A 57671-nucleotide genomic window follows, 5' to 3' on the forward strand; every position below is an offset into this window, starting at 1 on the left:
CGCCCGCATCGATCAAGTACCCGACGAACGCCTCCTCGAGCGTGCGCGCGCCACGCTCCTTCACGAGTTGCGCCGGCGGACCGCTCGCCAACACGCGGCCCGCGTGCATCAGCGAAATCCGATCGCAGCGCGCGGCTTCGTTCATAAAGTGCGTCGAAATGAAGATCGTCACGCGGTCGCGCCGGGCCAGATCGATCATCAAGCGCCAAAAATCGTCGCGCGCCACGGGGTCCACCCCCGAGGTCGGCTCGTCGAGAATCAACATCTCGGGCCGGTGCACCATCGCCACCGCTAGCGACAACCGCTGGCGGATCCCGAGCGGCAATCGCTCGGGCAGCGCATCGAGCACCCCCGTCAACCCGAAGCGCTCGCTCATCTCGCCCACGCGCTCGTCGATGCGCGCCGGATCGACCTGAAAGAGCCGCGCGTGCAACACGAGGTTCTGACGGACCGTCAGTTCGTTGTAGAGCGAGAACGCCTGCGACATGTAGCCGACGCGGCGCCGCGTATCGAGATCGCCCGCATCGACGTGGCGGCCGAACAGCGTCGCCGTGCCCTCGGTCGCGCTGAGCAAGCCCGTGAGCATCTTCATCGTCGTCGATTTGCCGCAGCCGTTCGAGCCGAGGAAACCGAATATCTCACCGCGGCGAATGCGGAAGCTCACATGATCGACCGCGACGAAATCGCCGAAGCGCATCGTCAAGCCTTCGGCTTCGATCGCCGCTTCGTCGCCCTCGCCCCCACGCCAAGGTTCCACGACGACCGGCTTATGATCGCGCCGTTTGGCTTCGGGCAGGAGCGCGATGAAGGCTTGCTCGAGCGTTTGGGCCTGCGTACGCTCGAGCAGCGCCTGCGGCGTGCCCGTCGCCAGCACGCGCCCCGCGTCCATCGCCACGAGCCATTCGAGCCGCGCGGCTTCGTCCATATAAGCGGTCGCAACGATGACGGTCATCGCCGGACGCATCGCGCGCAACGTCGAGATCAAATTCCAAAACTGCGCGCGTGCGAGCGGATCGACACCGGTCGTCGGCTCGTCGAGGATCAGGAGATCCGGGTCGTGGATCAACGCGCAGCACAACCCGAGCTTTTGCTTCATGCCTCCCGACAGCTTCCCCGCGGGACGCGACAAAAACGGATAGAGCCCTGTGCTATGCGTCAACGTGTCGATGCGGCGGCGGCGCTCGTCGGCACCATGTCCGAATAAGCGCGCGAAAAACTGCAGGTTCTCCTCGACGGAAAGCGTCGCGTAAAGATTCTTGCCGAGCCCCTGCGGCATATAGGCGATGTTCGGACACACCGTTTCGCGATGGCGCGCCGAGCCCATGTCGCCGCCTAACGCGTGCACGGCACCGGACTGAATCGCGCGGGCGCCCGAGACGAGCGCGAGCAAGCTCGATTTGCCCACCCCGTCCGGGCCGATGAGCCCTACGATCTTGCCCGCCGGAATGTCGATCGTCACGTCCTCGAGCGCGACGCTCTTGCCGTAGCGCAACGAGACGTTGCGCAGGCTGACGACACTCGGCCCGCCCTGCGCGAGCTCGTCGCCGGCGTCGACGCTCGTCGTATCCGCGAACCCGGTCACTGCGGTACCCTGACTTCGAGTTGCTTGGGCCAGACGGCGGCCGGATCGACCTTGACCCAAGCGACACCGGGCACACCCGTCTTGACGATCTTCAAATGCCGCAGCAGCAAATCGCGGCTAATGCGTGCCTTCACGCGAAACATGAGCTTTTCGCGCTCGCTTTGCGTCTCCACGGTTTTCGGCGTGAATTGCGCGGTACTGGAGACGAACGATACGGTCGCCGGAATGACGTATTGCGGGGCCGCGTCGAGCACGAGATGCACGTCGGCCCCCATCGCCACCTTGCCCGCCACGGTCTCGGGCAAGAAGAACGTCATGTACACGTCGGACAAATCGACGAGATTGAGCACCTTGCCGCCGGCCGGCAGCACTTCCCCCGCCTGCGCCACACGATACTGTACGCGCCCGTCTCGCGGCGCCACGAGCCGGCTGTCGTCGATTTCGGACTGCACGCGCTGGACCGTGGCTTTGGCCGCCGCCACCGTCGAACGGGCCGCGACGAGCTGCGCGCGAGTCGCATCGATCGCCGCTTGCGCGGCCGCGACTTGAGCCTGGGCCGCACGCACCGTGGCCTCCATGCCGCGTACCCTCGCACGATCGTCGTCGCGCTCTTGCATCGACGAGGCCCCCTCGCGCGAGAGCGTTTCCGACCGCGCCAACCGGCGGCTCGCCGCATCGAGCTCGCTTGCGCGCTGCGTGACGATCGACTGCGCCGCGATCTTGTCGCTCTCGCGCTGCACGACCAGCGCCGCCACGCTCGCCACCGTATTGACGGCTTCTTGCTCGCGCGCGCGGGCTTCGTCGAGTTGCGCATCGAGCGATTGCACCTCCATCTTCGCGAGCGGCTGGCCAGCTTTGACGAAGTCGCCTTCGTCGACGAAGATGTCGTCGATGCGGCCGGGCAGCTTCGTCGCCACGTCGATTTCGGTCGCTTCGATGCGGCCGTTGCCGCTCGCGAAGCCGTCGCCCGGCCCCGTATTGCGCCAGTGCAGCCATGCGTAGCCGCCGGCAAGCGCGATGGCCGCCGCTACCCCAAGCGCGATCAGCGCGGATTTATTCGTGATTTTCATGATGTGTGAGGGTGTTGGGCACGGCCGCGACGCCACCGGCATCCTTCGCGCGGTCCGCGGTTGCGGTGGCGCCGCCAAGCGCCGTATAGAGCGCGACGCGGCTCGAGAGCAGCGCCCGGCGGGTTTGCACGAGTTGCTGCTCGGCATTGAGCCAATCGCGCTGCGCATCGAGCACTTCGAGGAACGGCGTCACGCCGTCGTCGTATCGCAAACGCGCCAGACGCGCCCGCTCCGTCTGTGCATCGAGCGTCGCGCGCGCCGTTCGCACTTGCGTGCCGAGCCAGTCGGTAGCCGACAAGGCATCGGCGACGTCGCGAAACGCGTTTTGTATCGCCTGCTCGTACTGCGCCGTCGCTTCCTCGCGCTGCGCTTTCGCCAGCGCGAGATTGGAACGGTTGCGGCCCGCGTCGAAGATCGGCAACGCGAGGTTCGGTACGAAGGCCCACGTCCCGGCGCTCGAGGAAAACAAATTGCCGAGTTCGCCACTGCTGCTGCCGTATGAACTCGTCAAGGCGATGCGCGGAAAGAAGGCTGCGCGCGCCGCGCCGATATTCGCGTTCGCCGCGCGCAGCCGATGCTCCGCGGCCACGATGTCGGGCCGCGCCTCGAGCAGCGAGGACGGCAGTCCCGCTTCGAGCGAAGACATGACGGCCGCGTCGTCCAGCGGCTGGTCGCGCGTTTGCACGTTCGCGGGTGCGCCGACGAGTGCATCCAATGCATGCGCTTGCGCGGCGCGCGCCTGCGCAAGCTGCGCTTCGAGCGTGCGCGCTTGCTCCAGCAATATTTCGGACTGCTCGAGATCGAGCTTGGACGTGGCGCCTACCTCGTAGCGCCGCGCGAAGATATGCCGGGAACGCTCCCGGCTCGCGATCGTCTCGCGCGTGAACGCCAAGCGTTCGTCCAATTCGCACAGGCCGAAATACGTGTCGGCCACATGCGCGATCAAGCTCAAGGTCACCGCCCTGCGCGTCGATTCGGCCGCATACAACGATTCGAGCGCGGCCGCCTTTGCGTTACGCACGCGGCCCCACAAGTCGATTTCCCAACTACTTTGCAGGAGGCCGGCGTCGTATAGATCGCCAACGACCGGCCGGGGGCTCAGCAGCCCCGCCGGCAAGCGAAAACGAGCCGCCGTGGCCGTTGCGTCGATCGCGGGAAACTGCGCGGCGCGACGAAGGCCCACGATCGCGCCCGCCTCGTCGATGCGGGCCGACGCGATGCGCAAGTCGCGGTTGTTCGCCAGCGCCTCGCCGATGAGCGCGCGCAAACGCGGATCGAGAAAGTAGTCTTGCCAGTCGGGCAGCGTGGGAGCGGCGGCGGCATCGGCGCCATCGACCGCCTTGGGCCCGCTCGGTACCGTGTCGGCCGGATAGCTCGCCGGCACCGGCATGGCGGGACGCGTGTACTGAGGGGCGAGCGAGATGCATCCCGCCGACACGAACGTCCAAGCGACCGCGAACATCCACCGAACGGATGAGCGACCGATCCGACTACGCGACGCTCGCGCATGTTCGTGCTCGTGCTCGGATGACGCGGATTGGCGCATGGCGGGTTTCGGGTTGCGTTGACGATGACCCGGTCTCGAACCGGTGGATCTTTCGCGCGGTTCGTACGATCGTTCGTTCGCGCCGCAGGCCCTTTATATCCGAGGAAACCCTAGGCCCGTCTTGATCCACGTCAAGCGTGAACCGTCCTTCGCCTTGCCGGCCGGGCAAAGCCGGTCGCGCTAACGCTAAAGCTGTGGCTGCGGCTCGCCGAGCTTCGAGACGAACCAATCGCGCGCGAGATGCGCGGCCTCCTCGAGTGTCCCCGGCTCCTCGAACAAATGCGTCGCGCCCGGCACGATCGCGATGCGATGCTCGCAATGCATTTGCGCGGCCGCGAGCCGGTTCAGGCGGATGACCTCGTCGTCGAGTTCGCCGACGATGAGCAGCGTCGGGGCCGCGACATGAGCCAGCGCCTCGCGGGCAAGATCCGGCCGCCCGCCGCGCGAGACGATCGCTTTGACCTCGCCTTGCCTTGCGGCGGCAGCGACCAGTGCCGCCGAGGCGCCGGTGCTCGCGCCGAACAGGCCGATGCGCAACGAACGGGTATCGGCGCGCGTGCGCAGCCAGTCGAGCGCGCCCTCGAGCCGGCGCGCGAGCAGCGCGATGTTGAAGCGGTACTCGGCCGATACGACGTCGAGCGCGTGTTCTTGCGCAGTCAGCAAGTCGAACAGCAACGTGGCGAACCCTGCCTGCTCGAGCACCTGCGCGACGTCTTGATTGCGCGGACTCAGCCGGCTGCTGCCGCTGCCGTGCGCGAACACGACGATCGCGCGTGACTCGGGCGTAACGGTCAGCAGGCCTTTCAGTTGGACGTAATCGTCCGAGACATCGACTTCTTGCGTTTGCATGCGAAGCTCCCGAAATGCACGGTGGCGCGGGCGATGCGCATCAAGCGCGCACCGCCCGCGCAGGCTGCGATTCGTGCCCGGCAACGCGGATGCAGGCACAACACGGCAAGCACGACGAATGCGCCGGGCAGCGTCAGAAAGCAGAGGAATACGATTCGCTTGGCCATCGTTCATCGCTCGTACCGAAGCTCGTTCGAACCAGTCTAGGCTTCGCGCGCATCGCCTCGTTGACGAACGTCAAGGCCGGAAGGCGGCGAGCGCCGCGCGCTTTCGTATGGCCGCGCGAGATCCTCTCGAGACGCGCATCGATTGCGGCAATCGTCCAATTCGATGAACCCGCTCCCGTTGATCGGCATCAACTCACGCTCGCCCACCCGGGCGAAAAATGGAGACACTGACGCGCGCCGGGCCCGGCCCCGGCGATGCGCGTGAGCGGGCATGGCTTATTCCATCAACGGGAACCATCATGAAACTACCTTTGGAGATCTTCTTCGAAGGCCTCGAACGCTCGGAGGCCATCGAAGCCGCGGTGAAAAAGCATGCGGCCAAGCTCGATCGGTACTACGGCGAACTCATGCGTTGCAGCGTTCGTATCGTTTGCGACGAGAAGCACAAGCATCAAGGCAAGCCGTTCGCGGTCCGGATCGATCTCACGATGCCGGGCCACGAAATCGTCTCGAATCGCGAGGCGCATGAAGATGTGTACGTGGCACTGCGCGACGCCTTCGACGCTACCTCGCGACAACTCGAAGACGTGGTACGGAAACTGCGCGGCCAAGTCAAAACGCACGCCGAGCCCTTGCATGGCATCGTCGTCAGCGTGAATCGCGAGCACCGATTCGGGTTCATCAGAACGGCCGCGGAGGAGGACTTTTACTTCGGTCCCGATAACCTAGCCGACCTCGACTTCGGCGAGGTAGCGGTCGGCACGCACGTGCACTTCATCGGCGAAGTCGCCGGCGAGGGCCGCCAGGCCAAGCGCGTGTGTAAAGACGCTCGTTGAACGCGCGCAGCGCCGCAATGCGCTTCGCGGCATAGGGCAACAAGCCAGGCGCAGCCGCGCTTCGCACACGGCGGCTGCGGTCATTCGATCGAGCCGGGATCGATCGCCATCAACCCGGCTCGTCGTCGGACTCTTCCGCTTGCAAGATATCGAAGACGCGCGCCGCCTTCCCATGCAGTTCGTACTCGAGCTTTTTTTCCTGCAATTGATCCGATCGATAGCGCGTGTAGGCATCGAGCACTTCGGCGCTCGTCGCGCCCACCTCCACGATTCGCGCAATCACTTCATCTTCCAGCGGACCGACGATTCCACGGATATCGCTAGCCGTGGCAGCCGGCAATTGGGGACTCGAGTTGGCACTCATCATGCTTCTCCAATCGACGTTCACGAGACTAGAAGGACGTCGGCGCGAGGCGGCGCCGAGCCGTCACGTGCTCAAAATCCGCGCCGCACCCCGTTGCGCCGCGCCACCGGACCCAAGCGGCGCGAGCGCACCAATTGATACGGACGCAGCGCATAAGCTAGCGTACCGAACCCGCTCCAAATATGCACGAGGCGCGTGAACGGAAACAGCAAGAACACCGTCATGCCCAGAATCAAATGCAGCTTGAACGGCCACAGCACCGAGGCCATCGCGCTCGCATCCGGCCGCAACGTGACGATCCGCTGGGCCCAATCGGCCAGCATCAGCATTTCGTGCGCGTCGGCGCGCTGAGCATACGAAAACGGCAGCGTAAGCAGCCCGAGGCAAAGCTGCACCCAGAGCACGGCCAAAATCGCGATATCGGTCGAACGGCTCGTTTTTCGGATGCGCGGATCGAACAAGCGCCGATGCAGCAGCATCGTCAACCCGACGAAACACAGCGTCCCGGCAACGCCGCCCGAGACGATCGCCAGCATCTGCTTTTGCGAGGCCGTGATGAACGCCGAGTACAACGCGTGCGGCGTCAGCAAACCCACGGTGTGTCCGAACAGCAGGAACAGCACGCCGATATGGAAGAGATTGCTGCCCCAGCGCAATTGAGCATGCCGCAGCAACTGCGACGAATCGCTCTTCCAGGTGTATTGCGCCCGCTCGAACCGGGCCAGGCTGCCGAGCAGAAAGATCGACAAGCAGATGTACGGATAAACCGAGAAAAAGAAGGTATCGAATGCGTTGCTCATGCCCGTGCTCCTTGGGCGGCGCTATGCGCTGCGGGTGATTCGGCGTTGGGCGCGCGGCGCACGATGCGCACCGGCTGTGGCTGCCCCGCCACGGCTTGGCTTTGCCCGCCCTGTTGACCTTGATTGCCGCAGCCGTCGAACGCCGCGGGTTCCTGCCACGTTTCGTCCAGATCGGGTTCGGCTTCGGCTTCGAGCGCGGGCTCGAGCGCATCCGCGCGCTTGCCCGCGAGTTCGAGCAGCGCACCGAGCACGGCCGCATAGGCGCTGCCGCGTTTATCGACGGCGCCGTGGATGCGCCGCAAGATATGGGCGACCTCGCCGAGCAACGCTACGGCCGCTTCACGCGGCTGCGTGGACGCATATTCGAGCAGTACCGTCAGATGGTCGGGCAGCTCGTCGGTCCGCATCGCAAGACCCGCTTGCTCGTACGTGGCGATCAGGTCGAGCATCGCCGGCCCGCGCTCGCGCGAGTCGCCGTGCACGTGCTCGAACAGATGCAGCGCGGTGCCGCGGCCCCGATCGAACAATTCGACGTAAGCCGCTTCGGCGTCGAGCGCATCGGCTTGCCGAATCTGCTCGATCAGCGCCCCGACTCGTTCGAGACGAGCGTGGCTCAGCGCATTGGCGTCGACGATGGCCTCGCCCACTTCGTCGAGGTGACTGCGCCATTGCGTATCCGGGTAACGCATCAGGTAGGACAGCGCGCGCAGCGTCGTCGCGAACGCGCGTTGTTCTCGATCGTATTGCCCCATGATCAGTTCTCCACCTTGATCGGAATCGTGCGCTTGCCTTCGCCGCCGAACAGGCTGGGCTCGTCGCCATGGTTGCAGCCGTTGCCGAAGCTGAAGCCGCAGCCGCCGCGCATATCGAACGCGTTCTCCGCATACTCGCGGTGCGAGGTGGGGATAACGAACCGGTCTTCGTAGTTGGCGATCGCCATCACGCGGTACATGTGCTCCATCGTCTCCACGCTCAAGCCCACTTGCCGCAGCACGGAATCGTCGGTGACGCCGTCCACGTGCTTCGCGCGCTGATAGGCGCGCATCGCGAGCATTCGTTCGAGCGCCCGCACGACGGGGCCCTCGTCGCCGGCGGTCAACAAGTTGGCCAAGTACTTCACGGGGATGCGAAGCTGGCTCACGTCGGGAATCGCCCCGTTCGCGCCGATATGGCCGGCCTGCGCCGCACCGGTGATCGGCGAGAGCGGCGGCACGTACCAGACCATCGGCAGCGTGCGGTACTCGGGGTGCAGCGGCAACGCCACTTGCCAATCGACGGCCATCTTGTACACCGGGCTCGTACGCGCCGCTTGCAGCCAGTTTTCGGGCACGCCGTCGCGACGCGCCGCCTCGATCACCTCGGGATCGTTCGGGTCGAGGAACACATCGAGTTGCGCTTGATAGAGTGCCTTCTCGTCTTCGACGCTCGCTGCCGCCTCGATGCGATCGGCGTCGTAGAGCAGCACGCCCAGGTAGCGAATCCGGCCGACGCAGGTTTCCGAACAGACGGTAGGCTGTCCCGCCTCGATACGCGGATAGCAGAAGATGCACTTCTCGGCTTTGCCCGTCTTCCAGTTGTAGTAGATCTTCTTGTAGGGGCAGCCGCTCACGCACATGCGCCATCCGCGGCACTTGTCCTGGTCGATCAGGACGATGCCGTCTTCCTCGCGCTTGTAGATCGATCCCGATGGGCAGGACGCCACGCATGCCGGGTTCAGGCAGTGCTCGCACAGCCGCGGCAAATACATCATGAACGTGTTTTCGAACTGTCCGTAGATGTCTTTCTGGATCTGCTCGAAATTACTGTCCTTACTGCGCTTCGAGAATTCGCCGCCGAGGATCTCCTCCCAGTTCGGCCCGCCCGTGATCTTCTCCATCGGCTGCCCCGTGATCAAGCTGCGCGGCTTGGCGGTGGGCGCGGCCTTCATCTCGGGTGCGCTTTGCAGATGATCGTAATCGAACGTGTACGGTTCGTAGTAGTCGTCGATCTGCGGCAGATTCGGATTGGCGAAAATCTTCGAGAGGACCTTGAGCTTGCCGCCTTGGCGCGGTTCGATCGATCCGTCCTTCTTACGAATCCAGCCGCCGTTCCACTTCTCCTGGTTCTCCCATTGTTTCGGGTAGCCGACACCGGGCTTCGTTTCGACGTTGTTGAACCACGCGTATTCCACCCCGGGCCGGTTGGTCCAGACGTTCTTGCACGTTACGCTGCATGTATGGCATCCGATGCACTTGTCCAGATTGAGCACCATGCCGATTTGGGCGCGCACTTTCATTGTCCTGCTCCTTGCGTTTGCACTGCGCTGCCCGCGGTGCTCTCGTCGAGCCAATCCACGCGGCGCATCTTGCGCACGACGACGAACTCGTCGCGATTCGTGCCGATCGTTCCGTAATAGTTGAAGCCGTAACTCAATTGCGCGTAGCCGCCGATCATGTGCGTGGGCTTGAGCACGATTCTCGTGACCGAGTTATGGATACCGCCTCGCACCCCGGTGATTTCGGAACCCGGCGTGTTGATGATTTTTTCCTGCGCGTGATACATGAGCACCATGCCCGGGTTCACGCGCTGGCTCACCACGGCTCGCGCCGAGATCGCGCCGTTGACGTTGAACAGCTCGATCCAATCGTTGTCCTCGATCCCCGCGCGGCGGGCGTCGTCCTCGCTGAGCCAGACGACGGGCCCGCCGCGATTGAGCGTGAGCATCAGCAAGTTGTCGCTGTAGGTGCTGTGAATGCCCCACTTCTGGTGCGGCGTGATGAAATTCAGCACGATTTCGGTGTTGCCGTTCGGCTTCGCGCCGTTCATCAAGTCCGTCGCCTTCATATCCACCGGCGGACGGTAGCTCGAAAAACCTTCGCCGAACGCGATCATCCAGGGGTGGTCCTGATAGAACTGCTGCCGCCCCGTGAGCGTTCGCCATGGGATCAACTCATAGACGTTCGTATAGCCGGCGTTGTAGCTGACCGTCTCGCTTTCGATGCCGCTCCAAGTCGGCGAACTGATGATTTTGCGCGGCTGCGCCTGCACGTCGCGATAGCGGATTTTTTCGTCCTCGCGCGGCAACGCCAAATGCGTGTGATCGCGGCCGGTCGCTTTCGACAGGGCCTCCCAAGCCTTGACGGCGACATGACCGTTCGTCTCCGGCGCGAGTTGCAAGATGACTTCGCACGCGTCGATATCGGTCACGATGCGCGGCATGCCGTTCGTTACGCCCGCCTCTTCGGTGAAGCCGTTCAGTTCGCCCAGCTGCCGAACCTCGGCCTCGGTCTGCCAGGCGATACCCTTGCCGCCGTTGCCCACTTTCGACATGAGCGGCCCGAGCGCCGTGAAGCGCTTGTACAGATTCGGATAGTCGCGTTCGACGAGCGTCACCTGCGGCGCCGTCTTGCCCGGCACCAGCGCGCATTCGCCCTTGTGCCATTCGCGCACGTCGAACGGCTGCGCCAGCTCGGCGGGCGTATCGTGCATGAGCGGCGTCATGACCACGTCCTGCTCGACGCCCAAATGGCTGCCGCACACGTCGCTGAATGCCTGCGCGAATCCCTTGTAGATTTCCCAATCCGAACGCGCTTGCCATACCGGGTCCACGGCCGCGGAGAGCGGGTGGATGAACGGATGCATGTCGCTCGTATTCAAGTCGTTCTTTTCGTACCAGCTCGCGGTGGGCAGCACGATGTCGGAATACAGACACGTGGTGCTCATCCGGAAGTCGAGCGTCACGAGCAGGTCGAGCTTGCCTTCGGGGGCTTCGTCGTGCCAATTCACCTCGCTCGGCTTCGCATCGCTCGGGCCCAAATCCTTGCCCTGCACGCCGTTGCTCGTGCCGAGCAAGTGCTTGCAGAAGTACTCGTGCCCCTTACCGGACGAGCCCAGCAAGTTCGAACGCCACACGAACATGTTGCGCGGCCAGTTCTCGGGGGCATCGGGGTCCTCGCAGCTCATCTGCAAGCTGCCGTTCGTGAGCCCCTGCGCCACGTACTCGCCGATGCCCTGACCGGCCGCCTTCGCCTGAGCCGCGAGCCGTAGCGGGTTCGTCTTCAATTGCGGCGCGCTCGGCAGCCAGCCCATACGCTCGGCGCGCACGTTGTAGTCGATCATGCTCGAGCCGAACTTGGCCGCATCGGCCAGCGGCGAAACGATTTCGCCGGGGCTCAATTTCTCGTAGCGCCATTGATCCGTATGCGCGTAAAAGAAGCTCGTGCCGTTCATCTGGCGCGACGGACGCGACCAATCGAGCGCGAAGGCGAGCGCCGTCCAGCCCGTTTGCGGGCGAAGCTTCTCTTGGCCGACATAGTGGGCCCAGCCCCCGCCGCTGCGGCCGATACAGCCGCACATCATCAACAAGTTGATGACGCCGCGGTAGTTCATGTCGGCGTGGTACCAGTGATTCATCGCGGCGCCGATGATGACCATCGATTTGCCGTGCGTCTTGTCGGCGTTCTCCGCGAATTGACGCGCCAGCGCGACGATCTGCGAGCGCTCGACGCCCGTGATCGATTCGGCCCACGCGGGCGTATAAGCCGCGTCGACGTCGTAGCTCGATGCACCGCTGCCGAGGCCGCGATCGACGCCGTATTGCGCGGCCTGCAAATCGAACACCGTCGCCACGTACGCTTCCTGCGCGCCGTTTTCTCCCGCCAGCGTCAGCCGCGCGGCCGGCACGCGGGCGATGTTGATGCGGCCGCCTTGTTCGTTTGCCGGGAAATGCGGGTTGTGCACCCCGCCGAAATACGGGAATGCGACATCGACGATCTCGTGCGGCTGCGCGCCGTCCTCGAGCACCGACAGCTTAAGGCTCGTCGCCCCGCCGCCCTGCGCTTCCTTCTCTTCGAGATTCCACTTGCCGGCGTCGTCGCGATCCTCGGCGCCCCAACGGAACCCGATCGAGCCGTTCGGCAGCACCACGCGCCCCGACCGATCGAAGGCCACAGTCTTCCATTCGGGATTGTTGGTCTGCCCGAGCTGCCCTTCGAAGTCGCTCGCCCGCACATACCGGCCCGGAACGAGCGTCGTGCGGCCGTCCGGCAGCGTGTGCCGCTGCAACACGACGAGCATCGGCATATCCGTGTAGCGGCGGACGTAGTCGTCGAAATACGCGCTACGTGTGCGGAAGAAGAACTCAGTCAGCACGACGTGGCCCATCGCCATCGCGAGCGCGGCGTCGGTGCCTTGCTTCGGATGCAGCCACAAATCGGCGAGCTTGGCGACCTCGCTATAGTCGGGGGTGATCGCGACCGTCTTCGCCCCCTTGTAACGCACCTCGGTGAAGAAGTGCGCGTCGGGCGTGCGCGTTTGCGGGACGTTGCTGCCCCAGGCAATGATGAAGGTCGAGTTGTACCAGTCGGCCGATTCGGGCACGTCGGTCTGCTCGCCCCACACTTGCGGACTCGCGGGCGGCAAATCGCAGTACCAATCGTAAAAGCTCATGCATACGCCGCCGATCAAGCTCAGATAGCGGCTGCCGGCCGCGTAGCTGACCATGCTCATCGCGGGAATCGGCGAAAAGCCGATGATGCGGTCGGGCCCGTGACGCTTGATCGTGTAGACATTGGCCGCGGCGACGAGCCGATTCACTTCCTCCCAGCTACTGCGCACGAAACCACCCATGCCGCGCACCTGTTGGTAGTCGCGCCGCGCGGCATCGTCCTCGACGATCGAGGCCCATGCATCGACCGGATCGGCGTGCACCGCGAGGGCCGCGCGCCAACGCTTGAGCAGGCGGCCGCGTACCATCGGGTATTTGACGCGATTGGCGCTATACAGGTACCACGAATACGACGCGCCGCGCGCGCAGCCGCGCGGCTCGTGGTTGGGCATGTCCCAGCGCGTGCGCGGGTAGTCCGTCTGCTGCGTCTCCCACGTCACGATGCCGCCCTTCACGTAGATCTTCCACGAGCACGAGCCCGTGCAGTTCACGCCGTGCGTGCTGCGCACGATCTTGTCGTGCGACCAGCGATTTCGGTAGGCATCCTCCCACTTGCGATCCTCGCCCGTGGTCACGCCGTGTCCTTCCGAAAAGCGCTCGGACGGCAGCGCGAAGTGAATCAGTCGATCGAGAAAATGACTCATGGATGCTCCGAAATCAGCAAGGCATCGGTGCGCCGCGGCGGGCGTATTGCCACCACGTGACCGCAATGCATACGACGTAAAAAGCGATGAAGAGATACAGCGCCGCCTCGGGCCCTCCCGTCAATGCGATGGCGCTGCCGTAACTCTTGGGAATGAAAAAGCCACCATAGGCGGCCATGGCCGCGGAAAAACCGAGCGTGGCGGCCGCCTCCGTGTTGCCTTGGCGCGTGGCGGCATCGACCGCTTCGCGATCGCGCGAGCCGGCTTCGCTCAGGTTCAACGCGAGGAAGATCACGGGAATCATGCGGAATGTCGAGCCGTTACCGATGCCGGTCGTGAAAAACAGCACGAGAAAACTGAGGAAGAAGCCGCCAAAGCTGCCGCCCGACGGGCCCGAAGGCAGAAAGAACAGCACCCCGCCCACGGCCAGCGCCATGACCACGAAGTTCCACATCGTCACGCGCGCCCCGCCGAGCTTGTCGGCGAGCCAGCCTCCGAACGGACGCACGATCGCGCCGATCAGCGGTCCGAGCCATGCGTAGGCGAGCGGATTGACGCTGGGAAACTCGTTCTTGATCAGCAGCGGGAAGCCGGCGGCGTAGCCGATGAACGAACCGAAGGTGCCCAGATAGAGCAGGCACATGAGCCAGTTGTGCTTGCGCCGGAAGATCGCGGCCTGGGCCGCGAACGATGCTTTCGCCTCCGCGATGTCGTTCATGCCGAACCAGGCGGCCAGCGACGCGATCGCGATCCACGGCACCCAAATAAAGGCCGCGTTTTGCATCCAGACTTGCGACGTGTGGCCGGCCTTGACGATCGTTTGCGGCGCCCCGCCGAAGATGCCGAGCACGCCTGCGGTCACGACGAGCGGGCTCAGGAACTGCACCACCGATACGCCGAGGTTGCCGAGCCCGGCGTTCACGCCCAGTGCCGAGCCTTTGCGCTCCTTCGGAAAGAAGAAGCTGATGTTGGCCATGCTGGAGCTGAAGTTGCCGCCGCCGAAGCCGCACAGCAACGCCAGCATGAGCATGGTGCCGTAGGGTGTGGTGTTGTCCTGCACCGCGAAGCCGATACCGAGCGCGGGTACGAGCAGCGATGCCGTCGAAATCGCCGTCCATCTGCGACCGCCGACGAGCGGCACCATGAACGAATAGAAGATGCGTAGCGTGGCGCCGCTGAGCGCAGGGGCGGCAGCGAGCCAAAAGAGCTGGTCGGTCGAATACTTGAAGCCGAGCGCGGGCAGGCTCACGGCCACGACGCTCCAAACCTGCCAGATTGCAAAAGCGAGGAACAGCGCGGGCACCGAGATCCACAGATTGAGCTTGGCGACGGCCTCGCCCTCGCGCTCCCAGAACGCTTTGTCCTCGGGTGTCCAGATTTCCAGCGTGTGGCCACTTCGCTGTGTCAGCGAACGGATGGTCATGACGGTTCCCCTATCGATTCGTTGTGAACGTCGAGGCGATGCCCCCGACGTTGCCGCCGGCGCGCGCACGCCCCGACGGTTCACAAACTAACCGGTCAGCCCATCCGGGGGCTTGATGCTAATCAACTACATCACAAAGTGACATTTCATGCGACAACCTGTCGGCCTGCGATCCGTTGCGTCGATGGCGGCGCTTGATGCGCGTCAAATGCGTGTTGGCGGATCAACGCGGCAGGTATCGAAGAAGATGCTTGAACGCGTTCTCTACGTAAGGCTCTTTCTCGCTGACCGGCGCGACGTAGTGCAACGCCGCGCGAGCCGCTTCCACCCCTTCGGTTCGCGCGATGATCCACGCCGCGAGATACGGCGAAGCCATACACCCGCCCGCCGTGGCGATGTTGCCGCGTGCGAAGAACGGCGCGTCGAGGACGTCCACACCGGCTTCTTGCACCCAAGGTTTGGTCGTTAAATCGGTGCACGCGGGCACATCGGCGAGCACCGGCCGGCTCGCCCTTATCGCTCGATCCCGCGAACCCCTGGACGCCGAGCACTCAAGCCGCGAGCGCGAAATCGAGCGGCCAGCGCTTACGCAAGCAATCGACGATGTTCAAATCGAGCGTGGGGGACGCGTAAGTCCACGTCAGTTGCGCCTCGGTCAGCTTGGGCAGCTTGTCGCAACGAATGCCCGCATGCGCGAGCGGAAGGTTGCGCGCGCGATACCACTCGACATCGGCCGCACTGGCCGGATCGTCGCGGTAAACGAGCCATTCGGCAACGAATGCGTCTTGCGCGCGTTCGAGCGCATGCCCTACCCCCTCGGGCAGCGGCGAACGCGCGCCAAGCTCGATTTCCCGCGGTGGATAGGCGAGCACCCAATCGTCGTAGACGTCATCGCCGATCGTGCGATAAAAGGCCGTTTCATGGGGCGAGTAATAATGCTCGAGCATGAAAAAGGCCGAAACGTACTGCCCTCGCGAGGGCCCCGCATACCAACCGTAGACATTGGGCCCATCGACGAGCACCATCACGGCACACACGAGCCCGGGGCCGTCCGGTTGATACGCAAGATAGGCAGCCGGCTCATTCATCGCGATCTCCCTTATGTGGCTTCGCGCTCGCGCGCGAGTAACTGTTTGCCGCCGCGTGCCACTTGTGGCGCAGCATCATTGCGCGCATCGGTTGGGCGAACGCGCGCCGGGCCGCGGCGTAGGTCGCGAGCTTCGCGCACACGCGCGCATTGACGCTATCGGGCGCAAACACGCCTTGCGCATCGGCTACGCCTGCCGGCACACCCGTCAGCAACTCGATGGCTTCGTCCGCCGACGCCACCGCATAAACGTGAAACCGCCCCGCCGCGGCAGCCTCGACGACATCTTCTCGCAGCATCAAATGCTTGATGTTCGCGCGCGGGATGACGACGCCTTGCTCGCCCGTCAGCCCCCTCGCCGCGCATAGATCGAAGAAGCCTTCGATCTTCTCGTTCACGCCGCCGATCGCTTGCACTTCGCCGTATTGGTTGATCGAGCCCGTCACGGCGAGCGATTGCTTGATCGGGACATCGCTGAGCGACGACACGAGTGCGCACAACTCCGCCACCGACGCGCTATCGCCCTCCACTTCGCCGTAAGTCTGCTCGAACGTGAGGCTCGCCGCGAGGCATGGCGGCTGAGTGCTGGAGTAACGCGCCGTGAGATAGGCCGCGAGCGTCATGACGGCTTTGGAATGAATATTGCCGCCGAGCTTGGCCTCGCGCTGAATATCGACGACTTCGCCCTCGCCCAAATGCGTGCGTGCCGTGATCCGGGCCGGCTGACCGAACGCCGCGCCGCCGAACTGCGTCACCCACAGACCGTTCACTTGTCCGGCGCGAGCGCCGTCGGTATCGATCAAGAGCGTCCCGCGCAGCATCGCTTCGCGCAAGTGTTCGCGCACGCGGTCATGACGCGCGAGCTGCGCGGCGATCGCCCGCACCACGTCTTGCCGTTCCACCGCCTGCGCCTGACGGTCGCGCGCATGGAAGTCGGCCTCGCGGAGCAAATCCGCCAGCGTGCGCATATGCAGCGAGAGCTTTTCGGCATCGCCGGCATTGCGCGCCTGCTGCTCCACGACGCGCATCACGGCGTCACGGGACAACGGCAGCAGTCCATGCGAACGCGCGACCGACGCCACGAGGCGCGCGTAGCGCGCGTGATTCGCGCCGTCGCGCGGCAGGTCGTCTTCGAAATCGGCCGGTACCTTGAAGAGCTGAGCGAAATCGGGATCGAGCTCGTAGAGCATGTAATACAGCCAGCGATCGCCGAACAGCACGACCTTGACGTCGAGTGCGATCGGTTCCGGCTCGAGCGAGACGGTGCTGACCATGCTGAACATTTCGGCCAGCGATTCGATGCGCACTTCCCGCTTGAATAGCGCTCGCTTGAGCGCTTCCCAGGCGAACGGCTGGCGCAATACCTTGTCCATCTCGAGCAGCAGGTAGCCGCCGTTCGCGCGATGCAGATCGCCGGGCTTGATCAACGTGAAGTCGGTGACGAGCGTGCCGAACATGGCGCGATGTTCGACGCGGCCGATCAGGTTTTGATACGACGGGAAGTCTTGAAAGACGACCGGCGCGCCCATCGCCGCTTCTTGATCGAGCAGCACGTTGACGCGATAGCGCGAGAACACCGAATCGCCGGCCGGCATCTCGCCCTCGGGCGTTTTGCGAAACGCGTCGACGTTGTCGAGCACGTCCAGTTGCACGGCGTCCAGATACGCCATGACGAGCGGCAGATCGGTGAAATCGCGTTTGACGTCGTCCACCAAATGCGACACCGCCGCTAGCGCCACTTCCCGATTCAGCGAGCGAATCCGCTCGCGTCGCTCCTTGTGCCATACCGGCACCTGCCGGAGCAATTTCTCGAGTTGCTCTTTGAGCCCGCCGATGCTCGCCTCGATCGCTGCGCGTTCATTGGGGGGCAACGCTTCGTATTGCTCCTCGTTCAGCGTCTCGCCGCCGTGCATCGGCGCGAGCGAAAAGCCCATCGGCGTGCGGATCAGCGCCACGTTGTGCCGCTGGGCCTCGTCGCCGAGCGCGGCGAACGCCCGTTCGTGGCGCTCGTTGAACTCCGTATCGATGCGCTCGGCCTGCGCGCGATACGAATCGCTTTCGAACGTCGCCGGGATCACGACTTTCAACTCCTCGACGAGTTGGTCCATTTCATGGTGCAACGTCGTGGCGCGGCCCGGCGGCAAGCGCAGCGCATGCGGCTTGTGCGGCTGTTCGAAATCGTTGACGTAGCACCAACCGTCCGGCGCATGCTCGGCTTTCGCGCGCGCGCCGATGATCCGCTCGAGCACCGTGCGCTTACCCGCTCCGGTGGGGCCGAGCACGAACAAGTTGTAACCGTCGTGCCCGATCCCGACGCCGACCCGGATCGCCTCGAGCGCGCGGTCTTGTCCGACGATTTCTTCCGGTTCCGGCAACTCCTCGGTCGTAATGAAGTCGAAATGCTTCGGATCGCACGTTCGGCGCAGGCAATCGGGTGTAAGACGCAGTGTATGGGTCATGGCAGCCAGTGGGGACGAAGCGATGCCATCCATCGTGCCCCGCCGGCGGCGGCGGCCCTTGATCGTCGTCAAGCAAGCGCGCGCCTCGCGGCGACTCCCCGGCTTGATGCCGATCAACAGCCGCTTCGCTGCCGGTGTCTACGATGGTCATGATCGTCCCGTGGGCCCGTGCCACCGAGGCGCGTACGAAAAATCGAGGGCCGCATCGCTGCGGCAAGGAGCATCGCATGGACGAGAATCACGAACGCCGGGCCTTGCTGTTGCACCTGGGTGGCGTGCTGCGCACGGCCAGCCTGCTGATGGAGCATGAAGGCCTCGAGCAAACGCTGGGCGAGTTGATCGAAGGTCAGCCGCTCTTGGCCGATGTCCCGCTGCTCGAATACGCATACGAACGGATGACCGTGCCGGAGTTCGCCGCCGCCGCGCTACGCGCGTTTTGCCTATGGCCGCAACTGCTGCTGGAAACGCCGCTCGACCATGCGGCATTGGCCGCGCCGGTACGCGAGCACCTTTTTGCGGGCAATCCTCAGGGTTGGTCGGCCTACGCCGCCTCGCTGCAGGCCGACGTGCCCTGGTTTGGCAAGCCGGCGGCCGTACCGAACGGCCACTCCGGCGACCTCGACGTGCGCCGCACGGCCTAGCGCGACGGTACCCGCGATCGGCAGCCCCGGCCGAAGCAATCGGGCCGCACCGGGCGATTGAACTTGCGCCGATCGTCCCCAACTGCCGTGGCATACGAACGCCGTGCCTTCGCCCCGCGCTTTCGTTAGCGGTCCTAAACGGTTGCCGATGCAGCCTGCGGTTCGTCCTCTGTTCTGCTTGAGCGGGTCGTCCCCGTCGATCAAATGAATCTGCACACGAATGCGTCGCCCGACGCGCCCTCTCTCGGCCTGTGCGCTCCGTTAGCCGAGCGCCCGGGTCATGCCGACACGCTCGCGCAATTGCTCGCTCTAGCGGCGCGGCAAGGCTATCTGACCGAGGCGGACTTGGCCGATGCGTTAGCCGACGACGACACGCTGACCGATGCCGTGCTGGCCGCGTTATCGGAGGTGGGAATCGCCGTGCTCGAGGAGCGGCCGCTCGCTAGCGGCTTCGAGATCGACGAGCCGGTCGATAGCGAATCCCTCGAACAGGCCAGCGCCGTGCTGAGCGACGCGGCGGCGGGCGCGCGCGCGTCGACCGAACCGTTGACGGTCTTCACGCGGCGCATGCAAGCGGTGCCGCTTTTGACGCGCGAGGGCGAGATCGCGCTGGCGATGGAAATCGAGGCCGGACGCGAGGTATTGCGCGAGGCGGCCGCGAACGATTCGGCCTCCCCCGCCCGGCAGCGCGAGATCGCGGCCGCCCAAGCGCGCATCGCACGCGCCACCGCCCGCATGGTGGAAGCCAATCTACGGCTCGTGCTGTCGATCGCCAAGCGCTACCAGCATCGAGGGCTCGATTTGGCGGACCTCGTGCAGGAAGGCAACCTGGGCCTCATGCGCGCCGTCGAGAATTTCGAGTACCGGCGCGGCTTCAAGTTTTCGACCTATGCGACCTGGTGGATCCGCCAAGCCGTGTCGCGCGCGGTGGCCGATCGCGCACGCACGATCCGCGTGCCGGTTCATGTGAGCGAAGAGGCGAGCCGCGTCTGGCGTGCCGCCCATCAAATTCATCAGCGAACGGGGGCGCGGGCGAGCGTCGACGAACTCGCCGCGCTCACCGATCTTGCGCCGGACAAGCTGCGAGCGTTGCTCGCTTTGCCCGCCGAACCGATGTCGCTCGATGCGCCGATGGCCGACGGCGAGGTGTCGCTGACCGATGCGATCGAAGATGAAACGGGCGTCGATCCGTTCGAGGCACTGGCCGGCCACCGCCTGAACGCTTGCGTGGCCTCGCTGCTGAAAACGATGCCGCCCGAGCAGGCCGATGTGTTGCGTCAGCGCTTCGGCATCGGCGACGACGTCCCGCGCACGTACGATGAGATCGCGCAACGGACCGGGGTCTCGCGCGAGCGCATCCGGCGCATCGAAAGGCAGGCGCTCGACGCGCTACGTGCGTCGGCCGGTGCGCGCGCCGCGCACGATTTCATCGAAGCGGCCTGAGCGTACGCGGCGGCGCACGAGCATGGGTCCGCCCGGGCGCAACGCGCGCCGGGCGGACCCATCGGCTCACTGCCGATCGGTACCGATCAATGCGATTTCGGCTGAAACGCGCTGGCGCCCGTTTGCCAGAGCGAGAACGCCCATTCGTCGGCAAAACGATCGGCCGTTTGCTTCACGCTCGAGCCGATGCCATGCCCCGCATCGTAGTCGACGCGCAGCAACACGGGACGACCGCTCGATGTCGCCGCTTGCACGCGCGCCGTCATCTTGAGCATGTGCCACGGCGATACGCGCGGATCGTTGGCGCCCGTCGTGAACATGACGGCCGGATACTGCGTGCCGTCATGAATGTGCGCGTACGCGCTCATCGAATACACGCCGTGGAACCCGGCTTCGGTCGAGGTGGAGCCCATCTCGGGCACGTTCGGCGGCCCGTTCGGTTCCGTCTCGAAGCGCAGCGTATCGGACACGCCCACGTCGTCGAGCACGACTCGGAACAGCCCCGGATCGATCGTCAGAGCCCCGCCCATCACGATACCGCCCGCGCTGCGCCCGTTCGCAACCAGATATTCGCGGCGCGTGTAACCGTGATCGATCATGTAATGCGCGCCCGCCAGGAAGTCGAACATCGTGTTGATCTTCCACTGCTTTTGGCCGGCCCGGTGCCAAGCGTCGCCGTACTCGCCGCCGCCTCGCATATGCACGACGGTCATGATGCCGCCTTGTTCGAACCAGGCTCGCCACGCGGCTTGGTAGTTCGGATCCATCGACAAGCCGTAACTGCCGTAACCGTAGATGATCGTCGGATGCGTGCCGTCGAGCTTGATGTCCTTCTTCGAGATGATCGATACCGGAACGCGCGTGCCGTCGTAGCTGGTGGCGAACGTTTCCACCGCCTGCAAGTCGTCCGCCTCCGTCTTCGACGGCGGAATCAAGCCCGTGTCCACCGCGCCCGCCGCACCGGGGGCGTAAGCGAACTCGCGCGGCGACTTCGTCCAGCTATGCAACGCGAACATGACGCCGGGCAGCTTCTCGTCGGTTGCGAGGTCGTGGATCGCGCCCGCGAAGGGCATTGCGATCGTCGCGTCGCCCTTGCCGTCGAAGCCGGTTCGATGCAGTTCGAACGTGGCCCCGGCGCGCTCCGCCAGATAGATGCCGTCGGCGCCGAGCGCGAACGAATCGATCACGTTCGAGCCCTCCGGCACGACGACCTGCGCATGAGCGAGATCGGGATGCGCGAGCGGTGCCGAGACGATCTTGAAGCGCGGCGCGTCTTTGCCCGTCTGCGCATAGAGCCGGTCGCCGTGCAGTTGCACATCGACGACGCCATCCTCGGGGTTGGCGATCTTATGCCAGGGCGTATCGGCGCCGTGAATGTCTGCGAGGCGTGTCACGTAGAACGTATTCGGGTTGTTGTCCATATTGTGATTGGCCACCGCCACCGCGTACGGCGAGTCGGGCGACACCATCACATAGGCGGCTTGCCCTTCGGGCACGTCCACCTTCGGCGATACGCCGCGGCCGAAGACGGCCACGTCGCCGTCGCCGTTCTCGTTTTTTCCCAGCACGTGCACACGCGCCACGGCGTTGTATTCTCTCAGCGCGGGGGGCGTATCCGGCCCGACCTTCGGGTAGCGCAGATAGAAGAACGAACGGTTGTCGCTACGCCAGGACACGATGCACGAGCTCGTCCGATCGATCGATTCGGCGAGTTGACGGCCGCTTTGGACGTCGATCACGTGCAATACGCTTTGCTCCGAGCCCCCTTCCGAGATTCCGTAGGCGACGTAGCGGCCGTCCCACGACGGCATGTACCAGTCGAGCGCGAAATGACGCGAGCTATCGGTCGAGAGCTTCGCCGGATCGACGAGCACGTGTTCTTCGCCGCTCACGCCGTCGCGATAGGCCAGCTTGAGCAGGTTATCGCCGGCGGCGGCCGTTTGATAGAACAGCCGATGCCCGCGCCGCGTGAAACTCATGCGCCGCAAATCGCCGCCCATCAGCGATTCGACGCGCTGGGAGAGCGCCTCGCGCGCGGGAATCGCGGCGAGCACGCGGCGCGTGTAATCGTTTTGGCCCTTCATCCAGCTCTGGACTTCGGGGTCCTGCAGGTTCTCCATGTAGCGGTAATTGTCCACGACGGGCGTGCCGAAGTAGACGTTCTCGACGGGACGCACGGGGGCGACGGGGGGAAGATCGGCGGACCAGGAAGCGCTCGAGGCGGTCAGACAGGACAACAGTGTTACGGCTAACAGCGGATTGTTTTGTTTCATTGTTGTGTTCGCTCCAAGTAACGACGCGCAAGATTAACGTGCCGCGCGCAACGGCGATAGTAGAGCGTTTGCTCGAGTCGCGGCGCGAAGCGCGCAGTTCACCCGCCGGCGGGTCTCAGAGCCCTTGCTCGAACGCGTGCGCGACGACGTCGATGAACGCCTGGATACGCGCCGTCTTGTACAGATCGGCATGCGCCACGAGCCAGACGTCGAACCGATCGACCCGGCCGCGCATCACACGGACGAGCTCCGGTTCCTCATCCGCGCGGAAGCACGGGAGTTCCGTCACGCCTAGGCCGGCGATCGCCGCTTCGAACAGCATCATGGTCGATGAAGTCTGGAACGCGACGCAGCCTCGGTGGATGGGCTCGCCGCATAGCGATTCCCACATCGAGGGCACGAGCGTGCGCTGGTACATCAGCAAGTCGTGTCCTTCGAACGCACTGCCCTCGCGGGGCTCGCCTCGTGCGGCCAAATACGCGCGCGACGCGTAGACGCCCGATTCGAGCTGAGCCAGGCGGCGCACGATGAGATCGGGCGATTCGGGCCGCAGCGTACGAATGGCGACGTCGGCCTCGCGCCGCGTCAAGTTGGCGAGACCGGCCGAGGTCACGCAAACGACGTCGATCCCGGGATGCGCGGCCCGCAGCTTCGCGATCGCCGGGACGACGAACCGCTTACCGAGCGAGTCGGTCGTGGCAACGCGGATCGTGCCGGACAGTTGCTCGTCCATCCCGACGATGCGCCGCTCGATTTGATGCACGGCCTGCTCGATCGCCTCGGCCGGCGCAATCATGGCCTCGCCCGCGCTCGTCAGCACGTACATCGTCGGCGTGCGTAGAAAGAGCCGCGCCGACAGCGCCTCCTCGAGCGCGGCGATGCGCCGGCCGACCGTCGCTTGATCCACGCCTAGGCGCGATGCCGCGCCGCGCAAGGTGCCCGTTCGCGCAACGGCCAAAAAAAAGCGTGCGTTGTCCCAATTCGTCATGGCGATTTACGAGAATCCGTAGCGTTGTCGAGGCGATTCGAGCCGATGCATTTTTGCATCACCCGAGTGCAAATTCACCACTTTATTGCAGCAGGCTCAGTCTATAGACTTCCGCCATTGCCGACATCGAGCGATGCTGCAAAAAGGAGGCGTTTATGACGGACTGCGCGGTGGAACCGCTTTATCCCGACCCGGCCGAGGGGCGCGCCGCCGCCGTGCGCCGTCGCTTGGCGCTCGTTCTCGTGGCAAGCGGAATGTTCATGGCGGTCCTCGACACGACGATCGTCAACGTCGCGCTGCCCTCGATGCGCGCGCATCTTCATGCCTCGGTGAGCGGACTGGCCTGGATCGTCGATGCCTACACGCTGAGCTTCGCCGCGCTGATCCTCGCCGGTGGCGTCGCCTCCGACCGATTCGGCGCGAAGTCCATCTATCTCGCGGGCCTGGCGCTATTCGTCGCAGCTTCCGCCGCATGCGGCCTAGCGCCCTCGGTCGGCACGCTCGTCGCGGCGCGCTTCGCGCAAGGCATGGGCGCCGCCTTGTTCCTCCCCGCCTCCCTCGCGATCGTCCGCGCGACGTTCGACGATCCCGCCGAGCGCGCTCGCGCTATCGCCGCCTGGGCGGGCATCGCGTCGATCGCGGCCGCGATCGGGCCGGTAGCCGGCGGCCTGCTCGTCGATGGCTTTGGCTGGCGCAGCGCATTTCTCGTGAACGTGCCGACGGGCATCGTCGCCTTGGCCGGCGCCTGGATCGTCGTGCGCGCCGATGGGCGGGCCGCGCGTTCGAGCGGCTTCGACGCGAAAGGCCAGATCGCGAGCACGATCGCGTTGGCGGCGCTATGTTTCACGGCGATCGAATTGCCCACGCGCGGCATGGCCTCGCCCGAGGTGTGGGGTGCGATGGCCGTCACGATCGTCGCGTCCGCGCTATTGATCGCCGTCGAACGGCGCGCGGCGCACCCGATGGTGCCGCTCGCTTGGTTCCGCAACGCCAAGTTCGTCGCGATGAACGCGAGCGGTACGCTCGTTTATATCGGCTACTTTTCCGTGCTGTTTTTGTTGAGCCTCTACCTACACGGCGTGCGCGGGCTCGATGCACGGCAAACGGGGTTGGCGATGTTGCCGATGGCGGCGAGCCTATCGCTCGGAAACGTCTTGGCCGGCAAGCTGCAAGGCCGCTTGAGCGCCACCCGAATGATGACGATCGGCCTTGTGACCGCCACGCTCGCCGGCCCCGCGATGGCGGCGCTCTTGGAGACGAACGCCCCTTGGGCTTTTGTCATCGTGGCAATGGCCGGGTTCGGCGCCGGGACGGCGTTGTCGGTGCCGCCCATGATCTCGACCATTCTCGAACAAGTACCGGGCGAATCGGCCGGGGTCGCCTCGGGATTGCTCAACGCGTTGCGCCAAGCGGGGAGTCTGCTCGGCGTCGCATTCGCCGGTGCCGCCGCGGTGCTGGCCGTACATTTGTCGACGGCGCTAACGGTCGTTGGCGTACTCGCGGGCGTCACGTACGCGGGCGCCGCCTGCCTGGCCGCTGCGGCGGGACGTGCACGAGGCTATTCGGCCGGCGAGCGGGCCGCCGTTCGCTGACGCGTCGGCGCACCGCCCGGGTCCTGCGGTACATGCGCCGTTAGGCCGACTCGGGCCCCACCTTGCGCTGCCGCCATAGGCACAGCAGGTCGCACGCGACATGCGCCGCCGCGATCGACGTGATGTCCGCATGGTCGTAGGCCGGTGCGACTTCCACCACATCGGCGCCGACGATATCGAATCGCCCGAGCGCGCGCACGATCGCGAGCGCTTGCGCCGACGATACCCCCCCGGCCACGGGCGTGCCCGTGCCCGGCGCGAATGCGGGATCGAGACAGTCGATATCGAACGTCAAATAGACGGGCCGCTCCCCCACCACCGCCCCGATCCGCTCGACGGCAGCGCGCGTGCCGTGCTCGTGTATCCAAGGCGCATCGAGCACATGCATGCCCATGAAGTCGTCGTTCCATGTGCGGATGCCGATTTGCACCGACGCGGCCGGATCGATCAGCCCGTCTTTCACGGCCTTGTAAAACATCGTGCCGTGATTGAGGCTGTCCGGCTCATCGTCGGGCCAGGTATCGCAATGGGCGTCGAAATGAATCAGCGAAAGCGGCGCGCCGTATCGCTCGGCGTGCGCGATCAATAGCGGATAGGTGACGAAGTGATCGCCGCCGAACGTCAGCATCTTCGCGCCGCTGCGCAAGATCGTGCGCGCATGCTCGACGATGGCCGGTTTGATGGTGAGCGGATTATGCGCATCGAGCCAGCAATCGCCGTAATCGATGACGGCCAGATCGTCGAACGGATCGAAGCCCCACGGGTACGGCTTCAATTCCGCGAGTTGCACGCTCGCGGCGCGTATGGCGGCGGGTCCCAGGCGCGCGCCCGAGCGGAAAGTCGTCGCCAAGTCGAGCGGGATGCCCGATACCGCCACGTCGACACCGGCGAGCTCGCGCGTATAGCGCCGTCGCATGAACGAGAGCACACCTGCGTAGGTGTTTTCGACCGAAGAGCCGTGAAGTGAAGAACGGCGAATGGCGCCGTCGCCGTAAACCGGATCCGTCATGAGAGAAACCTGATAAACGTTTAATGCAGCCTAATGAGCGTGGACTTGAGCTCGGTGTACTTGTCGAGCGCGTGCAACGACTTGTCGCGCCCGTTGCCCGATTGACGATAGCCGCCGAACGGAAAGTTCATATCCCCGCCCTCATCGTAACAGTTGACCCACACCGTGCCCGCGCGCAAACGGCGCGACACCTCGTGCGACGTTGCCGGTCCATACGGCCGCGGCCAAACCGTATTCGGTATCGTTGGCGATGCTCACGGCCTCGTCCACGTCATCGAACGAAACCACCGATAAAACCGGGCCGAAAATCTCTGCGCGAGCGATTCGCGCATGGGGGCGCTTCACATCGAAAATGGTTGGTTCGATGTACAACCCGCCCGGCATCCTAACTATCTCGAAAATCGGGCCATCGCGAGCCGCTGTGGAACATTCTAATCACACCGCGAGAGTCGAGGATGCGCGAGCGCGCATGAAACGCGTCGGTCCAACCGCAGACGGTGTCGCAAGGCGAAACGGCAAATGCACGACGCATGCATTGCGCGTGAAACGGTGCCCGATCCGCTCGAAAGGGATTGACGGCACGCTTGGCTGATATATGCTGACAGGTAGTTGTACCCTCAATGTCACCGAATCGAGTCATATCGTGAGAGTCCGAGGCCCTTTGGTTAGATGGAACCGCAAGCAGGTCGCGAATCGCATTCGCGCCGGCCGCGCCATCGCCGACGGCAGCAACGGCCCGCTTGCGTTCCGCCGGTTTCTGTCCGTCTTCACGATCCTGTCACGCCGCTGCGTCCGCCGTCACAACGTCACGTCCGCACGCGCCTATATCGCCGTCCATCTCGACGACGTCGCCTCGCTGCTGCCGTAGCGCCTCTCTGCCGCTGCTCATCCATTCGAATCGTCTTCGGCGCCGCCTGTGCGCTTGGTTTATCGCGTCTATCGCGAGGCCCACGCTCGTTTAGGGTTTGCCGGACGAAATCGTGCTCGACCGTACGCGACGCTCGCGTCCGCCATCGCGCTCGAGCATCCGCCGTCCAATCAGAACAATTAATTAGTTATGCTAAGTAAACCAATCGTTGGCGTCACGGCCGACTCTACGGAAATCGGCATGCATCGCGCGCAGGTCGTCGGCGACAAGTACCTCATGGCGGTCGTCGAGGGCGCCGGCGCGCTCGCGCTTGCCGTTCCGGCGCTCGGCGCACGCCAGCCGGTGCTTGCGCTGCTACAGGCGCTCGACGGCCTGCTCTTCACGGGCAGCCATTCCAACGTCGAACCGCGCCACTACGGCGGCGCGCCGAGCATCTCGGGCACCTTGCACGATCCCGATCGCGACGCCACGACGTTGCCGCTCATGCTCGCCGCCATCGAACATGGCGTGCCGGTGCTCGCGATTTGCCGCGGATTCCAAGAAATGAACGTCGCGCTAGGCGGCACGCTGCATCAAAGCGTGCATGAAGTGCCCGGTCACGACGACCATCGCGAGACCCCCACCGATCCGATCGACGTCCAGTACGGCCCCGCACATTGCGTCCGGCTTTACGCGGGCGGCCTATTGCATTCGCTGAGCGGCGCGAGCGCCGAAGTTCGCGTGAATTCGCTGCATGCACAGGGCATCGACACACTCGCGCCGTCGCTCGCGGTCGAGGCCGTCGCGCCCGACGGGCTCATCGAGGCCGCGCGCGTGCGGGAGGCGCGCGCGTTCGCACTCGGCGTGCAATGGCATCCCGAATGGCGGCATTCAAGTGATCCCCTTTCCCGCGAGATCTTTCGTGCGTTCGGCGCGGCCTGCCGGGCCCGGCGCGCGGCGCGCTCGAACGCGCACGCCTAAACGCACGGCATCCGCCCCTACCCATTACACCGAACGAGGACTCTCATGGTCGAGATCGACGAATTTCTCAAGAAGCATCGCATCACCGAGATCGAGGCGATCATTCCGGATATGGCCGGTATCGCGCGCGGCAAGATCATTCCGCGCAGCAAGTTCGAATCGGGCGAATCCATGCGTCTGCCGCAGGCGGTCATGATTCAGACCGTCACCGGCGAATACCCCGACGACGGCGGTTTGACCGGCGTCACCGATCCCGACATGGTTTGCGTGCCCGATGCCTCGACGATCCGGCTCGTTCCCTGGGCCGTCGATCCCACCGCGCAAGTGATCCATGACTGCGTGCATTTCGACGGCTCGCCTGTCGAAATCTCGCCGCGCCGCGTCTTGCGCCGCGTGCTCGATCTCTATAAAGCGAAGGGCTGGAAGCCTGTCGTCGCGCCGGAACTCGAGTTCTATCTCGTCGAGATGAACAAAGATCCCGATCTGCCGTTGCAGCCGCCGATCGGCCGGACGGGACGACCCGAGACCGGGCGCCAAGCCTACTCGATCGAAGCGGTCAACGAGTTCGATCCCCTGTTCGAGGACATCTACGAGTACTGCGAGATTCAAGAACTCGAAGTCGATACGCTGATCCACGAAGTGGGCGCGGCGCAAATGGAAATCAATTTCCTGCACGGCGATCCGCTTAATCTCGCCGACCGCGTGTTTCTGTTCAAGCGCACCGTGCGCGAGACGGCGCTGCGCCATCACATGTACGCCACGTTCATGGCCAAGCCGATGGAGGGCGAGCCGGGCTCCGCCATGCACGTGCATCAAAGCGTCGTCGATACCGAGACGGGACGAAACCTATTCACCGATCGCGACGGCGCGCCGACCGAGATGTTCCACCAATACATCGCGGGGTTGCAGAAATACACGCCCGCGTTGATGCCGATCTTCGCGCCGTATATCAATTCGTACCGGCGTCTATCGCGCTTCATGGCCGCGCCGATCAACGTCCAGTGGGGGTACGACAACCGCACCGTGGGCTTTCGCGTGCCGCATGCCTCGCCTGCGGCGCGGCGTATCGAGAACCGCATTCCAGGGGTGGACTGCAACCCCTACCTCGCGATCGCGGGCACGTTGGCAGCCGGGTATCTCGGCATCACGCAAAGGCTCGCGCCAACCGAGCCGCTCGCCAACGACGGCTATCGCATGCCGTATCAGTTGCCGCGCAATCTCGAGGAAGGCCTCACGCTGATGGCGGCATCCGAGCCGCTCGCCTCGATCCTCGGGGAAGCGTTCGTCAAGTCCTACCTTGCGCTGAAAGAAACCGAATACGACGCGTTCTTCCGTGTGATCAGCTCTTGGGAGCGCAAGCATCTATTGCTGCATGTTTGAACCGCACCTATCTCTCGTTTGCCTGGAGGCTACATGAATCACGATTTCGATCCGTTCACCGCCACGGTCCAAGAAAGCGCCCCCGCCCCCACCACCGCCGACTATCGCGCGCTCGACGCCGCTCATCATCTGCATCCGTTTTCCGACATGGGCGCACTGAACCGAGCCGGTAGCCGCGTGATCGTCAAGGCCGACGGCGTCTACCTCTGGGACTCGGACGGCAACCGCATCATCGACGGCATGGCGGGTCTTTGGTGCGTCAACGTCGGCTACGGCCGCCAAGAGCTGGCGCAGGCGGCTTATCGGCAACTGCGCGAATTGCCCTACTACAACACGTTCTTCAAGACGACGCATCCGCCCGTCATCGCCTTGTCCGCGCGGCTAGCGGCACTCACGCCCGCGCCGTTCAAACACTTCTTTTACTGCAACAGCGGCTCGGAAGGCAACGACACGGCCTTGCGCATCGTCTACCGTTACTGGGCGGCGCAGGGCAAGGCATCGAAAAAATACGTCATCGCGCGCAAGAACGGCTATCACGGTTCGACGATCGCCGGTGCCACGCTCGGCGGCATGGACTCCATGCACGAGCAAATGCCCTCGAAGGTCGAGCACATCGTGCACATCGATCAGCCCTACTTTTTCGGCGAAGCACCGGCGCAGCTCTCGCCCGAAGCGTTCGGGCTCGAGCGCGCGCGTCAACTCGAAGCGAAGATCCTCGAGTTGGGGCCCGACAACGTCGCGGCCTTCGTCGCCGAGCCGTTTCAGGGCGCGGGGGGCGTCATCTTTCCGCCGTCGACGTACTGGCCGGAGATCGAACGCATCTGCCGCCGGTACGATGTGCTGCTCGTTGCCGATGAAGTGATCGGCGGGTTCGGGCGCACCGGGAAATGGTTCTCGCATCAGCATTTCGGTTTCGAGCCCGACCTGCTCACGCTCGCCAAAGGACTGACGAGCGGCTACGTGCCGATGGGCGCGGTCGCGGTGCATGAGCGCGTCGCTGCGCCGATCGTCGAGAACGGCGAATTCAACCACGGACACACGTACTCGGGCCACCCCGTCGCAGCCGCGGTTGCCGTCGCCAATCTCACGCTGCTGCGCGACGAAGGCATCGTCGAGCGCGTCGAGCACGACACCGGCCCCTACTTTCAATCGAGCTTGCGCGAGGCGTTCGGCCATCACCCGCGCATCGGCGAAGTGGCAGGAGCGGGACTCGTCGCGGGCATCCAACTCGCGCAGTCGCCGCGCGAGCGAACGCGCTTCGCCAACGGAAGCGACATCGCGCTCGCCTGCCGCGACCGCGCGTTCAACGGTAATTTGATCATGCGCGCGTCGGGCGACCGTTTGATCCTCTCGCCGCCGCTCGTCGTCTCGCACGCCGAAATCGACGAGATCGTCGACAAGGCGAAGCACGCGATCGATGCGACATTGCGGCAATTCGGGCTGTTATGAGCCGCGAGGACGGGTGCACCGGATGCGGACGCACGGGCGCCTTCGGCTACGTGGGACGCCCCTCGTCGAGCCGGCGTGCGAGTTCGCGCAAGCCGTCCGAGACGGCGACCGGGTAAGGCTCGTCCGCGTCCAACGAACGCTGCGCGCTCGGTAGCCCCCGTAACTGGCGGCGGGCATGTTCGCGCGCGCACTGCAGCGTCACCGGCCCGTCGCAGCGTACGCCGCCTCGCATGACCGCCTCGAGCAGCGGCTCGCCATCGCGCCGCTCGCGCGCGAGCGTGACCCAATCGCCCGCCATGACGCCGTTCGCCCCCCAGAGCCGATAGACAGCCTTGCGTCCGGGCCACGTCGCCTTGCCCTCTGAACGCTTGCGGCGCGGCTCGCCGGCATATTCCACGAGCTTGTAGGCGCAATCGAGATAAGGCGCGTCGGCCGATGTGTTCATTCGCGTGCCTACCCCGAACCCGTCGATAGGCGCTTGCTCGGCGGTTAGTTGGCGCAAGCGGTAATCGTCGAGGTTCCCGCTCGCGAAGATCGTCACGGCGGCAAGACCGCCGTCGTCGAGGATGCGGCGTACTCGCCTCGCATGTTCGCCCAGATCGCCGCTGTCCAGACGCACGCCGTGAATCGCGATGCCCTCGCGAGCGAGCAGCGGCGCCAGCGCCACGACCTTGCGCGCCGCCGCCTCGGTGTCGTACGTATCGAGCAGCAGCGTCGTGTTGGCCGGTTGCGAACGGGCGAACGCTTCGAAGGCGAGCGCTTCATCCGTATAGGCTTGGACATAAGAATGCGCCATCGTCCCGTACACGGGGATGTCGAACGCGAGCCCCGCCGCAACCGTCGCCGTGCCGCCGAACCCAGCCAGATACGCGGCGCGCGCCGAAAGCAACGCGGCCTCCGCCCCGTGCGCACGCCTCAGGCCGAAGTCGACGAGCAACTTATCGGGCGCCGCCAGCACGCAACGCGCGGCCTTGCTGGCCACGACGGTTTCGAAATGGGCCAAGTTCATCACACGGCTTTCCACGAACTGCGCCTCGCGCATCGGCGCCGTGATGCGGATCATCGGTTCGTCCGGGAAAAACACCGTGCCTTCGGGCAGCGCATCGACGTCGCCCGTAAAGCGCAGATGTTCGAGCGAACGAAGGAACGGCACGGAGAAACGTCCCGTCTTGGAGAGCGCGGACAACTCGTCGGGCGAAAAGCGCAATCGCTGCAAATAGTCGAGGACTTGTTCGAGACCGGCCGCCATCAAGAAACCGCGGTGAAGCGGCAGCGCGCGCACGAACAGTTCGAACGACGCCGTTTCGTTCACGCCGGCATCGAAATACGCCTGCAGCATCGTCAGTTCGTATAGATCGGTCAAAAGCGCCGTGCCGGGCGAGTACTTCATGATGGGGTGGTCTCCGCTCCACGCGTCGACGCCCGCAACAACGGCCGCAGCGCGTCGAGCCCGCGCGTGTTGACGACGTCGTTCTTTTCCAGCCAGCCGCGCCGCGCTTGGTCCACGCCGTGGCGAAGATCGTCGAATCCGAGCGTGTCGTGCGCATCGGAATCGATCGCGATGAGCACCCCCTCGGCCTTGGCCATGCGGCAGTAGGTATCGGCCAAATCGAGCCGCTTGGGCTGCGCGTCTAGTTCAAGGCCATACTCGTTGATCGTCAAGCCGAAACCTTGGGCGATGCGCCGCATCGCGATGTTGTGCGCCTTCGATCCCGTGAAGTACACGAGCGCCGCCTCGAAACTGTCGGGCTCGACCACCCGCAAATCGACCTGAATCCCGCTTGCGAGCACGACGCTCGATCGTGTGTCGCCTCGCGCGAGCACCTGTCGCACTTCGTCGTAACCGACGAAGCGCTCGAGGATATGCGCCTGCGTCTTTTCGCCGAAGCCGGGGACGGAGCGAATCAACCCCTGCTCGGCGGCCTCGCGCAATTGCGCGATCGTCCGCACGTGCAGCGCTTCGTACAACGCGCGTACCCGCTTGGGCCCCAGCCCCTGCACTTGCAGCAGCTCCGTGATCGCCGCCGGCATCTGTGCGCGCAAGCTCGTCAGCAACGTGCAAGTGCCGGTCGCGGCGATTTCGCGCAGTTTGCCCGCGAGGTCGTCGCCGATGCCCGCGATGCGTTTCACGTCTTCGTTTTGCTCGATCATCGCGGGCACGCTCTTGCCGAATTCGCCGACCGAGCGCGCAGCGTTCCGATAGGCCCGCACGCGGAAAGGATTGGCGCCTTGAATTTCGAGCAAGTCCGCAATCTGCTCGAACACCGACGCCATATCGGCGTTTTGCATCGGCATGATGACTCACCTCGCGCCTCAACCTCCGCGCGTTTGCGCACATTGCGCGAAACGACGTTGCGATCGAGTGTCGAGGGCAACCGCCACGCGAGCTCAGCGCCGCCAATGCACCCGCGCCAGGTCTTGGTCGAGGCTGTACTTGACCTCCAGCGTTCCCTGGAAAGCGGACTTCAACGCCTCGCCCAAATCGCGCGTGTAATGGACGTCCGTCGTCTCGACGACCGTCGCGCCGTCGCTCGCTTCGATCGACATGATGCGTTTCATCGGATGATGCGCGCGGGTTTTCGCTTCGTCGCGGCGCAATAGGTCGACGATTTCGACCTGATGCTGCGCGGCGAATTCGCCGTCGATCGTCAGATAGCCGGCGGGCAGGCGGTCGGCCGTGCGGCGGCAGGCCATACACGCCGCCTCATGGGCATCGGCCGGACGCGGCACCCATTGCCACCGCCCGCCCGTATAGACGACGCCGCAACTCGGGCACACCGACGGTTCGTGCAACTTTCCGCGCAGCCGATAGGGATCGTGCCCGAGCCCTGGAAACACTTCGGCGTGCTCGCCCGCCTTGAATGGCCTCGTGTGATCGCTCATAGGAATGCTCCTGGTCGCTAGGGTGCGCGATATGCGCCGATGTTTGGGTGGCCGCGGGCTGCGAAACATGCGCCCGGCAAGGTCAGCCTATGACGCGGGCCGCGAGCCGGCTTGACTTGCGTCAACGAAGCCCCAGCCGATGCCGCGACGATGAACGGGCGGGCCTACGTCCGCCCTTTTTCCTCGAATAGCGTCTGCCGTATACCAATGCGGCGTAGATCGTCGAGCAACGTCGCGATCGCATCGAGCAGATCGTCCGCACTGACCACGCCGACGAGTTCGCCGAGCGCGTTCGTGACCGGCACGCGCCGCACGCCGTGCAGCCGCATGCGTCGCAGCACGTGATCGATGCCGTCGGTTTCAAGCGCGACGACGAGCGGCTCCGACATCAAATCCGCAACGAATACACTCGCCGGATCGACTTCGTTCGCAATCACGGCCAACACGAGATCGCGATCGGTCACGATGCCTCGCAACACGCGGGCACCGTCGCGCTCATCGACCACCAGGACATCGCCGACATGGCGCGCTCGCAGCAGTTTCGCCGCATCGAGCGCGGTATCGCCGGCTGCGCATGTCACGACGTCGCGCGTACAGAGTGCCCCCGCGTTCATGGCGTTCTACCGGGGATTGCGCTGCGTGCGCGAACCGTCGCGCGCGCCTTTGCGCGCTCGCCTCGCGCCGTCGGACGCGCGCAACCCGCGGCGCGGGCGCCGATACACATCGAGGCTCACGTAAAGGCCGCCCGCCGCCACTTCGGCGATGGCGCTCGTCAACTCGCCGTCGGCCGTGCTGTGCCACAGATAGCCGCTCACGCCCGCTTCGAACGCCCGCGCGGCAAAAGCGCGCTCGGCGTGCGCGCTGACCACGAGAAGCCGAACGTCCGGGGCCGCATCGCGTATTCGTCTGATGACCTCGAACGTATCGCCCGTCGATGCGGCCAAGTAGATCGCAAGCACGCGCGCGCCGCGCTCGAGCGCGTAATGCGCGGCCTCGGGAACCAGCAACGTTTCTCCGGCCAGTTCGATGTCCGACGCGCACGAGAGCAACGCCCGCAAGTGCGCCAACGCCGGGCTCGGCGTTCCAGCCAGAACGACTTTGATCATCGAACGGTCCTCTAAACCAAAGGCTTTGCCTTTCCATTCTAGTTCGTGCATCCGTAGGGTGAATGTGCGCTCGCCCGCGCGATGAACGGCTTCAAACGGCTCGAACTTGGCCAGAAGACGCTCCATCGGCGCAGCCCACGCTCGATCGGACCGCGAGGCGCGTTCCCGCCCGGCGTTCCCCTTTGACGAAAATCAACGGCCCCATCGGCTTCGCTCACTAACCTGCCGCTATCGGACACCGCCGAGGCGGCGCAACCTCGCCTGCCTCGCACCTGCGTATGCAGCAAGGGAGACACGCCATGACCGCCAAGGCGCTGATTTTTCACCAGGACGCTCGGCACCTGCTCGTGCGCGGCGTCAATGCGCTCGCCGAAGCCGTCAAAGTCACGCTCGGCCCGGGCGGACGCAACGTCATCGTCGAGCGACCCGACGCGGCGCCGCTCGTGGCGAACTCGGGTGTCATCGTCGCCAATCACATCGACCTCACCGACCCGTTCGAGGAAATGGGCGCACGGTTGCTTCGCGAAGTGGCGACCAAAACCAGCGAGGTGGCCGGCGACGGCACCACAACGGCCACCACGCTCGCGCAGGCCATCATCGTCGAAGGCATGAAGTGCGTGGCCGCCGGACACGATCCGATGGAATTGAAGCGCGCCATCGAAGGTGCCGGCAAGCGCGTCCTGACCGAGCTTCAGCAACTCGCGAAACCGTGTGCGAGCATCGACGAAATGCGCCAGATCGCGACCATCTCGGCCAGTGGAGATGCGAGCATCGGCGAACTCGTCGCGCGCGCGGTCGAACGCGTCGGCAACGACGGCGCGATCAGCATCGAAGACGGCTCCAAGCTCGAGGACGAGCTCGAGCTAGTCGACGGTTCGCTCCTCGAACGCGGTTACGTCTCGCCGCTTTTCGTCGAAGCGTCGGGCCGCGAAGTGGTGCTCGACGAGCCGCGCATCTTGCTCGCGGATATGAACCTCACCTCGGTCGCGCATTTGCTGCCGGTACTCGAGGCGGTGAGTGCCAGCACCAAGCCGCTCGTCGTCGTCGCGAACGAAGTCGAGAGCGAGGCGCTCGCGACGCTCGTCGTCAATCATCTGCGCGGCACCTTGAAGTCGTGCGCCATCCGCTCCCCCGGCTTCGGCGAACAGCGCACGGAGCAACTCGCCGATCTGGCCGCGCTGACGGGTGCCACGGTCATCTCGCCGCAATTGGGCCGCACGATAGAGCGCGCGACGCTCGACGATCTGGGCACCGCGCGCCGCATCGAAATCGGGCGCGACAGCACGACGATCATTGCGGGCGGCGGCGATCGCTCGCGCATCGACGCGCGCATCGCGGCGATCAAGGAGCGGATCGCCGGCGCGAAGAACGACTATGAGCGCGACGCGCTCACGCGGCGGCTCGCGAAACTCGCGGGCGGCGTGGCCGTGATCAAGGTCGGCGCGGCCACCGAAGCCGCGTTACGCGAGCGGCGCAATCGCTTCGACGACGCGTTGCATGCGACGCGGGCGGCGGTTGAAGAAGGCATCGTCGCCGGCGGCGGCGTCGCGCTGTTGCGGGCGCGGCGCGTGCTCGCGGACGGGAACGGGAACGGCGCGGCCGGCATCGAGCGTATCGGCGCCGCGATCGTCAGCCACGCGCTTGCTTGGCCGCTACGGCAAATCGCGCAAAACGCGGGGGCGGACGGCCAGGCGGTCGCGCACGCCGTGGCCGAGGCCTCCGGCACCTATGGCTATGACGCCAAGGGCGCCCGCTACGGCGACATGATTGCGTTCGGTATCGTCGATCCGTTGAAGGTCACGCGCTCGGCGCTGCAAAACGCGATCTCGGTGGCCTCGTTGATGCTGACCACGGACTGCATGGTGGCGGTGTCCGCGCCGGCGAACGGCGCGCTGCGCTCGATACCGGAGCGCGGGTACGGCGAAGGGGGCGCTTACGAGTGAGGCGAGTGAGGCAAGTGAGTCGGGTGAGAGGGGCCAATGAACAAGCCGGATCGATGCGCCCCATGCAAGCGCGCCGCCCGCGCTTGACCGCCGCGCAGTTGAGCAGTCTCGAGCGCGCGCTGCTGCGGCCGCGGGCGTATGCGCATCGAACCGGCCATATACGCCGTATCGAAACGCACATCTCGATCCTGTATCTCGCCGGTCCGTTCGTCTACAAGCGCTGCAAGCACATCGATCTGGGCTTCGTCGATTTCACTCGGCCCGAGGCGCGCTATCGAGCCTGCATCGATTCGCTGCGCTTGAACCGGCGGCTGGCCCGCCCGCTCTACCTGGACCTCGTGGAGGTGGTGGGCAAAGGGAACCAGTACAGATTCGCCGGCACGCGAGGCCCGCATCGCGGCGGCTCCGCCGTCGACTACGCGCTGAAGATGCGCCGCTTTCGTCAAAGCGATTTGCTCAGTGTCCGTGCGGCACGCGGGGCCCTGCGCCGCGAGGAGATCGAGTGGAGCGCGCAGCGCATCGCCGCCTTTCACCGTCGCGCCGCCGCGTGCCCGCTCGCATGCGGCTTGGGCTCGGCCGCGCTCGTGCGACGTCAAATCGACGACGTGCTGACGGGTCTCGAGCGCGAGGCGCCGGGCGCGTTGCCGGCGACACTCGCGCAGGTACAACGCCGGCTCGCAGACGAACTCGCGGAACACTTCGAGCAACGCCGCGCCGCGGGATTCGTGCGCGAATGCCATGGCGATTTGCATCTCGAAAACATCGTTCGCCGAGGCAACGACATCGTGCTGTTCGACTGCATCGAATTCGCCCCTGAACTGCGTTGGATCGACGTCACCGCCGATCTCGCCTTCCTCGTCATGGACCTGCTCGCGCACGGCCGCGGCGACCTGGCCACGCGACTCGTCGACCGATGGCTGCTCGCAACCGGCGATTACGCCGGAATGCGCGCATTGAAGTGCTACGTGATGTACCGTGCGCTCGTGCGCGCGTTCGTCTCGATCTTGAAGGCACCCGCGCAAGACGGCGCAGCGCGGCGCATTCCGCCTGCGGCCGTCCGCTATTTGGCGCTCGCACAGCGCTTGAGCGCCGCGCCCAGCGCATCGCTCGTGCTGTGCCACGGTTTTTCCGGCTCGGGCAAATCCGTCGTGGCCAATGAGCTCGCGCCGTACATGGGGGCGATCGTCGTCAGCAGCGACGTCGAACGCAAACGCGCGTCCGAGCCGCTGGGCGCATCCTGCCGCGAGCCGATGCCCGCCACCGCCTATTCAAGCGTCGCGCTCGATGCCAACTATCACCGCCTCGCCGAACTCGCCGATGCGCTGTTGGGTGCGGGCCTGCCTGTCGTAGTGGACGCAAGCTTCCTCAAACGCGCCCACCGCGCATCCTTTCTCGAGCTGGCCAAGCGGCATGGGGCGCACGTGACGATCGTCGATGTGCACGCGCCGCGCTCGCTGCTGGTCGAGCGATTGCGCGAGCGCGCGAAGTCGCGCGACGAACCGTCCGATGCCGATGAAGCCGTCTTGCATCGACAGATGAAGGAGGCGGAGCCGCTCGACGCCCGCGAAGTCTCGATTACGGTCGCGATCGACGCTGCGACCCCACGCGAAGCGATGCGTGACGCAACGTTCTGGCAACCGGTGCTCGCACGCACCGGTGCGCCCGGGTGGCTCGCCGGCGCCGATATCCGCGCACCAGGGCGCGCCGGCTGAAACGGGACCGCCGCTCGGCGGCCCGCGCGCATCAACCCGGTTTGCCGTCGATACGCGGCGCGCTCAAGTAGGGAATATAGCGAATCAGGTAGACGGCGAGCGACGCGCACCACAAACCGCCCGCCACGTCGATCCACATGGCGGTCGCGCCGGCGAAGGCCATCGGGCCGAATACGCGAGCGAGCGCGGCCGTGACCATGAGCCAGTAAGCCGCCACTTCGAACGGCCCCGCGACGAGCACCCGCCCGGTGTGCCCCAGCGCGGTACGCGTGATCATGGCGACGATTGCGCCGCCCATCGCGCCGACCGTCAGCGCGTGCATCGCCAACGAATGCGAGACGCGTCCGAACGCGGCGCCCGCAAGCAGCGCGAACCCGATCGGAATCCAGAGACACGCGACATGCAAGATCCATAGAATCGGCCTCGCCCCGACGCGCCACGAGCGCCATCCGATCATGCGAGCCGCGTGCAAGAGCGCGGTCGCCGCCGCGCATGCGGCCACGAACACGGCGGGTGCGCCCAGCGCATCGACGGTCATCGTGACGAGCGGCGCAAGCGTCGAGCCGTGATCGACGAACTTCCAGCGTTTGAGCGTGAACCCCGCGATCGCATTGACCGTAAACATCGGCACCACTCTGCCCGTGATCACCGAGACGAACATGATGATGAGGCCCGTCGTCGCATAGGCCACGCGCAGCGCGAGGTCGATGCGGCCATCCCATGCGTACCAATGAAAGAGCGCATTAAGCAGCCCATACAGGCCGAGCGCCACCGGCAAAAAGATGTTGTGGCTATTTTTCGCGGCGATCAATACGCGCAGCAAGACCACGGCTGCGATCGGCAAGAACGCGACATCGACGATGGCCGCCGCAGGCTCGGGCCCCGTCCACACGAGGACGCGCCCCGCCGCCCACAGCAGCCACAGCGCCGCGAGCGAGGCGCCGGTGGGCGTGGGGCGCGAGGTCCACGCGCGCACGGCCGTCAACAAGAAACCGACGACGATCGCGCCGACAAAACCGAACAGCATCTCGTGCACATGCCATGCAACACCGGTCAGCGCGGCCTGCCCCGCCGCGCCGCCGCCGCGCAGCGCCGCAACCCATAGCGCGACGGCGACGAAGCCGAACAGCGCGCCGCCGAGATAGAAGGGACGGAAACCGAGCCGCAACAACGGCAGTCCCGATGCTTGCTTCGATGCGCCGCGCCCGAGCGGCTCGTTGATCTTCATCATCCTTATTCCCCTCGGCGGCCCCGCCGCTTCAGGCTTCGCTGTTGGGCGCGCCTTGCGCACCGGCTTCGCGATCCGATCGGCTCTCCATCGATCACGATAGATCAAGATAGATCACGACTTGATATGAATACCGTCAGCATAGCGCGCGGCGGCGTCGATTTCGGTGCCTGCGACAATTGGCGCAGCGCTATCCGGCCCACACGTTCTATCTTGATAGCACATGCCATCCGATCCGCCACGGAGGAAAAAATGCTCAGTCCGCACGAATTCGCCGCGCTGCTGCTCGTGGGCGAGCCGCGGGCTCTGGACGATCTCGATCGAGGCGATCTGGCCTCGCTCGTGGAAAGCCAGCTCGTTGCATTGGAGGAGTTGGCCTCGGGCCATCGTCTGCGTTTGACCGAACGCGGCAACTCGGTGGTCAAAGCCGTGACGCGGCGGCCGCACTGACGGCTGCAGCAACGACTGCCCGGGGCCGCCGGAGGCACGTCCGGCCCGGACGGTGAAACTGAGGTAGTATCCGCACCGAAGCGGGTTGCCTCGAGCGCGCGTGGCGCCGGCCCTGCTTGCCCATGAACCGCTTGCATCGATCCACCGACTGCCTCACCGTTTGCCCGCCGTGCCACAGCCTCCGATTTCCGCCCCGCAAAACTTCGACGAATACTGCGCGCAAAAAGCGGCGCCCGCCGGTTCCAGCGCCTATTACGCGTTGCGGCAGGCGCCTGCCTCGCGTCAACCGTTTCTGACCGCGCTCTTCGCACTGCGCCGCGAACTCGAGGAGACGGTCAAGAATACGAGCGATCCGACGGTCGGCCGCACCAAGCTCGCCTGGTGGCAAAAGGAAACGGCCGCATTGGCCGCCGGTCAACCGTCTCATCCGGTCTCGCACGCGCTCGCGCGGCATAGCGCCGACATCGAATCAGAGGCGCCGATGTTGCGCACACTCGTCGCCGGCTTCGAGATGGATTTGGACCAGGCGCGGTATCTCGACTTCCCCAACCTCGCCCGCTACATCGAGCGCGTCGGCGGCGCCTTCGCCGGCGCGGTGGCACGCGCCACGGCCCGGCAAGCGCAGCACGCCGATGCATGGGCCGCCCCGCTCGGCAATGCGCTCATGCTCGCGCAGTTCGTCCAAGAACTCGGCAACGACGCGCGGCATGGCCGGATTTACTTGCCCATCGACGAGCTGCAACGCTTCGGCGTGACGGCGGCCGAGATCGTCAACCGCAAATACAGCCCGGCGTTTTCCGAGCTCATGCGCTTCCAGACGAATCGCGCCCGTGAAGCGCTTCATACGGCACTCGCCGGCATTCCGGCCGCCGAACGCCCGACGCAGCGCACGTTGAAAGCCCAAGCGGCGATGGCGCTCGCCCTGCTCGACGAGATCGAGCGCGACCAGTATCAGGTGCTGCATCAACGCATTGCGCTGACGCCGATTCGTAAGCTTTGGATTGCGTGGCGAGCGGCGCGCAAACGCTAGAGGTCAGCGCTTATAGAGCTCGCGCACCGCGTCTTCGATATGCTGACGCAACAATCGCCGTTCCTCGACGGTCATATGACCATCGCGCTGATGCTCGCCGAACTCGGCAGGCGACGAGGCCGTACGAACGATCGGCGCGGGCGGCGGCGCGCTCGCCGGCATGGAGTGCGCTGCGTTTTGGGCGGGCAAATAACGATGATGGAACGAACGGAAGGGGCGCGACGCATCGGGCCCGCGCTCGCGCAGCGCCGGTTGCGCCTGTGCTTGGGCGGCAACGACCAGACTCGCGACAACACCCGCGATGGCAACGGCGGCGATCCGCGCTCGCATGCGCGGCACCGCGTATCCCACCGTCATCTTGTTCCCTTCGTCATGCGGCAACCGGCGACCTCGAATTACGTGTACTGATGCCCGATCCATCATCGAGCGCGAGAGAGAGGTGTTAATGGGATGAAGTATCCACCGAACAGCCGCTATCAGTGAAGAAGTTTATGTGCGCACCGTTTACGGCGCGCATCAACACGGGTAAATTTTGTAACTGTCTGTAACCCGATAAATCGCACTTTCGCGCCCCGGATTGCAATCGCGCTAAGATGCCGCCCATGGAAACGAAAAACCCTTCGAAGATTTTGGTCGTCGACGACGATCCCCGCTTGCGTGACCTGCTTCGCCGCTACCTCGGCGAGCAAGGCTTCAACGTCTACGTTGCCGAGAATGCGCCGGCGATGAACAAGCTTTGGGTGCGCGAGCGGTTCGACCTGCTCGTGCTCGATCTGATGCTGCCCGGCGAGGATGGCCTGTCCATTTGCCGCAGGCTGCGCGGCAGCAACGATCGCACGCCGATCATCATGCTCACGGCGAAAGGCGAAGACGTCGATCGTATCGTCGGCCTCGAAATGGGCGCCGACGACTATCTGCCCAAGCCCTTCAACCCGCGCGAGCTGGTGGCCCGCATCCACGCGGTCTTGCGCCGTCAGTCGCCGTCGGAGCTGCCCGGCGCGCCGTCGGAAACGGCGGAAGTGTTCGAGTTCGGCGATTTCGCGCTGAACCTCGCCACACGCACGCTGACGAAAGCGGGCCAGGAAATTCCGCTCACCACCGGTGAATTCTCGGTGCTCAAAGTGTTCGCGCGCCATCCGCGTCAGCCTCTGTCGCGCGAAAAGCTGATGGAACTCGCACGCGGCCGCGAATACGAAGTGTTCGATCGCAGCCTCGACGTGCAGATCTCGCGTCTGCGTAAGTTGATCGAGGTCGATCCCAGCAGCCCTCGTTTCATTCAAACGGTCTGGGGTCTCGGGTACGTCTTCATTCCCGACGGCTCCGCGTGACGCGCGCTCCATCGCTTCGCACGCCACGATAGGTCCCCATGCGTATCAACCGGCGATTTCTCGCCCACGCATTCGGGGGCCTGTTTTGGCGCACCTTTTTGTTGATCGCGCTGCTGATCGCGGTCAGCCTCGCCGCGTGGTTTCAAAGCTTTCGTGTGATCGAGCGCGAGCCGCGCGCGCAGCGCGTCGCGCTGCAACTCGTGGCGATCGTCAAACTCACGCGCACGGCGCTGCTCTACTCCGATCCCGATTTGCGCCGGGCCTTGCTGCAAGACTTGGAAAGCAACGAGGGCGTGCGCGTTTATCCGCGCGAGAGCACCGATAAATTCACGCTGCAGCCCGACGAATCGCTGAACCGGCTCATCGAACACGATATCCGCGGCCGACTTGGAGACGACACCGTCATCGCGCAGTCGGTGAACGACATTCCCGGCGTATGGATCAGCTTCAAGATCGACGACGACGACTACTGGGTGGCGCTCGACCGCGATCAGCTCGATAGTGTCACAGGCCTGCAATGGGCCGGCTGGGGCATCTTCGCGCTCGCGCTCTCGCTATTCGGCGCGGCATTCATCACGAGCCTCGTGAACCGTCCATTCGCGCGCTTGGCGGCCGCGGCGCGGCACGTCGGTTTGGGGCAAGCGCCCGAACCGTTGCCCGAGCAAGGTCTCGGGGTCGCCGCCGAGACCAATCGAAGCTTCAATCAAATGGTGCGCGACCTCGAGCAGCTCGAGGCCGACCGCGCCTTGATGCTCGCCGGCATCTCGCACGACTTGCGTACCCCGCTCGCGCGGCTGCGGCTCGAAACCGAAATGAGCCCGTCCGACCAGGCGACGAAAGACGCCATGATCGACGACATCGAGCAAATGGACTCGATCATCGGGCGCTTCCTCGATTACGCGCGCCCGCCTCAGCATTTCTCGCGTCCGGTCGACTTGTCGATCGTCGCCGGCGACATGGCGGCGCGCCTGGCAAGCGAAGACGGCGTGCGGCTTACGGTTCGACTCGCGGAAGCGGCCGTCATCGAGGCCGACGAAACCGACTTGCGCCGCGTGGTCGGCAACTTGCTTGAGAACGCGAGGAAGTACGGGATTAGCGAAACGGACGGCATTCCGCACATCATGGTCGAAACGCGGGTGTCCCATTCTCGAGCGGAGCTGTCCGTGCTCGACGAGGGGCCCGGGATTCCCGAAGACCAAATCGGCCTCGTCACTCGTCCGTTTTACCGAGTCGATACGGCCCGCACGCAGGCCAACGGAACGGGCCTGGGCATGGCGATCGTGCAGCGGCTGGTCAGCCGCCATCGAGGCCAGCTCAAGCTGCGCAACCGCACGCCGGGCCCGGGGCTCGAAGTCACGATCGAGTTTCCGCTGGCTAAAAGCAGCTAAACGCCCCCGTACGACCGGCCCGCTCGACCGAACCGGCCGGCAATATTAGTCATTTTCTATTCGAATCTGAAATCGATAGCGATCTGGCTTTCGATATCGCGGCGTAACGCATTCGTTACAGCGGGCAGGTAGTTTTGAACACCGCCTCACCTTTGTTCAACCAAACATAGGAGTCAACGCATGAAAACCGTGGGCGATAAACTCGAAGCGTTCACCGTCACGGCCGCGAAGCCGGGCTTTAACCAACACGAAGAAAACGGGCAGTCGGCGTTCGAAGAGATCACCGAGCAATCGTTTCCGGGCAAGTGGAAAGTCATTTATTTCTACCCGAAGGACTTCACCTTCGTCTGCCCGACCGAGATCGTCGGATTCGGCAAACTTCAAAAAGACTTCGAAGAGCGCGACGCGGTCTTGCTCGGCGGCAGCGTCGACAACGAGTTCGTCAAGCTCGCATGGCGCCGCGAACACAAGGACCTCGACAAGCTGAATCACTACTCGTTCGGCGACGTCAAGGGTGAGCTGATCGACCAACTCGGCGTGCGCGACAAGGAGGCAGGAGTGGCGCTGCGCGCGACGTTCGTCGTCGATCCGGACAACACGATCCAACACGTCTCGGTCAACAACCTGAACGTCGGCCGCAACCCGCAGGAAATTCTGCGTATTCTGGACGGCCTGCAAACGGGCGAACTATGCCCCTGCAACCGCTCGGCCGGCGGCGCGACGCTGTAATCGCGGCCCGGCCGGCGGCCTTTCTGGCCGGCGCGGCCGCCCTGTTTGCGGTTTATGCGTCCTCACCGGCGACGCTGAGCAGGACGGCGGCCTGCGCCTCGATGCCCTCGCCTCGCCCTAGGTAACCGAGCTTCTCGTTCGTCTTCGCCTTGACGTTCACGCGCGTGAGCGGCAAACCCAGATCCTCGGCGATATTGGCGCGCATGGCCTCGATATGCGGCGCGAGCTTGGGCGCCTGAGCGATCACCGTGCTATCGACGTTGACGATGGCGAAGCCCGCTTTTGCGATGCGCGCCGCGCACTCGCGCAGCAGCACGCGGCTATCGGCGCCCGCGAAGCGCTTGTCGGTATCGGGAAAGTGCCGCCCGATGTCGCCGAGCGCCGCCGCACCGAACAGCGCATCGGTCACCGCGTGCAGCAGCACGTCCGCATCGGAGTGGCCGAGCAGCCCGCGTTCGTAGGGCACCGTCACGCCGCCGATGATGAGCGGCCGCCCCTCGACGAGTGCGTGCACGTCATAGCCTTGTCCGATTCTGAAATTCATTTTGCGTGTCTCACTGCTGTCGCGGCCCGTGGGCCGCACTAGGATGGTAAAGGTCGCCGGGACCGGCGACGGCCCCGCATCGAATGCCTCAGCGGCTCGCGCCGTGCGTCAAGATCGCCTCGGCCAAGGCGAAGTCTTCGGGGTACGTGACCTTGAAATTGCGCAAGCTGCCTTGAACGAGGCGCGGCGCATGGCCGAGCCATTCGATGGCGCTCGCCTCGTCGGTCAGATCGTGCCCGTCGCGCTCAGCCCGCGCGATCGCCTCGCGCAGCATGCCGATCCGGAACATCTGCGGCGTTTGCGCCTGCCACAGGCCGCTGCGCGGCTCCGTGCGCGCGATTCGGTCACCGCCGGCGGCATCGACACGCTTGAGCGTATCGGCCACCGGCAGCGCCATGATGCCGCCCACGGCGTCCTCCGCCAGGGCCGCGATCAGCGAGCGGATCAACTCGGGGGTAATGCCCGGGCGCGCCGCGTCGTGCACGAGCACCCAGTCGTCGTCCGTCGCCCCCGTCTCGCACAGCGCATCGAGCCCGTTTCTGACCGAGGCTTGCCTCGATGCGCCGCCGCAGCGCCGCACGGCAAAACGCATCGGCGCGAAGCGCTGCGCGTCGAAATGGGTGTCGTCGGGCGAAATGACGACGAGCGTTTGGGCGAGTTCCGGGCAGGCGTCGAAGGCCGCCAGCGTGTAATGCAGCAGCTCGCGCCCTGCCACGGAGCGATACTGCTTGGGCATCGGCGCGCCCGAGCGGCTGCCTGTGCCGGCGCAGGGAATCAGTGCGAAAAAGCGGGAATTCACGTGAGCGGAGTCGGGCCGTGCTCGGCCGCCAGTCAAAAATGGACGACGGATTTTATAATAGGCGCTTTGTTCCGGGCACCTCGTTTGCGAACGAGGCTTGCCCCGGCGCTCGAAAGCCTGTCGCAGCGGGCTTTCGCCACGTTCAAGCTAAGGCCGCACGCCCTCCGTCATGCCGCAATCCGCACCTTCGTCCGCCTCGTCCCAATTGCCGCTCGCGCTCGTCAAAGCCGGTCAACGCTTCGCGTTCGACGGCACGCACGGTTCGTCCGATGCCCTGTTGATCGCGCGCTATAGCGAAGCGGCGCGCCTGCAGGCGGCGCAAGGGCGGCAACCGCTCATCGCCGTCGTCTGCGCCAGTGCCGTCGACGCCCAACGCCTCGCGCAAGAAATCCCCTGGTTCGCCCCGAACGCGCGCGTGCGGCTGCTGCCCGACTGGGAAACGCTGCCCTACGACACCTTTTCGCCGCACCAGGACCTCGTGTCGGAACGGCTCGCCACGCTGCACGATCTCGGCGAAGGACGCTGCGACATCTTGCTCGTCCCGGCCACGACCGCGCTTTATCGCATGCCGCCCGCCGCGTTCTTGGCCGCCTATACGTTCTCGTTCACGCAGGGCGAGCGGCTCGACGAAGCGAAGCTCAAAGCGCAATTGACGCTGGCCGGCTACGAGCACGTCAGCCAAGTCGTGCGCCCCGGCGAATATTGCGTGCGCGGCTCGCTGATCGACCTGTTTCCGATGGGCTCGCCGCTGCCGTATCGGCTGGATCTGTTCGACGACCAAGTCGATTCGATTCGCGCGTTCGACCCCGACACGCAGCGCAGCCTCTATCCGGTGCGCGAGGTGCGTCTGCTGCCCGGGCGCGAGTTCCCGTTCGACGAAGCGGCGCGCACGGCGTTTCGCAGCCGCTGGCGCGAAGTATTCGAAGGCGATCCGAGCCGCTCCTCGATCTATAAGGACATCGGCAACGGCGTGCCCTCGGCCGGCATCGAGTACTACCTGCCGCTGTTCTTCGACGAGACGGCCACCCTCTTCCACTACCTGCCCGAGGACGCACAGCTCACGTTCGTCGGCGATCTGGACGGCGCCATCCGCCGCTTCACGGCCGACACCAAGCAGCGCTACAACTTCCTATCGCACGATCGCGAACGCCCGATCCTCGAGCCGCAGCGTCTGTTTCTCTCCGACGAGGATTTCTACGCGCTCGCCAAACCGTTTGCCCGGCTAGTCTTGCCGGCGAACGGCGGCGGTGCGTGGGCGACGGCGCTGCCCACTCTTGCCATCGACCGTCACGCGGACGACCCTGTTCTCGCGCTGCGCCGCTATCTCGAGGACAGCGGGCGGCGCGTACTCGTGGCGGCCGAATCGGCGGGCCGGCGCGAGACCATCGCGCAGCTTCTGGCCGAACACGGCCTGCGCCCCGAATCGGTCGACAGCTTCGAAGATTGGCTCACGAGCGAGGCGGGCTTCACGCTCGGCGTCGCGCCTTTGACGAGCGGGTTCTCGCTGCCCGGCGAGGGCATGTCGATCGTCACCGAGACGGAGCTTTACGGCGCCCTCGCCCGCCGCGCGGGACGCCGCCGCCAGGAGCAGGCGAGCAGCGTCGATTCGATGGTGCGCGACCTCTCCGAATTGAAGGTCGGCGACCCCGTGGTGCATGCCCAGCACGGCATCGGCCGCTATATGGGCCTCGTCGCGATGGATCTCGGCGAAGGCGAAACCGAGTTCCTGCACCTCGAATACGCCGGCGACAGCAAGCTGTACGTGCCCGTCGCGCAACTGCACGTCATCTCGCGCTACAGCGGCGCCGATCCCGAAAGCGCCCCGCTGCACGCGCTCGGCTCCGGCCAGTGGGAAAAAGCCAAACGCAAGGCGGCGCAGCAAATCCGCGATACGGCCGCCGAGCTGCTCAATCTTTACGCGCGCCGGGCGGCGCGCGAAGGCCACGCATTCAAGCTCGAGCCGCGCGACTACGCGAAATTCGCGGAGAGCTTCGGCTTCGAGGAAACGCCCGACCAAGCCGCTGCGATCGCCGCCGTGATCGGCGATATGACGGCGGGCCGTCCGATGGATCGGCTCGTCTGCGGCGATGTCGGCTTCGGCAAGACCGAGGTCGCGCTGCGCGCCGCGTTCATCGCCGTGATGGCCGGCAAACAAGTCGCGCTGCTCTCGCCCACCACGCTTCTTGCCGAGCAGCATACGCAGACCTTCACCGATCGCTTTGCCGATTGGCCCGTGCGCATCGCCGAGCTGTCTCGCTTCAAATCGACGAAGGAGGTCAACGCGGCCGTGGCGCAAATCAACGACGGCTCGGTGGACATCGTCATCGGCACGCACAAGCTGCTCTCCTCCGACGTGCGCTTCAAGCGGCTCGGGCTCGTCATCATCGACGAAGAGCACCGGTTCGGCGTGCGCCAGAAGGAGGCGCTCAAAGCGCTGCGCGCAGAAGTGGACGTGCTCACCCTCACGGCCACGCCGATTCCCCGCACGCTAGGCATGGCGCTCGAAGGGCTGCGCGATTTCTCCGTCATCGCGACGGCGCCGCAAAAGCGGCTGGCGATCAAAACGTTCGTGCGCCGCGAGGAAGACGGCGTCATTCGCGAGGCCATGCTGCGCGAATTGAAGCGCGGCGGGCAAGTCTACTTCCTTCACAACGAAGTGGAGACGATCGAGAACCGCCGGGCGATGTTGGAGGCGCTCGTTCCCGAGGCGCGCATCGCCGTCGCCCACGGTCAGATGCACGAACGCGAATTGGAACGCGTGATGCGCGAGTTCGTCGCGCAGCGGGCCAACGTGTTGCTTTGCACGACCATCATCGAGACCGGTATCGACGTGCCGAGCTCGAACACGATCATCATTCATCGCGCCGACAAGTTCGGTCTCGCGCAGTTGCACCAGTTGCGCGGCCGCGTCGGGCGCTCGCACCACCAAGCCTATGCGTACCTGCTCGTGCACGATCCGCAAGGGCTCACGAAGCAGGCGCAGCGCCGGCTCGAGGCAATCCAGCAAATGGAGGAATTGGGCTCGGGCTTTTATCTCGCGATGCACGACCTCGAGATTCGCGGCACGGGCGAAGTGCTCGGCGACAAGCAATCGGGCGAAATTCACGAGATCGGCTTCCAGCTTTATTCGGACATGCTCGCCGATGCCGTGAAGGCGTTGAAGAACGGACGGGAGCCCGACCTCACGGCCCCGCTGGCCGCGACGACGGAAATCAACCTGCACGCGCCCGCGATCTTGCCGGCCGATTACTGCGGCGACGTGCAAGAGCGGCTGTCGATCTACAAGCGCCTCGCCAGTTGCGAGTCGAGCGATTCGATCGACGACATCCAGGAAGAGCTGATCGATCGTTTCGGCAAACTGCCTCCGCAGGCCCATGCGCTCGTCGAAACGCACCGGCTGCGGCTCGTGGCGAAACCGCTCGGCATCTCGAAGATCGACGCGGGCGAAGCCGCCATCAGCCTGCAATTCATCCCGAACCCGCCGATCGACGCGATGCGGATCATCGAGATGGTGCAAAAGCACAAGAACATCAAGCTCGCGGGGCAAGACAAGCTACGCATCGAAACGCGCAGCCCCGACCTCTCGGTGCGCCTCGCCACGGTCAAGGAGTCGTTGCGCGCGCTGGGCGCGCCGGCCCGGCAAGGTGCGGGAGCAACGGCGCGCTAGGCTGCCGCAATGGCGCAGTGCACAAACGAGAAGGTACCGCTCGGCGGGCCCTTCTCGTTTTTTTTCGGTATGATCGGAGCCACTCAAAGGCTGGAGCTTCGTCATGTCGCAGGCTGCTGAAACAGCACCGCTTTCCCCTCCTTCGTCTTCATCGGGGCCGGCATCGGCTCTTCCCGCCCACTCGGAACTCTCCCCGCTCGGCCTCACCTGGGTCCAACGGCTCGTCTCCATCGATACGACGAGCCGCACGCCGAACCTCGGTTTGATCGAAATGGTGCGCGACGCGCTCGCCGAACAAGGCATCGTCTCGACGCTCACGCACGATCACCGCGGCCAATGGGCCAACCTATTCGCCACGATCCCGGCTCACGACGGACAAACGAACGGCGGCGTGGTGCTGTCGGGACATACCGACGTCGTGCCCGTCGACGGCCAAGCGTGGGACAGCGATCCGTTCAAGCCCGAAGTGCGCGACGGGCGGCTCTATGGGCGCGGCACCTGCGACATGAAGGGTTTCATCGGCATGGCGCTCGGGCTCGTACCCGAGATGCGGGCGGCCAAGCTCGCCAAGCCGATCCATCTCGCGCTGTCGTTCGACGAGGAAATCGGCTGCGCCGGTGCGCCGTACATGATCGACGAGCTCATGGCGCGCGGTTTGAAGCCCGAAGGATGCATCGTGGGCGAGCCCACGAACATGCGTCCCATCGTGGCGCACAAGGGAATCAACGCGTATCGCTGTTGCGTGAGCGGCCACGCGGCCCATTCCTCGCTGACGCCCAAGGGACTCAATGCGATCGAGTACGCGGCGCGGCTCATTTGCCATATCCGCGACCTGGCCGATGCGATGCGCCGCGAAGGGCCGTTCGACGAACATTACGACGTACCGTTCACCACGGCTCAAACGAGCACCATCGAAGGCGGCAACGCGATCAACACCGTGCCCGCGCAATGCCGCTTCGCGTTCGAATTCCGCAACCTCCCCACGCTCGATCCCGAAGCGATCTTTGCGCGCATCGAACGCTACGCGCACGAAACGCTGTTGCCGCAAATGCGCCGCGAACATCCGGGCGCCGCGATCGAATTCACGAAAATCGCGTCGGCGCCGGGGCTCGATGCATCCGAACAAGCGGCGATCACGGCGCTCGTACGAGCGCTGACGGGCAATCGCGAAACGCGCAAGGTCGCCTACGGCACCGAGGCGGGACTGTTCGCACGAGTCGGCGTGCCGAGCATCGTGTGCGGCCCGGGCGACATCGAGCAAGCGCACAAGCCGAACGAGTACGTCGAACTCGCGCAACTCTCGGCTTGCGAAGCGTTCCTGCGTAAATTCATCCGCAGTATGTCGGTCGGCGCGCAGGCATAGCGCGCGCCGTGCTTCGAGCCATGTCCACCGCCATGCCGCAGCCCACGGACCGCACGATCGACGGGGAACCGATCCCCACGCTCGATGCCATCGCCTCGCAACATTTCGCGCTGACGCCGTGGGTACTGCGCACGCCCGTGTTCGAGCGGCACGACTTTCCGTCGCTCGAAGACACGTCGGTCAATTTCAAGTTCGAACTCCTGCAGGCGGCAGGCAGCTTCAAGGTACGCGGTACATTCACGAATCTGCTCGCGCTCGATGCCGCGCAGCGCAGCGTGGGCGTGACGAGCGTGTCGGGCGGCAATCACGCGGCGGCCGTGGCCTATGCGGCGATGCGGCTCGGCGTGAGCGCGAAGGTGGTGGTGCCGCGCACGACGAGCGCCTCGCGCCTTGCACTGTGTCAGCACTATCGCGCCGAAGTGGTCTTGGCCGATACGCCGGCCGAAGCCTTCGAACTCGTGCGTCGTATCGAAGCGGAGGAAGGCCGCTTCTTCGTGCATCCGTTCAACGGTTACCGGACCGTGCTCGGCACGGCCACGCTCGGTTACGAATGGGCCACGCAGACGCCGGATCTCGACGCCGTGATCGTCCCCATCGGCGGCGGCGGGCTCGCGGCGGGCGTGGCGACGGCCTTGCGTCTGGCCAATACGCGCGTGCATGTGTACGGCGTCGAACCCGAAGGCGCCGATGTCATGAGCAAGAGCTTCGCGGCCAACCATACCGTCAAGATGGGCACGATGCACACGATCGCCGATTCGCTTGCGGCGCCCCACACCGAGCAATACAGCTACGAATTGTGCCGGCGCCATATCGATCGCATCGTCACCGTGCCGGACGATGCATTGCGCGCCGCCATGCTCAAGTTGTTCAAGCGGCTGAAGGTCGCCGTGGAGCCGGCTTGCGCGGCACCGCTCGCCGCCTTGCTCGGCCCGCTGCGGGAAACGTTGCAAGGCAAGCGCGTCGGCGTGTTGCTCGGCGGCTCGAACACGGAGCCCAGCGCCTTCGCCGCGCAGGTTCAGGACGGCACGGCCTGAGCCGCGCGCCGCGATCGCCTGGCCAAGGTTATCCCCAGATTGTGTTGACAGACCTGTTGATAAGGTCGGAGCGGCCACGCTAAGCGGTTGTTCGCGCAACGATTTTTCTACGGTGCTTCATTTGCGTCAGGCAGCGCGTCAAAACGGCAATCCGAAGCGATCAGGTGCTCGGCTCGTCGCGATAAACCGCGATTCCCTCCATCGGGTCCATCGTCTCTTGCCACGGCGCGCGCTCGAGCATCCGGCGCGTGTCCTCGTATCCGGCCGCGCGGCGACGCGCGATGCCGGCCGGAGAGAAGTCGATGTCCTTGTGCAGGTCGTCGTTGCCGAAGCTGGGCGCATCGAGTTCGATGACGCGCATCGTCGTGCCGCAGCCCCAAGCGAGCAAATCGCGCACGGCCTGCGTGTCGCGTACCGGCTCGGCGATGTATTGCTCCAGCTCGCGAATGACATGGCGCAAACGGTGAATCTGCCGTTGCCGTTCGAGATGGCTTTGCGCACGGCTCGAGTATTGAATATCGCGTTGACGCACCATCGCTTCGACGATCGACTCGGGTTCACGTCCGCTCGCGGGCCACAGTTGAACGGCGAATATGACGGAGCTGCGGCGCGGCCGGTCGTCGAGCACGGCCTCGAGCGGCGTATTCGAATAAATGCCGCCGTCCCAATACGATTCGCCGTCGAGTTGTACCGAAGGAAACCCCGGAGGAAACGCGGCGGAAGCCATCACGTGCTCGACGGTGAGCCGCTCGTCGCGATTGGTGAAGTAGCGCATCCGCGCCTCGGCGACATGCACGGCGCCCACAGTCAATCGGACGTGCCGCGCATCGAGGTAGTCGAAATCGACGAGGCTATCGAGCGTCTCGCGCAATGGCTGTGTCGTATAGAACGCCGCGTGCTCGCGTCCGAGCGGCGTGTTCAGCGCCCACCACGCATAGGGCGACGGCGTGAAAAACGCGGGGATGCCTTGCAGAAAAATCGATGCGCGCCGCCACCAATCGTCGAAGGTGGGGAGCCATCCGGCAGTCGCGCCGCCGGCCGCCGCCACGCGGGACCAGAACTCGCGTAGCCGCGCCAATCGCGTCTCGGGCGGGTTGCCCGCGATGATCGCGCCGTTGACCGCACCGATCGACGTGCCGATCACCCAATCGGGCTCGATGCCCGCATCGTGCAAAGCCTCGTAGACGCCCGCTTGGTAGGCGCCGAGCGCCCCGCCCCCTTGCAGCACCAGCACGAGCTGGCCGGGGATACCGGCCCGCTCCGCGCGCTGCCGCGGCGCCTCGCCGGCGCCGCTCGCCACGTTTTCGTCCATCCGCCTCTCCGTGTCTCGGGTGAAGCCCTGTGTCCGACATACGCAAGCAAGCGGCCCTCGGATGCATCGGGCGTTACGGCCGGTTGTCCTCGAAGAGATTGAGGATCTGCTTTTGCTCTTGCTGCGTCACATCGGGCGGCGGCGCCGCCATTCCGGCCGGGCCGACGGAACCCACGGCCGCGCTGGCGTCGCTGGCACCACCGGCCAGCGCCGTTCCCGATTCCATGCCGATGCTCGCCACGAAGCCGTTACCGGGCACCTTGTCGGCCAGATAGACCTCGCCGTCGAGCGACACCACGTCCTGCGGCATCGGCATCGGCTGATCCGGTACCCCGCGCAACGCGCGGCCCATGTACTCGACCCAGATCGGCAGCGCGAGTTGGGCGCCGAACTCGCGGCTACCCAAGCTCTTGGGCTGATCGTAGCCCATCCAGGCCACGGCCACGAGCGTCGGTTGATAGCCCGCGAACCAACCGTCCTTCGCATCGTTCGTCGTACCGGTCTTGCCGGAAAGATCGGAGCGGTGCAACACGTTCGTACCCGCCCCCGTGCCGGAGGTGGCCACCGAATGCAGCAGGCTGTTCATCAGATAGGCGTTGCCGGCGCTGATCGAGCGAGGCGCGTCGCGGCCCGCTACGATCGGCTGCGCCTTCGAAATCGGCTGGCCGCGCGCGTCGTCCACCTCGGCGATCAAATACGGATTGACGCGATAGCCGCCGTTGGCGAAGACCGAATACGCCACCGCCGATTGCAACGGCGTAACGAGCCCGGCGCCCAGCGCCATCGGCAGATACGGCGGCGTCTTGTCGGCATCGAAGCCGAAGCGCTGCGTCACGTAGTCTTGCGCGTACTTGGTGCCGATGAACGACAAGATCCGGATCGAGACCAGGTTCTTCGACTTCTCCAGCGCGACGCGCATCGACATCGGCCCTTCGGGATGGTCGTCGTCCTTCGGCTCCCATGGTTGACCGCCCGGCGTGCTCGGCGGGAAGTACAGCGGGGCATCGTCGATGATCGTAGCCGGCGCGAGACCCTTTTCGATCGATGCCGAGTAGATGAACGGCTTGAAGCTCGAGCCCGGCTGACGCCACGCTTGCGTGACGTGGTTGAACTTGTTCTTGTTGAAGTCGAAGCCGCCCACGAGCGCGCGCACGGCGCCGTCCTGCGGCGCGAGCGAGACGAGCGCGCCTTCGACCTGCGGCAGTTGCGTGATTTGCCAGTTGCCCTTCGCGTCGGGCATCAAGCGCACGATCGAGCCCACGCGGATGCGTTGCGTTTGCGAGGCGCGCGAACCGAGCGCGAACGCGGCGAAGCGCAAACCTTCGCCGGTCACTTGCGCGGTGCCGCCGTCGACGAACTGCACGGTCACTTGCTTCGGGCTCGCCTCGGTCACGACGCCGGCGACGAGCTCGCCGTCGTCCGGGTGATCGGCCAATGCGTCGTCGATGGCCTCGTCGCGCTGATCGCCGGCCGCGGGCAACTCGACGAAACCTTCCGGCCCGCGATACCCGTGACGGCGCTCGTAGTCCATGACGCCCTTGCGCACGGCGCGATAGGCCGCGTCCTGATCGGCCGAGTCGATCGTCGTCGTGACCGACAAGCCGCGCGTGTAGGTCTCGTCCTTGTACTGCGCATACATCATCTGCCGCACCATCTCGGCGACGTATTCGGCATGCACGCTGTATTCGTTGCCGGCCAGCTTCGTGTGGATCGGCTCTTTCACGGCCTCGTCGTATTGCGGCTGCGTGATGTAGCCGAGCTCGAACATCCGCTTCAGGATGTAGGCCTGACGGATCTTGGCGCGCTTCGGATTGACGATGGGGTTATAGGCCGACGGCGCCTTGGGCAGCCCCGCAAGCATCGCGGCCTGCGCGAGCGTGATGTCCTTCAAGTCCTTGCCGAAGTACACGCGCGCCGCCGCGGCGAAGCCATAGGCACGCTCGCCCAGGTAAATCTGGTTCATGTACAGCTCGAGGATCTGATCCTTCGTCAGCGCGCGCTCGATCTTGTACGCGAGCATCATTTCGTAGATCTTGCGCGTGTACGTCTTCTCGCTCGAAAGGAAGAAGTTGCGCGCGACCTGCATCGTGATCGTGCTGGCGCCTTGCGAGGCGCCGCCATGCATCAAGTCGGCCGTGCCGGCCCGCAAAATGCCGAGGAAATCGACGCCGCCGTGCTCGTAGAATCGATAGTCCTCGATCGCGAGCACCGCCTTTTTCATGATGTCCGGGATGTCCTGGAACCGCACGAGGCTGCGCCGCTCCTCGCCGAATTCACCGATCAGCACGTGATCGGCCGTGTACACGCGCAACGGGACTTTCGGGCGATAGTCGGTCAGGGCATCGAGCGAAGGCAACTGCGGCGCCATGACGATCAGCGCGTAGCCCACGATCAGCGCGCCCACGACGGCGACCGTGGCCACGAGTCCGGCGAACGTCAGGGCAATGCGTGAGCCGAGGGAGCGGCGGCGGCTGTCGGGGGCTGATCGGGAAGGTTCTCGGTCGTCGACCGGACGGTCGGCGGAAGGCGGTCGTTTGATAATAGGCATGACGGCATGAATGGCGCGGCTCTCAGCGCCGGTCTCGCGCAGGCGGAGTCCGCTGCGCAACTCGTAGTAGTCGTGTGGTCGGCCGTATCCGGCTCAACCGCCGGGGACGGGCCAACTGCGCATTCTAATGAAATCGCCGGGACCGCATCGGAATTTTTTTGTAAGAATTAACCAAAACCGGCAGATTCGCCCGATAGCGGGAAGTTATCAACAGAAAATGTTGAAAGACCTGTGGAGAAAGTGCAGAAAAAGCGGCCAAGTCGTTGATCGAGCACGCAATACGCGGTCGCCCACGTTTTGAGGCAGCGCGCGGCTCTATGATGACAAGTCCCATCCACGCGAGCGCGCGTGCTAGAACGCATCGTGCTCGTCTTGCTAGCGAGCCGGCCATGAACGCACCCAGCAGCGAACGCCTCGTCGTCTTCGTCACGCCCGCGCAAAAGCGCGTGCTCGCGGCCCGCGCGCAGCGGATGGGCATTAGCTTGAGCGAGCTCGTGCGCCGCGCCGTGCTCGCTTTCGACGAGACGGGCGAGGAGGTTCGTGCGGCGGGGCTCGTCGATCGCCTGGGCCCGGCCAGTATCGCCCGGCGCGACGACCTCCTGCGGCGTCTGGCGCAAAGCGAGCCGGGCACCGCCCCTGCTGACCAGGGCGAATTTAAGCCGGTTTTAAAGAAGGCCTGATGTACTATCCGCGGGCGGCACAAAATAGGAAGCGATCGCGATGCCACTCTTGCAATCGGATCGCGCGCCCCGACATTCGGGCAGGCTACGCCGCGCCGCCCGACACAAGGCGGCGTAGCATGTAGACAATCGGGTACTTGCCGAACTGCCACACGCTCGCGCCCGGCGCCGAACTCATTTCACGGAGGTTTTCATGTCGTTGTTCGACTCTATTTCCCGTACCGTCAAAGGCTTGCTCAACGATGCGGCCGATTCCGTACAGGACCCCTCGCGCGACGCGCGTCAGATCGTGCGCGAGCTCGACGAGAGCATCGGGAAGGCAGAAAACGCGCTGATCGAAATCGAGGCGCAAGTGGCGATGCAGCAAAGCAAGCGCGACGCCGCGGCCGAAAAGGCCAAGAAATACGAAGACGGCGCCAAGCGCGCGCTGCAATCGGGTGATGAAGGGCTCGCGCGCGAGGCGCTGGCCGCCCAGGCGAACGCCGAAACGGAACGCGATGCGCTGACCAAGGAGCTCGCGACGCTCGAGCCGTCCGTCGATCAACTGAAGAGCCAGATCGCCGATATGCGTCAGCGTCGTAACGATCTGAACGCGCGCTCGAACATCCTTCAGGCGAAGCAAGAGATTTCGCAAGCGAAGGATGTCGCGGCCACCGCGCTCGGCGGTATCGGCGGTAAGAACTTGTCCGAGGATTTCCGCAAGCTCGAAGACAAGGTCGCGCTCTCGAACGCACGTTCCGACGCGCGGCTGAACTCGGCCGATACGTCGTCGGGCAAGGCGCTCGAGGACAAGCTGGCGGCGCTCGATCGCGGCCCCTCGGTCGAAGATCGCCTCGAAGCGCTGAAAAAGCAGATGAATTCCAATACGCCGGCGCAATGACGCACGGCGATGCGGGTGCGCGTGGGCGCGCCCGCTCGAACAGGTCGATGATGGTTATGGAGACGGGCGCTGCGCGCCCGGTTCGGTCTATGAAGACATTTTTCGCAGCCGTGGGCGCCGCCTTGCTGTTCGTCTCGAGCGCGGCTTTCGCCCTGCCGAGCGCCAGCGACGTCGAGCGCGCGATGGCGCAAG

48 protein-coding genes and 2 pseudogenes (1 of these 50 running past the window's edge) are annotated in these 57671 nt (G+C 65.0%); 21 read left to right on the forward strand and 29 right to left on the reverse strand.

Translation table 11 applies throughout. The annotated features are described in order from the left end of the window. The 5 genes from C0Z18_RS00005 to C0Z18_RS32570 form a co-directional block, all read right to left on the reverse strand. Nucleotides 1–1582 (reverse strand): ATP-binding cassette domain-containing protein (locus C0Z18_RS00005; RefSeq protein WP_146013898.1); only part of this gene is annotated, 1582 nt, incomplete at its 3' end. After that, nucleotides 1579–2652 carry an HlyD family secretion protein gene (locus tag C0Z18_RS00010; protein ID WP_102643327.1) on the reverse strand — a complete coding sequence of 358 codons (1074 nt, stop codon included), beginning with the start codon at nt 2650–2652 and terminating at the stop codon, nt 1579–1581. The genes C0Z18_RS00010 and C0Z18_RS00005, both read right to left, overlap by 4 nt. Then, nucleotides 2636–4198 (reverse strand): efflux transporter outer membrane subunit, encoded by a 1563-nt coding sequence (locus C0Z18_RS00015; RefSeq protein WP_408646953.1) that lies wholly within the window; start codon nt 4196–4198, stop codon nt 2636–2638. Before C0Z18_RS00015 ends, C0Z18_RS00010 begins: the two co-directional genes overlap by 17 nt. A gap of 186 nt (nt 4199–4384) precedes the next feature. Continuing rightward, entirely contained in the window at nt 4385–5047 is a 663-nt protein-coding gene (locus C0Z18_RS00020; RefSeq protein WP_102643329.1) for a dienelactone hydrolase family protein, read from the reverse strand. Next, nucleotides 5002–5214, reverse strand: a complete 213-nt coding sequence (locus C0Z18_RS32570) for a hypothetical protein (protein ID WP_146013899.1) — start codon at nt 5212–5214, stop codon at nt 5002–5004. Before C0Z18_RS32570 ends, C0Z18_RS00020 begins: the two co-directional genes overlap by 46 nt. Before the next feature lie 299 nt (nt 5215–5513). On the opposite strand from C0Z18_RS32570, the gene C0Z18_RS33860 reads away from it, so the two are divergent. Continuing rightward, nucleotides 5514–6050, forward strand: coding sequence for an HPF/RaiA family ribosome-associated protein (locus C0Z18_RS33860; RefSeq protein WP_199189356.1), 537 nt, complete (start codon nt 5514–5516; stop codon nt 6048–6050). A 109-nt stretch (nt 6051–6159) separates the two neighbouring features. On the opposite strand, the gene C0Z18_RS00035 is transcribed toward C0Z18_RS33860, so the two are convergent. From C0Z18_RS00035 to C0Z18_RS00075, 9 genes and pseudogenes are all read right to left on the reverse strand, one after another. Continuing rightward, a complete protein-coding gene (locus C0Z18_RS00035) occupies nt 6160–6414 on the reverse strand; it encodes a hypothetical protein (RefSeq protein ID WP_102643654.1) in 255 nt (84 codons plus the stop codon). A gap of 71 nt (nt 6415–6485) precedes the next feature. After that, nucleotides 6486–7214 (reverse strand): respiratory nitrate reductase subunit gamma, encoded by a 729-nt coding sequence (gene narI, locus C0Z18_RS00040; protein ID WP_102643332.1) that lies wholly within the window; start codon nt 7212–7214, stop codon nt 6486–6488. Next, entirely contained in the window at nt 7211–7966 is a 756-nt protein-coding gene (narJ, locus tag C0Z18_RS00045; protein ID WP_102643333.1) for a nitrate reductase molybdenum cofactor assembly chaperone, read from the reverse strand. Before narJ ends, narI begins: the two co-directional genes overlap by 4 nt. Nucleotides 7967–7968: 2 nt before the next feature. Continuing rightward, entirely contained in the window at nt 7969–9489 is a 1521-nt protein-coding gene (gene narH, locus C0Z18_RS00050) for a nitrate reductase subunit beta (protein ID WP_102643334.1), read from the reverse strand. Next, entirely contained in the window at nt 9486–13283 is a 3798-nt protein-coding gene (locus C0Z18_RS00055; RefSeq protein WP_102643335.1) for a nitrate reductase subunit alpha, read from the reverse strand. The genes narH and C0Z18_RS00055 overlap by 4 nt, the downstream gene beginning before the upstream one ends. Before the next feature lie 13 nt (nt 13284–13296). After that, nucleotides 13297–14706 carry a NarK family nitrate/nitrite MFS transporter gene (locus C0Z18_RS00060; RefSeq protein ID WP_102643336.1) on the reverse strand — a complete coding sequence of 470 codons (1410 nt, stop codon included), beginning with the start codon at nt 14704–14706 and terminating at the stop codon, nt 13297–13299. 223 nt (nt 14707–14929) lie between these two features. Beyond that, a pseudogene (locus tag C0Z18_RS00065) lies at nt 14930–15202 on the reverse strand (AraC family transcriptional regulator); the annotation flags it as partial. 55 nt (nt 15203–15257) lie between these two features. Next, nucleotides 15258–15794 (reverse strand): hypothetical protein, encoded by a 537-nt coding sequence (locus C0Z18_RS00070; protein WP_102643337.1) that lies wholly within the window; start codon nt 15792–15794, stop codon nt 15258–15260. After that, nucleotides 15787–18324: a Lon protease family protein gene (locus C0Z18_RS00075; protein ID WP_233216752.1), complete on the reverse strand. Its 2538-nt coding sequence runs from the start codon at nt 18322–18324 to the stop codon at nt 15787–15789. Before C0Z18_RS00075 ends, C0Z18_RS00070 begins: the two co-directional genes overlap by 8 nt. 155 nt (nt 18325–18479) lie before the next feature. Between C0Z18_RS00075 and C0Z18_RS00080 the strand changes: the two genes are divergently transcribed. Next, nucleotides 18480–18893, forward strand: coding sequence for a hypothetical protein (locus C0Z18_RS00080; RefSeq protein ID WP_102643656.1), 414 nt, complete (start codon nt 18480–18482; stop codon nt 18891–18893). 204 nt (nt 18894–19097) lie between these two features. Next, nucleotides 19098–20336, forward strand: a complete 1239-nt coding sequence (locus C0Z18_RS00085; protein WP_102643338.1) for a sigma-70 family RNA polymerase sigma factor — start codon at nt 19098–19100, stop codon at nt 20334–20336. Between the two features lie 86 nt (nt 20337–20422). On the opposite strand, the gene C0Z18_RS00090 is transcribed toward C0Z18_RS00085, so the two are convergent. Both C0Z18_RS00090 and C0Z18_RS00095 read right to left on the reverse strand, forming a co-directional pair. Then, a complete protein-coding gene (locus C0Z18_RS00090) occupies nt 20423–22609 on the reverse strand; it encodes a prolyl oligopeptidase family serine peptidase (RefSeq protein ID WP_102643339.1) in 2187 nt (728 codons plus the stop codon). 115 nt (nt 22610–22724) lie between these two features. After that, nucleotides 22725–23597: a LysR family transcriptional regulator gene (locus tag C0Z18_RS00095; RefSeq protein ID WP_102643340.1), complete on the reverse strand. Its 873-nt coding sequence runs from the start codon at nt 23595–23597 to the stop codon at nt 22725–22727. Nucleotides 23598–23752: 155 nt separating this feature from the next. Between C0Z18_RS00095 and C0Z18_RS00100 the strand changes: the two genes are divergently transcribed. Continuing rightward, nucleotides 23753–25189 carry an MFS transporter gene (locus C0Z18_RS00100; protein ID WP_102643341.1) on the forward strand — a complete coding sequence of 479 codons (1437 nt, stop codon included), beginning with the start codon at nt 23753–23755 and terminating at the stop codon, nt 25187–25189. Nucleotides 25190–25229: 40 nt separating this feature from the next. On the opposite strand, the gene speB is transcribed toward C0Z18_RS00100, so the two are convergent. Beyond that, on the reverse strand, nt 25230–26198 hold the full coding sequence (gene speB / locus C0Z18_RS00105) for an agmatinase (protein WP_102643342.1): 969 nt from the start codon (nt 26196–26198) through the stop codon (nt 25230–25232). A 20-nt stretch (nt 26199–26218) separates the two neighbouring features. Beyond that, nucleotides 26219–26576 (reverse strand): annotated as a pseudogene (locus tag C0Z18_RS00110) (aldehyde dehydrogenase family protein); the annotation flags it as partial. Nucleotides 26577–26841: 265 nt separating this feature from the next. Here C0Z18_RS00110 and C0Z18_RS00115 point away from each other — a divergent pair. The 4 genes from C0Z18_RS00115 to C0Z18_RS00130 all read left to right on the forward strand — a co-directional run bounded on the left by C0Z18_RS00115 (nt 26842) and on the right by C0Z18_RS00130 (nt 30855). Next, nucleotides 26842–27066, forward strand: a complete 225-nt coding sequence (locus C0Z18_RS00115; protein ID WP_199189357.1) for a hypothetical protein — start codon at nt 26842–26844, stop codon at nt 27064–27066. Between the two features lie 189 nt (nt 27067–27255). Beyond that, the gene (locus C0Z18_RS00120; protein ID WP_102643344.1) at nt 27256–28026 is read left to right on the forward strand and encodes a gamma-glutamyl-gamma-aminobutyrate hydrolase family protein; all 771 of its coding nucleotides are present in this window, start codon (nt 27256–27258) and stop codon (nt 28024–28026) included. 45 nt (nt 28027–28071) lie between these two features. Continuing rightward, nucleotides 28072–29406, forward strand: coding sequence for a glutamine synthetase family protein (locus C0Z18_RS00125; protein ID WP_102643345.1), 1335 nt, complete (start codon nt 28072–28074; stop codon nt 29404–29406). Between the two features lie 33 nt (nt 29407–29439). Further along, nucleotides 29440–30855: an aspartate aminotransferase family protein gene (locus C0Z18_RS00130; RefSeq protein WP_102643346.1), complete on the forward strand. Its 1416-nt coding sequence runs from the start codon at nt 29440–29442 to the stop codon at nt 30853–30855. A 46-nt stretch (nt 30856–30901) separates the two neighbouring features. Here the strand turns inward: C0Z18_RS00130 and C0Z18_RS00135 are convergent, their stop codons facing one another. From C0Z18_RS00135 to C0Z18_RS00155, 5 genes are all read right to left on the reverse strand, one after another. Continuing rightward, nucleotides 30902–32245, reverse strand: a complete 1344-nt coding sequence (locus C0Z18_RS00135; RefSeq protein ID WP_102643347.1) for a nicotinate phosphoribosyltransferase — start codon at nt 32243–32245, stop codon at nt 30902–30904. Beyond that, a complete protein-coding gene (locus tag C0Z18_RS00140) occupies nt 32242–33150 on the reverse strand; it encodes a helix-hairpin-helix domain-containing protein (protein ID WP_102643348.1) in 909 nt (302 codons plus the stop codon). Before C0Z18_RS00140 ends, C0Z18_RS00135 begins: the two co-directional genes overlap by 4 nt. A gap of 93 nt (nt 33151–33243) precedes the next feature. Then, nucleotides 33244–33738, reverse strand: a complete 495-nt coding sequence (locus C0Z18_RS00145; protein WP_102643349.1) for a BCAM0308 family protein — start codon at nt 33736–33738, stop codon at nt 33244–33246. A 164-nt stretch (nt 33739–33902) separates the two neighbouring features. Continuing rightward, nucleotides 33903–34352, reverse strand: a complete 450-nt coding sequence (locus C0Z18_RS00150) for a CBS domain-containing protein (RefSeq protein WP_102643350.1) — start codon at nt 34350–34352, stop codon at nt 33903–33905. Between the two features lie 6 nt (nt 34353–34358). Then, a complete protein-coding gene (locus tag C0Z18_RS00155) occupies nt 34359–34844 on the reverse strand; it encodes a response regulator (protein WP_158244180.1) in 486 nt (161 codons plus the stop codon). A 299-nt stretch (nt 34845–35143) separates the two neighbouring features. Here C0Z18_RS00155 and groL point away from each other — a divergent pair, with 299 nt between their 5' ends. Both groL and C0Z18_RS00165 read left to right on the forward strand, forming a co-directional pair. Next, nucleotides 35144–36787 carry a chaperonin GroEL gene (gene groL / locus C0Z18_RS00160; protein ID WP_102643352.1) on the forward strand — a complete coding sequence of 548 codons (1644 nt, stop codon included), beginning with the start codon at nt 35144–35146 and terminating at the stop codon, nt 36785–36787. A gap of 62 nt (nt 36788–36849) precedes the next feature. Next, nucleotides 36850–38499, forward strand: coding sequence for a bifunctional aminoglycoside phosphotransferase/ATP-binding protein (locus C0Z18_RS00165; protein WP_158244181.1), 1650 nt, complete (start codon nt 36850–36852; stop codon nt 38497–38499). Between the two features lie 31 nt (nt 38500–38530). Here C0Z18_RS00165 and C0Z18_RS00170 read toward each other — a convergent pair whose 3' ends face one another. Continuing rightward, nucleotides 38531–39727 (reverse strand): NnrS family protein, encoded by a 1197-nt coding sequence (locus C0Z18_RS00170; protein WP_102643657.1) that lies wholly within the window; start codon nt 39725–39727, stop codon nt 38531–38533. A gap of 252 nt (nt 39728–39979) precedes the next feature. Between C0Z18_RS00170 and C0Z18_RS00175 the strand changes: the two genes are divergently transcribed. Both C0Z18_RS00175 and hpnD read left to right on the forward strand, forming a co-directional pair. Continuing rightward, nucleotides 39980–40177 carry a hypothetical protein gene (locus C0Z18_RS00175; RefSeq protein ID WP_102643658.1) on the forward strand — a complete coding sequence of 66 codons (198 nt, stop codon included), beginning with the start codon at nt 39980–39982 and terminating at the stop codon, nt 40175–40177. Nucleotides 40178–40337: 160 nt separating this feature from the next. Then, nucleotides 40338–41207: a presqualene diphosphate synthase HpnD gene (gene hpnD, locus C0Z18_RS00180; RefSeq protein ID WP_102643354.1), complete on the forward strand. Its 870-nt coding sequence runs from the start codon at nt 40338–40340 to the stop codon at nt 41205–41207. Between the two features lie 3 nt (nt 41208–41210). On the opposite strand, the gene C0Z18_RS00185 is transcribed toward hpnD, so the two are convergent. After that, a complete protein-coding gene (locus C0Z18_RS00185; RefSeq protein WP_233216754.1) occupies nt 41211–41564 on the reverse strand; it encodes a hypothetical protein in 354 nt (117 codons plus the stop codon). A 236-nt stretch (nt 41565–41800) separates the two neighbouring features. On the opposite strand from C0Z18_RS00185, the gene ompR reads away from it, so the two are divergent. From ompR to C0Z18_RS00200, 3 genes are all read left to right on the forward strand, one after another. Next, nucleotides 41801–42535, forward strand: a complete 735-nt coding sequence (gene ompR, locus C0Z18_RS00190) for an osmolarity response regulator transcription factor OmpR (RefSeq protein WP_408646954.1) — start codon at nt 41801–41803, stop codon at nt 42533–42535. A gap of 38 nt (nt 42536–42573) precedes the next feature. Beyond that, a complete protein-coding gene (locus C0Z18_RS00195; protein WP_102643357.1) occupies nt 42574–43923 on the forward strand; it encodes an ATP-binding protein in 1350 nt (449 codons plus the stop codon). Between the two features lie 180 nt (nt 43924–44103). Continuing rightward, entirely contained in the window at nt 44104–44652 is a 549-nt protein-coding gene (locus C0Z18_RS00200; RefSeq protein ID WP_102643358.1) for a peroxiredoxin, read from the forward strand. Between the two features lie 52 nt (nt 44653–44704). Here the strand turns inward: C0Z18_RS00200 and ispF are convergent, their stop codons facing one another. Both ispF and ispD read right to left on the reverse strand, forming a co-directional pair. Continuing rightward, nucleotides 44705–45196, reverse strand: coding sequence for a 2-C-methyl-D-erythritol 2,4-cyclodiphosphate synthase (gene ispF / locus C0Z18_RS00205; protein ID WP_102643359.1), 492 nt, complete (start codon nt 45194–45196; stop codon nt 44705–44707). An 88-nt stretch (nt 45197–45284) separates the two neighbouring features. Then, entirely contained in the window at nt 45285–45995 is a 711-nt protein-coding gene (gene ispD, locus C0Z18_RS00210; protein ID WP_102643360.1) for a 2-C-methyl-D-erythritol 4-phosphate cytidylyltransferase, read from the reverse strand. 169 nt (nt 45996–46164) lie between these two features. Between ispD and mfd the strand changes: the two genes are divergently transcribed. The 3 genes from mfd to C0Z18_RS00225 all read left to right on the forward strand — a co-directional run bounded on the left by mfd (nt 46165) and on the right by C0Z18_RS00225 (nt 52059). Continuing rightward, nucleotides 46165–49662: a transcription-repair coupling factor gene (gene mfd, locus C0Z18_RS00215; protein ID WP_102643361.1), complete on the forward strand. Its 3498-nt coding sequence runs from the start codon at nt 46165–46167 to the stop codon at nt 49660–49662. Nucleotides 49663–49765: 103 nt separating this feature from the next. Then, nucleotides 49766–51025 carry an acetylornithine deacetylase gene (gene argE / locus C0Z18_RS00220; RefSeq protein ID WP_102643362.1) on the forward strand — a complete coding sequence of 420 codons (1260 nt, stop codon included), beginning with the start codon at nt 49766–49768 and terminating at the stop codon, nt 51023–51025. Nucleotides 51026–51045: 20 nt separating this feature from the next. Continuing rightward, entirely contained in the window at nt 51046–52059 is a 1014-nt protein-coding gene (locus C0Z18_RS00225; RefSeq protein WP_102643363.1) for a pyridoxal-phosphate dependent enzyme, read from the forward strand. Between the two features lie 160 nt (nt 52060–52219). Here C0Z18_RS00225 and C0Z18_RS00230 read toward each other — a convergent pair whose 3' ends face one another. Together C0Z18_RS00230 and C0Z18_RS00235 are read right to left on the reverse strand one after the other, a co-directional pair. Continuing rightward, nucleotides 52220–53371 (reverse strand): patatin-like phospholipase family protein, encoded by a 1152-nt coding sequence (locus C0Z18_RS00230; RefSeq protein WP_102643364.1) that lies wholly within the window; start codon nt 53369–53371, stop codon nt 52220–52222. Between the two features lie 73 nt (nt 53372–53444). Next, on the reverse strand, nt 53445–55919 hold the full coding sequence (locus tag C0Z18_RS00235) for a penicillin-binding protein 1A (RefSeq protein WP_102643659.1): 2475 nt from the start codon (nt 55917–55919) through the stop codon (nt 53445–53447). A 389-nt stretch (nt 55920–56308) separates the two neighbouring features. Here C0Z18_RS00235 and C0Z18_RS00240 point away from each other — a divergent pair, with 389 nt between their 5' ends. From C0Z18_RS00240 to C0Z18_RS00250, 3 genes are all read left to right on the forward strand, one after another. Next, entirely contained in the window at nt 56309–56599 is a 291-nt protein-coding gene (locus tag C0Z18_RS00240; RefSeq protein WP_102643365.1) for a hypothetical protein, read from the forward strand. A 193-nt stretch (nt 56600–56792) separates the two neighbouring features. Then, a complete protein-coding gene (locus C0Z18_RS00245) occupies nt 56793–57479 on the forward strand; it encodes a PspA/IM30 family protein (protein ID WP_102643366.1) in 687 nt (228 codons plus the stop codon). Between the two features lie 89 nt (nt 57480–57568). Next, nucleotides 57569–57671, forward strand: partial view of a tetratricopeptide repeat protein gene (locus tag C0Z18_RS00250; RefSeq protein ID WP_102643367.1) — the start only. It continues 1073 nt past the right edge of the window; only the first 103 of its 1176 coding nucleotides appear in the window; it begins with the start codon at nt 57569–57571; its stop codon lies off the right edge, out of view.

Origin of the sequence: Trinickia dabaoshanensis, from assembly GCF_002879885.1 — a bacterium.
Lineage (GTDB): Bacteria > Pseudomonadota > Gammaproteobacteria > Burkholderiales > Burkholderiaceae > Trinickia > Trinickia dabaoshanensis.

What these genes read in the sequence shown, in the direction of transcription:
- C0Z18_RS00010 (WP_102643327.1), bottom strand. Translation starts at nt 2,652, where the DNA reads ATGAAAATCACGAATAAATCCGCGCTGATCGCGCTTGGGGTAGCGGCG.
- C0Z18_RS00015 (WP_408646953.1), bottom strand. Translation starts at nt 4,198, where the DNA reads ATGCGCCAATCCGCGTCATCCGAGCACGAGCACGAACATGCGCGAGCG.
- C0Z18_RS00020 (WP_102643329.1), bottom strand. Translation starts at nt 5,047, where the DNA reads ATGCAAACGCAAGAAGTCGATGTCTCGGACGATTACGTCCAACTGAAA.
- C0Z18_RS32570 (WP_146013899.1), bottom strand. Translation starts at nt 5,214, where the DNA reads ATGGCCAAGCGAATCGTATTCCTCTGCTTTCTGACGCTGCCCGGCGCA.
- C0Z18_RS33860 (WP_199189356.1), top strand. Translation starts at nt 5,514, where the DNA reads ATGAAACTACCTTTGGAGATCTTCTTCGAAGGCCTCGAACGCTCGGAG.
- C0Z18_RS00035 (WP_102643654.1), bottom strand. Translation starts at nt 6,414, where the DNA reads ATGAGTGCCAACTCGAGTCCCCAATTGCCGGCTGCCACGGCTAGCGAT.
- narI (WP_102643332.1), bottom strand. Translation starts at nt 7,214, where the DNA reads ATGAGCAACGCATTCGATACCTTCTTTTTCTCGGTTTATCCGTACATC.
- narJ (WP_102643333.1), bottom strand. Translation starts at nt 7,966, where the DNA reads ATGGGGCAATACGATCGAGAACAACGCGCGTTCGCGACGACGCTGCGC.
- narH (WP_102643334.1), bottom strand. Translation starts at nt 9,489, where the DNA reads ATGAAAGTGCGCGCCCAAATCGGCATGGTGCTCAATCTGGACAAGTGC.
- C0Z18_RS00055 (WP_102643335.1), bottom strand. Translation starts at nt 13,283, where the DNA reads ATGAGTCATTTTCTCGATCGACTGATTCACTTCGCGCTGCCGTCCGAG.
- C0Z18_RS00060 (WP_102643336.1), bottom strand. Translation starts at nt 14,706, where the DNA reads ATGACCATCCGTTCGCTGACACAGCGAAGTGGCCACACGCTGGAAATC.
- C0Z18_RS00070 (WP_102643337.1), bottom strand. Translation starts at nt 15,794, where the DNA reads ATGAATGAGCCGGCTGCCTATCTTGCGTATCAACCGGACGGCCCCGGG.
- C0Z18_RS00080 (WP_102643656.1), top strand. Translation starts at nt 18,480, where the DNA reads ATGGACGAGAATCACGAACGCCGGGCCTTGCTGTTGCACCTGGGTGGC.
- C0Z18_RS00085 (WP_102643338.1), top strand. Translation starts at nt 19,098, where the DNA reads ATGAATCTGCACACGAATGCGTCGCCCGACGCGCCCTCTCTCGGCCTG.
- C0Z18_RS00090 (WP_102643339.1), bottom strand. Translation starts at nt 22,609, where the DNA reads ATGAAACAAAACAATCCGCTGTTAGCCGTAACACTGTTGTCCTGTCTG.
- C0Z18_RS00095 (WP_102643340.1), bottom strand. Translation starts at nt 23,597, where the DNA reads ATGACGAATTGGGACAACGCACGCTTTTTTTTGGCCGTTGCGCGAACG.
- C0Z18_RS00100 (WP_102643341.1), top strand. Translation starts at nt 23,753, where the DNA reads ATGACGGACTGCGCGGTGGAACCGCTTTATCCCGACCCGGCCGAGGGG.
- speB (WP_102643342.1), bottom strand. Translation starts at nt 26,198, where the DNA reads ATGACGGATCCGGTTTACGGCGACGGCGCCATTCGCCGTTCTTCACTT.
- C0Z18_RS00120 (WP_102643344.1), top strand. Translation starts at nt 27,256, where the DNA reads ATGCTAAGTAAACCAATCGTTGGCGTCACGGCCGACTCTACGGAAATC.
- C0Z18_RS00125 (WP_102643345.1), top strand. Translation starts at nt 28,072, where the DNA reads ATGGTCGAGATCGACGAATTTCTCAAGAAGCATCGCATCACCGAGATC.
- C0Z18_RS00130 (WP_102643346.1), top strand. Translation starts at nt 29,440, where the DNA reads ATGAATCACGATTTCGATCCGTTCACCGCCACGGTCCAAGAAAGCGCC.
- C0Z18_RS00135 (WP_102643347.1), bottom strand. Translation starts at nt 32,245, where the DNA reads ATGAAGTACTCGCCCGGCACGGCGCTTTTGACCGATCTATACGAACTG.
- C0Z18_RS00140 (WP_102643348.1), bottom strand. Translation starts at nt 33,150, where the DNA reads ATGCCGATGCAAAACGCCGATATGGCGTCGGTGTTCGAGCAGATTGCG.
- C0Z18_RS00145 (WP_102643349.1), bottom strand. Translation starts at nt 33,738, where the DNA reads ATGAGCGATCACACGAGGCCATTCAAGGCGGGCGAGCACGCCGAAGTG.
- C0Z18_RS00150 (WP_102643350.1), bottom strand. Translation starts at nt 34,352, where the DNA reads ATGAACGCGGGGGCACTCTGTACGCGCGACGTCGTGACATGCGCAGCC.
- C0Z18_RS00155 (WP_158244180.1), bottom strand. Translation starts at nt 34,844, where the DNA reads ATGATCAAAGTCGTTCTGGCTGGAACGCCGAGCCCGGCGTTGGCGCAC.
- groL (WP_102643352.1), top strand. Translation starts at nt 35,144, where the DNA reads ATGACCGCCAAGGCGCTGATTTTTCACCAGGACGCTCGGCACCTGCTC.
- C0Z18_RS00165 (WP_158244181.1), top strand. Translation starts at nt 36,850, where the DNA reads ATGCAAGCGCGCCGCCCGCGCTTGACCGCCGCGCAGTTGAGCAGTCTC.
- C0Z18_RS00170 (WP_102643657.1), bottom strand. Translation starts at nt 39,727, where the DNA reads ATGAAGATCAACGAGCCGCTCGGGCGCGGCGCATCGAAGCAAGCATCG.
- C0Z18_RS00175 (WP_102643658.1), top strand. Translation starts at nt 39,980, where the DNA reads ATGCTCAGTCCGCACGAATTCGCCGCGCTGCTGCTCGTGGGCGAGCCG.
- C0Z18_RS00185 (WP_233216754.1), bottom strand. Translation starts at nt 41,564, where the DNA reads ATGACGGTGGGATACGCGGTGCCGCGCATGCGAGCGCGGATCGCCGCC.
- ompR (WP_408646954.1), top strand. Translation starts at nt 41,801, where the DNA reads ATGCCGCCCATGGAAACGAAAAACCCTTCGAAGATTTTGGTCGTCGAC.
- C0Z18_RS00195 (WP_102643357.1), top strand. Translation starts at nt 42,574, where the DNA reads ATGCGTATCAACCGGCGATTTCTCGCCCACGCATTCGGGGGCCTGTTT.
- C0Z18_RS00200 (WP_102643358.1), top strand. Translation starts at nt 44,104, where the DNA reads ATGAAAACCGTGGGCGATAAACTCGAAGCGTTCACCGTCACGGCCGCG.
- ispF (WP_102643359.1), bottom strand. Translation starts at nt 45,196, where the DNA reads ATGAATTTCAGAATCGGACAAGGCTATGACGTGCACGCACTCGTCGAG.
- mfd (WP_102643361.1), top strand. Translation starts at nt 46,165, where the DNA reads ATGCCGCAATCCGCACCTTCGTCCGCCTCGTCCCAATTGCCGCTCGCG.
- argE (WP_102643362.1), top strand. Translation starts at nt 49,766, where the DNA reads ATGTCGCAGGCTGCTGAAACAGCACCGCTTTCCCCTCCTTCGTCTTCA.
- C0Z18_RS00225 (WP_102643363.1), top strand. Translation starts at nt 51,046, where the DNA reads ATGTCCACCGCCATGCCGCAGCCCACGGACCGCACGATCGACGGGGAA.
- C0Z18_RS00230 (WP_102643364.1), bottom strand. Translation starts at nt 53,371, where the DNA reads ATGGACGAAAACGTGGCGAGCGGCGCCGGCGAGGCGCCGCGGCAGCGC.
- C0Z18_RS00235 (WP_102643659.1), bottom strand. Translation starts at nt 55,919, where the DNA reads ATGCCTATTATCAAACGACCGCCTTCCGCCGACCGTCCGGTCGACGAC.
- C0Z18_RS00240 (WP_102643365.1), top strand. Translation starts at nt 56,309, where the DNA reads ATGAACGCACCCAGCAGCGAACGCCTCGTCGTCTTCGTCACGCCCGCG.
- C0Z18_RS00245 (WP_102643366.1), top strand. Translation starts at nt 56,793, where the DNA reads ATGTCGTTGTTCGACTCTATTTCCCGTACCGTCAAAGGCTTGCTCAAC.